This window comes from Streptomyces sp. YS415 (assembly GCF_023544665.1).
Classification (GTDB): domain Bacteria; phylum Actinomycetota; class Actinomycetes; order Streptomycetales; family Streptomycetaceae; genus Streptomyces.
In genome coordinates this window covers 57,672-112,862 of sequence record NZ_JAMJFL010000025.1, presented here as the reverse complement: position 1 = coordinate 112,862, position 55,191 = coordinate 57,672, and the positions used below count along the sequence as shown (strand labels likewise).

Here is a 55,191-nt window from a genome sequence, read left to right as displayed (position 1 = left end):
GTCCGGCGGTCGGCGGCGTTCATCATGCTCCAGAGGCTAGGCGGGCCGGTTTCCGAGGGTTCGCGGATTTCGGACGGGGGATCTGCGTCGACAGGGGGATCTGGGTCGGACAGGGAGGGGCTGCGGGCGCGCCAGAGGGCCCGCCGCGCTCCCACCGGGCGCTCAGCGCAACGTCGTCACGTCCATCCCCAGCAGTCCGGCCAGCGCCCGCTCACCGGCCGCCGTCACCTTCACCGCCCGCTCGGACCCGATGCGCACGCACCACCCCGCCTCCAGCGCGTGCCGGCACACCGCCGCGCCCGCGACCCCCGCCAGATGCGGCCGCCGCTCGGTCCAGTCGAGGCAGGCCCGCGCCAGCGGCCGTCGCCCCGTCCGGTGCAGTCGGATCCCGGCGGAGCCGAACCACGCCACCCCCGCGTCCGTGAGCGCGAATCCGGTGTCCTGCCGCAGCAGCCCGCGCGCGGTGAACGCGTCGGTGACCGCGATCCCGAGCCGCCCGGCCAGATGGTCGTAACAGGTCCGCCCGCGGGCCATCGCCGCCCCGGCACTGGATCCGCGCAGGGTCCGCGGCCGTACGACCGCTTGGGGCGCCACCTGCGCCGCCAGGTCCTCCACCAGCTGCGCGGCCCGGGCATCGGCGAGCCGTACGTACCGGTGCCGCCCCTGCCGCTCCTCGGCGAGCAGCCCACCGGCGACCAGCTTGCCCAGATGTTCACTGAGCGTGGAGGCGGCCACTCCCGCGTGCCGGGCCAGCTCCCCGGCGGTCCAGGCCCGCCCGTCGAGCAGCGCGAGCAGACAGGCGGCCCGGGTCTCATCGGCAATGAGAGCGGCGAGCCGGGCGAGGTGGGGTGCGCGGGGATCGCGGTCGGTCATGGGGCCCAGCATGGGACACGGAAGCTTCGGTCACCGCCGAACCGAGGTCGGCGCCGCCCCACCCAGGGGCGCGACCAGTCCCCACCGCCACCGTGGATCATGACGACCGGACAACCCCGTGGTACTGCCGCTCCAGCCCCTCCAGCAGCGCGGCCAGCCCCGTCTCGAAGGCCCGCTCGTCGATCTTCTCCTGCCGCTCGGCGAGAAGATGCGCCTGCCCCAGATGCGGATAGTCCGCGGGGTCGTACGCGCTTTCGTCGTCGACGAATCCCCCCGCGAACGACCCGAGCGCGGACCCCATGATGAAGTACCGCATCAGCGCCCCGATGGACGTGGCCTGCGCCGGCGGCCACCCCGCCGCCACCATCGCCCCGTACACCGCGTCCGCGAGCCGCAGCGCGGCCGGCCGCCGCCCGGGACCGCGGGCCAGGACGGGCACGATGTTCGGGTGGTCCCGCAGGGCCGCCCGGTAGGAGACCGCCCAGTCGTGCAGTGCGGTCCGCCAGTCCCGTCCGTCCTCGAACATCGACAGGTCGACCTGCGCGCTCACCGAGTCCGCGACCGCCTCCAGGATCTGGTCCTTCGTGCGGAAGTGGTTGTAGAGGGACGGCCCGCTCACGCCCAGCTCCGCGGCGAGCCGACGGGTCGAGACGGCCGCGAGGCCCTCCGTGTCCACGAGCACCCGGGCCGTCTCGACGATCCGGTCGGTGCTCAGCAGGGGCTTGCGCGGTCGGGCCATGGCCCACATAGTAGGGCTGCGCACAGAAACTAGCAGTGCTAATTTAAATGTACGGCTTTCAATTGGGGTGACTCGGTATGAACCTGGAGCTCAGTGAGGAGCAGACCGCCGTACGGCAGCTCGCCCGGGACTTCGTGGCCCGTGAGATCGCCCCGCACGTGGTCGCCTGGGACCGGGCCGAGGAGGTCGACCGGGGCATCGTGAAGAAGCTCGGCGAGGTCGGCTTCCTGGGCCTGACCGTCGACGAGGAGTACGGCGGCTCCGGCGGTGACCATCTCGCGTACTGCCTGGTCACCGAGGAACTCGGGCGGGGCGACTCCTCGGTGCGCGGCATCGTCTCGGTCTCCCTCGGCCTGGTCGCCAAGACGATCGCGGCCTGGGGGAGCGAGGAGCAGAAGCGGCAGTGGCTGCCGGGCCTGACCTCCGGCGAGCAGGTCGGCTGCTTCGGCCTCACCGAGCCGGGCACCGGCTCCGACGCCGGCAACCTCACCACCCGGGCGGTCCGGGACGGCGGGGACTACGTCATCAACGGCACCAAGATGTTCATCACCAACGGCACCTGGGCCGACGTGGTGCTGCTGTTCGCCCGCTCCACCGACGCCCCCGGCCACAAGGGCGTCTCCGCCTTCCTGGTGCCGACGGACACCCCCGGCCTGTCCCGCCGCACCATCCACGGCAAGCTCGGCCTGCGCGGCCAGGCCACCGCCGAGCTGGTCCTGGAGGGCGTGCGGGTGCCCGTCTCCGCCCGGCTCGGCGAGGAGGGCAAGGGCTTCTCCGTCGCCATGTCGGCGCTGGCCAAGGGGCGGATGTCGGTGGCCGCGGGGTGCGTGGGCCTGGCCCAGGCCGCGCTGGACGTGGCGGTGCGGTACGCGGGGGAGCGGGAGCAGTTCGGCAAGACCATCGCCCACCACCAGCTCGTCCAGGAGCTGATCAGCGACATCGCCGTGGACGTCGACGCCGCCCGCCTGCTGACCTGGCGGGTCGCCGACCTCATCGACCGCGGGCAGCCCTTCGCCACCGAGTCCTCCAAGGCCAAGCTCTTCGCCTCCGAGGCCGCGGTCCGGGCCGCGAACAACGCCCTCCAGGTCTTCGGCGGCTACGGCTACATCGACGAGTACCCGGCGGGCAAGCTGCTGCGCGACGCCCGGGTGATGACCCTCTACGAGGGCACGAGCCAGATCCAGAAGCTGGTCATCGGCCGCGCGCTGACGGGTGTCTCCGCCTTCTGAAAGCAGCGGCTCGACACAGCGGCTGAACGCGACGGCTGAGTGCGCCGGCTGAGTACTTCGGCGGATGTGGCGCCCCCCACATCCGCCGAAGCTTGTCCCCATGAGTGACACACCGGTCAAGCAGAACACGGCCGCCTTCTACGGCCAGTCCGTCGCCTCGTTCGCCGTCGCCATGGCGGCGACCGCCATCGGCATCTACCAGCTGGAGGCCGACCCCTGGGTCCGCGCCTTCCTCGGCATAGCCGTCCTCTACCTGGTGACCTCCGCCTTCACCCTCGCCAAGGTCATCCGCGACCGGCAGGACGCGTCGACGGCTCGCTCCTACAGCCCGTTCGAGAAGCTCTGAGCGGCTGCTCTAAGCGCCCGCTCACTCTCGGCGGTATGGTGGTGACCCTGTCATCGAGAGGGGCGAGCAAGCGATGAGTACGGCGGAGGAGACGGCCGGCGGCGAGGGGTCGGCGTGGGGCGAGGTCACGCCCGACGCGGCCCGGCGACTGCTGATCGCCGCGGTGGAGGCCTTCGCCGAGCGTGGCTACCACGCCACGACGACCCGGGACATCGCGGGCCGGGCCGGGATGAGCCCGGCGGCGCTCTACATCCACTACAAGACCAAGGAAGAGCTGCTTCACCGGATCAGCCGGATCGGCCATGAGAAGGCGCTGCAGATCCTGCGCACGGCGGCATCGGGCGAGGGCAGCGCGACCGAGCGGCTCGCCGACGCGGTGAGCTCCTTCGTCCGCTGGCACGCCGGTGGCCGTACGACCGCCCGGGTGGTGCAGTACGAGCTGGACTCGCTCGGCCCCGAGGCCCGCGCGGAGATCCTCGCGCTGCGCCGGCAGGTCGACGCCGAGGTGCGGGGCATCATCGAGGACGGGGTGGCGTCCGGGGAGTTCGACGTGCCGGACGTCAAGGGCACCACCCTCGCCATCCTGTCGCTGAGCATCGACGTGGCGCGCTGGTTCAACGTGCACGGACCCCGGACCCCCGACGAGGTCGGCGAGCTGTACGCCGACCTCGTGCTGCGGATGGTGGGGGCCAAGTAGGCCCCGGCGCCTACAGGTAGTAGCGCGCGACGGACTCGGCGACGCAGACGGGCTTGTCGCCGCCCTCGCGCTCCACGGTGAAGGCGACGGTCACCTGGACGCCGCCGGTGACGTCGTCGACCCCGGTGACCTTCGCGGTGGCGCGCACCCGGGAGCCGACCGGCACCGGGGCCGGGAAACGGACCTTGTTCGTGCCGTAGTTGACGCCCATCTTCACGCCCTCGACCTTGAGCAGCTGCGGGCCGAACAGGGGCAGCAGCGACAGGGTGAGGTATCCGTGGGCGATGGTCGTCCCGAACGGGCCGGCGGCGGCCTTCTCGGGGTCGACGTGGATCCACTGGTGGTCACCGGTCGCCTCGGCGAACAGGTCGATCCGCTTCTGGTCGACCTCCAGCCAGTCGGTGTAGCCCAACTGCTCGCCGACCGCCGCCTTCAGGTCGTCGACGGAGGTGAAGCTCCTCGGTTCTGCCATGTCCCTGGCCTCCCAAAAGTCTAAGCGACTGCTTAGCATGCTCGGGAGCGGGCTCCCTGTCAACGGACCTGCCGTCCGCCGGGGTGGGTAGGCTCCGAGGGGTGCCCCAGATTCCCGAGAAGATCCACGAGCTCACGGTCGGCCAACTCGCCGCGCGCAGCGGCGCCGCCGTCTCCGCCCTGCACTTCTACGAGGCCAAGGGCCTGATCACCAGCCGCCGCACCGCGGGCAACCAACGCCGCTACGGCCGGGACACGCTGCGCCGGGTCGCCTTCATCAGGGCCGCCCAGCGGGTGGGCATCCCGCTGGCCACGATCCGCGACGCGCTCGCCGAACTCCCCGAGGGGCGCACCCCCACCCATGAGGACTGGGCCCGCCTCTCGGAGTCCTGGCGCGCCGAACTCGACGAGCGCATCACCCGCCTGAACCGCCTGCGCGACCACCTGACCGACTGCATCGGCTGCGGCTGCCTCTCCCTGGACACCTGCGTGCTGTCCAACCCGGACGACGCCATCGGCGAACGCCTCACGGGTTCGAGACTCCTCGCGGAACGCCGGGCCGCGACGAAGAAGGACTGAGGTCCCGTCCCTCGCGGGTCACTCGTACTCCGTGCCGCCCTTGCGTGTCAGGTACGCCGGGCTGACCGCCTTCGCGATCGCCCGGCCGCCGGTCACCGGGCTGTACCGCTCCACGGCGGGCCGGATCACCACGCCCTCCCGCAGGTGCAGCTCCCGCCCGGACACGGTCTCCCGGCCGCTCGCGACCTCCAGCACCCGCGCACTGTCGTACGGCCCCTCGTACAGCCGGGGCGCCAACGGCAGCGCGTCACCGACCAGTTCCGCGGCGTCCAGCCAGCGCACCGAACCGTCGATCTCCGCCGACACGTCGAACACGGCGTACCCGAGGCTCTCCCGCCGGCCGTCGGCGCCGTACGTCAGGTCCTGGACCCCCGCCCCGTACACCTCGCCGAAGATCCCGACCCGCCGGGCCCCCAGCCGCTCCGCGATTCCGGCCGCCGCCCGAGCGACGCCGTGGCCGTGCACGGCCCGCCAGTACAGATTCCGCGGATCCTCCTTCAGCGCCAGCGACTTCGCCCCGAAGCCCTTGGAGGACACGTACACCCGCGACTCGTCCGCCACGTACGTCACCAGGCACGCCGACCCGTGCAGCTTCTCCGTCAGCACCACCGGCTCACCCGCCGCGAAGATCTCCGGATACCGCTGGATGTTCTCGATGTCCACCCACGGCAGCAGGTCCGGCGCCGACTCCACGTCCCCGGACATCGACGGCGGTATCGGCGGCACCCACTTGGTGATCCCCAGCCGCTCCGCGAAGTCGGTACCGTCCGACGCCGCCCGCACCAGGTCCACGTCCGCCAGCGCCGACGGCCGGCACACGATCCCCTGCGACAGCTCCCCGCGCAGCCGGACCGCCTTGACCCGGTCCGCGTTGCTGCCCGCCAGCCGTCCCGTCAGCCCCAGCTCCTCGATCAGCGCGGCCGGCAGCACCGACTGCTCGGGGATGTACACGGCCGCCTCGCCGGTACGGTAGGCGCCCTTCGCCACGACCGCCCGGTACAGGCCCACCTGGGCCAGTTCGAGGGCGTCGGCGTTCGGATGCTCATGGACGGTCAGCACTTCGGCGGTGACGCGCAGCGTCGACATCGGTGACTCCTGGGTTCTTGCGGTCAGCTGTGTCTCATCGCCTCCAACTGTCCGGACGGTAAAGGGGTGGAGCCACTCATTTAGGACCTGCTATCCAGTTCCTTTTGGTGGCCGGGCGGGGTGTTCGGACAGGGTCTGCTTCACCAACTGCGCGTTGGAGAGCGCTCGTTCGCCGGAGGGGAGCAGCAGCGTGTCCTCCAGGCCCACCCGCGTCGCCAGCCCCAGCCGCCCCGCCAGCCGCAGCACCGGCCACGCCCCGCCGTCCTCACCGTGCAGCAGCACGGGCCGGCCGAAAGCGGACCCCAACTCCGCCAGCAGCTCCCGCGCACTGGCCTCGGCCGTCTCCGGGGCGGTGTCCGTCACCTCCGCCAGCACCCGCAGCACCCGCGGCCCGAGCGGCGAGCGGGCGAACCGGGCGGCCCCGTCGGTCCCTGACCAGACACCGGCCTCCACCCCGACTCCCCGGTCGAGCAGCGCGGCCGCGACCTCCTCCGCCCCCGGCTCGTGCCAGTTGACCGAGGCGTGATCCGGCAGCACCGTCCAGGCCCGGACCCGGGACACCCGTGCCTCGGGATCCGGCTCCGCCCACGCGCCCGTCGTCACCCCGACGGGCACGGACACCCGCGCCCTGATCGCCTCCAGCGTCGCCGCCACGATGCGCGGCGACAGGCTGTCCCGGCCGCAGGGCGTCTTCGGATGGACATGCACCTCGGTGGCACCGGCCGCCACGGCCTCGGCGGCGGACTCGGCCATCGCCTCCGGCGACAGCGGCACCGACGCGCCGTCGGCCGCCGACCGGGCGCCGTTCAGACAGACCTGCACCATGCCGGAATCATCCCTCGGGTGGGGGTGCGGCATCCTCGTCGCACCCCCGTCGTACTAGGCCGTCATCAGCAGCCGGCGCTCGCGCCGGGCGGCCGCCAGGGCCTCCGGCGTCAGCACGGGACGCGGGACGACGATCCCGCAGTCCGTACAGACCGGGCCCGACGAGGGTTCATGGGCCAGGTCGTACTCCCAGGTCAACCGCTCCCCGCCGCACACCGGGCACTCGGCCCCCGGCTCGCGCTCCAGGGCGGAGATCAGCCGGCGCAGCACCTCGGCCAGCGGCTCACGGGGGTGCACCCGCGGGTCGTCGCACCACGCCACTCCGAAACCGCCCCAGGTCAGCCGGTGCCAGTCGTCGACACTTCCCGGCCTGCGCAGTCCGTCGTGCTTCTCCTTCTTGCGCCGGTGGGCGAATTCGACCTCGTAGGCGAGCCAGACCGAACGCGCTTCCTCCAACTCGTCCAACGCGGCCACGAGCCGCGCCGGATCGGGAGACCGGTCCTCCGGACCGAATCCGGCCCGCGAGCACAAGTGGTCCCAGGTCGCCCTGTGCCCGTAAGGGGCGAACCGCTCAAGGCACTTGCGCAGCGAATAGCGGCGTAGCGCCAGATCACAGCGCGGGTCTCGTACCTGTCTCGCCAGACTCCGGAAACCGGCCATCGCCCTGCACCTCCGTCACACGTGCACCTGTACTTCGGTCACTTCGGCGTCACGCCGCACGGACTTCGTACGACGTTGACGAATAGACGTATCGACACGCGATTCGGCTCCATCCTTTTTCCAATGGCCCCCATCAGCCGGCTCGCGCGCCTCCCCCGCGCCGCACTCGACACACTGAGAACTCCCAGCGGATTGAACGGGTTCCTGAAGACGGCATCCGTATGCATGCTTGTTGCCGGTGTTCTGTCTCCGCCGGTGCTTTTGCGCCGATTTTCCGGGTGGCGGGTCAGCGCACGCGGCCCGCCGTCAGCACCAGCCGGGCCAGCTCCCGGTGCACGATGTCGCTGTGCGCCCCGGCCGGCGGACCTCCGCGCCGGACCACCGCGGAGGCGTCGACGTTCACGCAGCCCGCCGTGGGCAGCGGCCCGCGCAGCGCCTCGGCGAGCTTGAGGTGCCGGGTGCCGGGCACCGCCTGGATGCCGTCGAAGCCCAGCGCGCCCCACTTGGCGCCCAAGGCCCGGCCGATGTCGAAGCCGTGGAACTCCCGGTCGTGGCCCGCCATGCGCGAGGCCAGCGGATACATCGTGCCCAGGGCGTCGTCGTGCCGGGAGAAGCAGCACACCAGAGGTCCGTCGACTCGGTTGTGCTGCCCGTGGAGCACACCGCCCGCGCGCGCGTCGTGCGGCAGTCTGGCCGAGAACGCGTAGTGCGAGAAGGCGCCTTGGAGCAGCGTCACGGACTTCACCGTCCGCACCCCCCGGGGCAGCCCGCGCAGCGCGAACGACACCAGGCGCCCGCCGAAACTGTGCCCGACCAGATGCACCCGCACCTCGGGCGACCGCGCGGCGAGCTCCCCGACCAGCCTCCCGAGCCCCCGTTCGCCCACCGTGCCCGCCCGCCGCTTCATCGCGAAGTACGTCGCCTGCCGCAGCAGTTCATGCGCCCCCTCCCAGGGACTGGGCAAGGTGAAGGAGGCATCCGGGGCCGCGTCCGGCGACTCCAGCCACGCCAGCGCCCGCGCGAACTCCTCGCACCGCACGCCCGCGGTCCCGTCGAACATCGTCGGCTCGTCCTGTGGCACGCCCTCCGCCAGCGTGTCCGCCGCGAACAACGCCTGCGGGCCCGGCGGCACCAGATCGACCAGCAGCCGCACCAGCCGCCCGAACTCCTCCAGCTCGGCCTCGTCGCCCGACTGCTGCTCCAGCAGCCGGGCGAGCTGGTCGATCACGGTCGCCCGCCCCGGGAACGTCTCCAGCAGCGCATGCCGGGTGTCCTTGTCGAGGACCGGAGGCGGCGGCAGTTCGGCCGCCACGGCGCGCGGGACACCGGGGATCGGCTCGTCCGCGAACCGCATCGACGGCCACACCACGCCCACGTAGCCGATGCGGGCCGCCGGTACGAGCTCGGGGACCGGGGCGAAGAAGCGGTCGTAGAGCCGTGTCGCCCCGGAACGGTCGTTGTTCCAGCCGTGCGCGAAGACCAGCAGATCCCGCACCCCGTGCCGGGCGACCCCGGCGAGCAGCCGGTCCCGGGCGCGGGCGTCGGGTTCCCCGTCCGAGTCGAAGGCCAGTTCCCAGTACGGGGATACGCTCACTGCCGGTCGTGCCATGACGGGCCCCTCCGTCCCCCGTAGCGGTGCGATGTGGGCGTATCGTCCCGCTGCGGGGCAGAGTTGGCCATACGGCACGGGTCATCGGTAGAGGAGGTATTCCTTTCGAATCCTCCGGAACGCGGCCAGTTCCTCCTGCCAGCCCGCCACCACCTCGTCGGTGCTCGCGCCCGCGTCGATCGCGGTACGGACCTGGGTGGAGCCGGTGAGCTTGTCGATCCAGTTGTCGGGGCGCCAGGCGAAACCCGGGAAGGTCCGCTTGGCGGTCACGAGGAGGCCGATCCCGGTGCGGACGGGGTCGTAGGCGGCCCGGTCGTGGACGTGGAGCTGCACCCCGCCGACGGTCTTGCCCTGGAATTTGGAGAAGGTCGGCGTGAAGTACGCCTCCCTGAAGTGCACGCCGGGCAGGCCGAGTTCGCCCGCGGCGGCGGCCCAGCGGCGGTCGACGCCCTCCGCGCCGAGGAGCTCGAAGGGGCGGGTGGTGCCCCGGCCCTCCGAGAGGTTCGTGCCCTCGAACAGACAGGTGCCCGAGTAAACGAGCGCGGTGTCGGGCGTCGGCATGTTCGGGCTCGGGGGGACCCAGGGCAGGTGCGCGGCGTCGAAGAACTCCGAGCGCCGCCAGCCCGTCATCGTCACGGTCTCCAGGGGGACCGGGGCGGCGAGGAACTCGCCGTTGAACAGCAGGGCCAGCTCGGCGACCGTCATGCCGTGCGCCTGCGAGATCGGCTGCCGGCCGATGAAGGTGGCGAACTCCTTGTGCAGGACCGGACCCTGCGCCGAGCGGCCGGTGACCGGATTGGGGCGGTCCAGCACGACGAAGCGCTTGCCCGCCAGCTGGGCCGCCTCCATGCAGTCGAAGAGCGTCCAGATGTAGGTGTAGAAGCGGGCGCCCACGTCCTGGATGTCGAAGACGACCGTGTCGACGCCGGACGCGGTGAAGATGTCGGCGAGGGGCCGGCCGCTCTTGAGGTAGGTGTCGTAGACGGGCAGGCCGGTGGCGGGGTCGTCGTGGCGGCCCTCCGAGCCGCCCGCCTGGGCGGTGCCGCGGAAGCCGTGTTCGGGGCCGAAGACGGCCAGCAGGTTCACTCTTTCGTCGGCGTGCATGACGTCGACGATGTGGCGGGCCTCCCGGGTGATGCCGGTGGGGTTGGTGACGATGCCGACGCGCTGGCCGTCCAGGACGGAGTATCCGTCGGCGACCAGGCGCTCGAAGCCGGTGTGCAGCCTACGGCCGCCGGTGTCTGCGGCGGCTGCGGTGGTGGTGGTGGCCGCGGTGGCCGCCAGGGCCGGGGTTGCGGCCAGGAGAGTTCGTCTCGTGAAGCGCATGGACGGCACCGTAGGCCTTGTCGCGGCTGTTCGTAAGCCGCGGCGGAGCCGCGAATTGCTCCGGCGCCGCGCCCGCGTACGGACCCTGCCGCACCCTTCCTTTGTCACATACCGACTGGTTAGTCTGTCGGTGCCGACCGAGCCGCAGTCGAAGGAGACCGATGGTGGAAGCCTTGCAGGATGCCGGAGTCGTTGTCACGGGTGCGGGCGGGGGAATCGGCGCCGCGCTCGCCCGGCGTTTCGCGGGGGCCGGGGCCCGGGTCGTCGTGAACGACCTGGACGCCGGCAAGGCCGAAGCCGTCGCGGAGGAGATCGGCGGGATCGCCGTGCCCGGAGACGCCTCCACCGTGGTCGGGGCCGCCCGGGACGCCCTCGGCGGGGTCGTCGACGTGTACTGCGCCAACGCCGGCGTCGGATCCGGCGGGTCCGAGGCCGCCGGTGAGGACGTCTGGGCGCTGGCCTGGGACGTGAACGTCATGGCGCATGTCCGGGCCGCCCAGGAACTCGTCCCCGGGTGGCTGGAGCGGGGGAGCGGACGGTTCGTGTCCACGGTGTCCGCCGCCGGCCTCCTCACCATGATCGGGGCCGCGCCCTACAGCGTCACCAAGCACGGTGCGTACGCCTTCGCCGAGTGGCTGGAGCTGACCTACCGGCACCGCGGGATCAAGGTGCACGCCATCTGTCCGCAAGGAGTGCGCACCGACATGCTCACCGCCAGCGGCAGCGCCGGCGACCTCGTGCTCCAGCCGACCGCCATCGAGCCGGACGACGTGGCCGACGCGCTCTTCAAGGGCATGGCGGAGGACCGGTTCCTGATCCTTCCGCACCCCGAGGTCGCCGGGTACTACCAGGGGCGGGCCGCGGATCCCGACCGCTGGCTCGGCACCATGAACCACATCCAGCAGAAGTGGGAGGCCACCCGGTGAGCGGCTCCTACGCGGACAAGCCCTGGCTCGCGCTCCTCGACGACGCCCAGCGCGCCCCGATCGACCCCGACGACTCCCTGGTGCACGCCCTGCGCCGGGCCGCCGCCGACCACCCGGACCGTGACTTCCTCGCCTACTTCGACGGCCGGCTCACCTACCGCGAGGCCGACGCGCTGAGCGACTCCGTCGCCGGCCACCTGGCCGCGCGCGGGCTGGAGCGCGGCGAGCGGGTGGCCGTCCTGCTCCAGAACTCCCCGCTCTTCGTGCTCGCCGTGCTCGGCGCCTGGAAGGCGGGCGCGACCGTCGTGCCGGTCAACCCCATGTACAAGTCGGGGGAGATGGCGCACGTGCTGCGGGACGGCGACGTGGCCGCGCTGATCTGCTCGGACCGCGCCTGGCAGACGTATCTGCGCGAGACCGCCGCCGACTCGCCGGTGCGGATCGTGCTCACGGGCTGCGAGCTGGACTTCCAGACCCGCGGCGACGCGCGCGTGCTGAACTTCGAGCGGCTGCCGCAGGCCGCCGACGCCGACGACCTGACGGCCGCCGCCCGCGCCGGGCACCCGGCGCCCGGGGGACGCGATCCCGGGCCCTCCGACCTCGCCCTGATCAGCTACACCTCCGGCACCAGCGGCGCCCCCAAGGGCGCCACCAACACGCACGGCAACATCATGCACAACGCCGAGCGGCAGCGGACCGGGCTGCCCCTGCCCGAGGCGCCGGTGTACTTCGCGCTGGCCCCGCTCTTCCACATCACCGGCATGGTCTGCCAGTTCGGCGCCTGCCTGACCAGCGGGGGCACGCTGGTGCTGGCGTACCGCTTCGAGGCCGGTGTCGTGCTGGACGCGTTCGCCGAGCACCACCCGCACTACACCGTCGGTCCGTCGACCGCCTTCATGGCGCTGGCCGCCCACCCGGATGTGACCCGGGAGCACTTCGCCTCCTTCCGGATCATCTCCTCCGGCGGCGCCCCGCTGCCGCCCGCGCTGGTGGAGAAGTTCCGGGCCGGCTTCGGGCCGTACATCCGCAACGGCTACGGCCTCACCGAGTGCACCGCGCCCTGCGCCGCCGTGCCGCCCGCCCGGGAGGCGCCGGTCGACCCGGACTCCGGGACGCTCGCCGTGGGCGTGCCCGGCCCCGACACGCTCGTGCGGATCGTCGACGAGGAGGGCGCCGAGGTGCCCTTCGGGGAGCAGGGCGAGATCGTGGTCAGCGGTCCGCAGGTGGTGCCCGGGTACTGGCGGCGGCCCGAGGCCACCGCCGAGACGTTCCCGGGCGGTGAGCTGCGCACCGGTGACATCGGGTTCATGGACCGCGAGGGCTGGCTGTACGTCGTCGACCGCAAGAAGGACATGATCAACGCGTCCGGCTTCAAGGTGTGGCCGCGCGAGGTCGAGGACGTGCTGTACACCCATCCGGCGGTACGCGAGGCGGCTGTCGTCGGGGTCCCCGACGGGTATCGCGGGGAGACCGTGAAGGCGTACATCAGCCTGCGCCCCGGTGCCGAGTCGGACCCGGATGAACTGGCGGTGTACTGCAAGGAGAGACTGGCCGCCTACAAATACCCGCGCCAGGTGGAGATCCTGCCCGACCTGCCGAAGACGGCGAGTGGGAAGATCCTCCGGCGGGAGCTTCGCACCCGCGCGCACGACAGCCAGTGAGAACTCGAAAGGCAGGTGGCGGCACAGTGCCCAGGACGACGGACGCGGACGGCACCCCCGTCCCCCAGCGGCTGCTGGCCGCCGCCACCCGGCTCTTCGCCGAGCAGGGCTACGACCGGACCTCGGTGCAGGAGATCGTGGAGGCGGCAGGCGTCACCAAGGGGGCGCTGTACCACTACTTCGGCTCCAAGGACGACCTGCTGCACGAGGTGTACGCGCGTGTGCTGCGCGTCCAGCAGGAGCGTCTGGACGCCCTCGCGGGCGCCGACGAGCCGGTGGAGAAGCGGCTGCGGGCCGCGGCGGCCGACGTCGTCGTCACCACGATCGACAACCTCGACGACGCCTCGATCTTCTTCCGCTCGATGCACCATCTGAGCCCCGAGAAGAACAAGCAGGTGCGCGCCGAGCGCCGGCGCTACCACGAGCGCTTCCGCGCGCTCGTCGAGGAGGGCCAGCAGGCCGGGGTCTTCTCCACCGCGACCCCGGCCGACCTGGTGGTGGACTACCACTTCGGTTCCATCCACCACCTGTCGACGTGGTACCGCCCCGACGGTCCGATGAGCCCCCAGGAACTGGCCGACCACCTGGCCGACCTGCTCCTGAGGGCGCTCAGACCGTAAGGGTCCTCACACGTACTTCTTCAGCTCCCGGCGCGCCAGCGACCGCTGGTGCACCTCGTCCGGCCCGTCCGCGATCATCAGCGTGCGGGCGCTCGCGTACAGCTCGGCCAGCGGGAAGTCCTGGCTCACGCCGCCCGCGCCGTACAGCTGGATCGCCCGGTCGATGATGTCGACGACCGTGCGCGGGGTGGCGATCTTGATGGCCTGGATCTCGGTGTGGGCGCCCCGGTTGCCGACGGTGTCCATCATCCAGGCCGTCTTCAGGACCAGCAGGCGCAACTGCTCCACGGCGACCCGCGCGTCCGCGATCCAGTTGTGCACCACGCCCTGCTGGGCCAGCGGCTTGCCGAACGCGGTCCGGTCCACGGCCCTGCGGCACATCAGCTCGATCGCCCGCTCGGCCATGCCGATCAGCCGCATGCAGTGGTGGATACGGCCGGGTCCCAGGCGGGCCTGCGCGATGGCGAAGCCGCCGCCCTCCTCGCCGATGATGTTGGCCACCGGCACGCGCGCGTGGTCGAAGACCACCTCGGCGTGGCCGCCGTGCGAGTGGTCCTCGTAGCCGAAGACCTGCATGGCGCGCCGGACCGTCATGCCCGGGGTATCGCGCGGGACCAGGATCATCGACTGCTGGCGGCGGGGGTTCTCGCCGTCCGGGTCCGTCTTGCCCATCACGATGAAGATCTTGCAGTCCGGGTTCATCGCCCCGGAGATGTACCACTTGCGGCCGGTGATGACGTACTCGTCGCCGTCCCGCTCGATGTGCGTGGTGATGTTGGTGGCGTCGGAGGAGGCCACGTCGGGCTCCGTCATCGCGAACGCCGAGCGGATCTCACCCGCCAGCAGAGGCTCCAGCCACTGCTTCTTCTGCTGCTCGTCGCCGAACTGGTACAGCACCTCCATGTTGCCGGTGTCCGGCGCCGCGCAGTTCAGCGCGGTCGGCGCCAAGTGCGGGGAACGGCCCGTGATCTCGGCGAGCGGGGCGTACTGGAGGTTGGTCAGTCCGGCACCGTACTCGGTGTCCGGGAGGAAGAGGTTCCACAGGCCCTGCCTGCGCGCCTCGGCCTTCAACTCCTCGACCACGGCCGGGGTGTCCCAGGGTGAGGCCAGCGCGGCGCGCTGCTCCTCCGCCACCGCCTCGGCCGGATACACGTACTCGTCCATGAAGGCGAGCAGCTTGCCGCGCAGCTCCTCGGTGCGTGCGTCGAACGCGAAGTCCATGTGCCGTCAGCCTTCCTGAAGGGTGGTCAGACCGTGCTCGATGAAGACCGGGACCAGGTCGCCGATGCGGTCGAAGCCGCGGCCGACCGTCTGGCCCAGGGTGTAGCGGTAGTGGATGCCCTCCAGGATCACGGCGAGCTTGAACCAGGCGAACGCCGTGTACCAGGAGACCGCGGAGACATCGCGCCCCGAGCGCGCGGCGTACCGCTCGATCAGCTCGGCCGGTTCCGGGTGCCCCGGGGCCTCGGCGGTGGTGGAGACGGGGGAGTCGGGCATGTCCAGCGGCAGGCTGTACATCACCAGCAGGCCCAGGTCGGTGAGCGGATCGCCGAGGGTGGACATCTCCCAGTCGAGGATCGCCTTGATCCGGTCGTCGTCGCCGATCAGGACGTTGTCGAGGCGGTAGTCGCCGTGGATCACCGTCGGCGTGGGAGAGACGGGCAGTCGACGGCCGAGGGTGGCGTGGAGCTCGTCGATGCCGGCCAGGTCACGGTTGCGGGAGGCGTCCAACTGCTTGCCCCAGCGGCGCAGCTGGCGGTCGAGGAAGCCCTCCGGGCGGCCGAAGTCCGCGAGGCCCACCTCGGCGGGGTCCACCGCGTGCAGGTCGACGAGCGTGTCCACCAGCCCGAGCACCGCCTGCCGCGTGCGTTCGGCACCCAGCGGGGCCAGTTGGCCCGCGGTGCGGTACGGGGTGCCCTCGACGAACTCCATGACGTAGAAGGACGCGCCGGGCACCGCCTCGTTCTCGGGGTCCTCGCACAGCAGCACCGGCTCCGGCACGGGGACGTTCGTCGGGTGCAGCGCGCTGATCACCCGGTGCTCGCGCTTCATGTCGTGCGCGGTGGCGAGGACATGGCCGAGCGGAGGCCGCCGTACGACCCAGCGGGCGGTGCCGTCCGAGACGGCGTAGGTGAGGTTCGACCGTCCACCCTCGATCAGCCGGCCGGTCAGCGGGCCGTGCACCAGGCCGGGGCGCTCGCGCTCCAGCAGGGCGCGCAGCCGGTCGAGATCGAGTCCGGGCGGGTGGTCGGGGCTCATCGGGGCTCCTACGGGCAGGTGAACGAGTCCCGACCAATGATGCCGACCGGTCGGTATGTCGTCCAGGGGGTGAGCCCAACGTGATCGGAGCCACGATAGGCCGACAGCTCCCCGCGCGAGGCGACGGGGAGCTGTCGGAGGGTGCCTGGCGGGCGGGGCGGCGGGTCAGTGGTCGTCCCAGTGGCCGGCGTGGGCCGCGTGCCGGTGGCCGTCGTGCAGGTAGTCGACGTGGTCGCCGTGCAGGACGCTCTCGTGCCCGCAGGCGTCTCCGTGCTGGTGGTCGTGGCCCTCGTGGGTGGCGTGGTCGCCCGGCTCGCACTCGTCCCAGTGCCCGCCGTGCTCACGGTGCAGGTGCCCGCCGTGCGCGTAGTCCACGTGGTCGCCGTGCGGCACCTCGGCGTGTCCGCAGCCGGGTCCGTGGGAGTGGGCGTGGGAGGCGTGTTCCTGGTGGGGGGTGGTCATGGTGCTCACCTTCGGAGGCGCGGGGGATGACGTCGGACAGGCTGCCACGCGAACGGCGCATATCCGCTCATTCGGCTTGCGTGGCGCCCGGGTACCCCGGAGGGTCGGAGCCATGAAGGCGATCAGCTACTCCCGCTACGGCGGCCTCGAGGTACTGGAGCACGGCGAGGTGGCCGACCCCAAGGTCGGTCCCGACTCGGTGCTGGTCAAGGTGCGGGCGGCGGCCGTGAATCCGGTCGACTGGAAGTGCCGCGAGGGGTATCTCGACGGTGCCCTGCCGGCGGTCTTCCCGGTGGTGCCGGGGTGGGACCTGTGCGGGGTGGTGGTGCAACCGGGGGTCTCCGTCACGGAGTTCGGCGTCGGCGACGAGGTGATCGGGTACGTGCGCGAGGACTTCCTGTCCCGCGGCACGCTGGCCGAGTACGTCGCGGCTCCGCTGCGCACCCTCGCGCGCAAGCCGCGCAACCTCACCTGGGGGGAGGCGGCCGGGCTGCCGCTGGTCGGACTGACCGCCTACCAGGTGCTGGTCAAGGTGCTGCAGATCAGGCGCGGGGAGACGGTCCTGGTGCACGCGGCGGCCGGCGGGGTCGGCTCCGTCGCCGTCCAGCTCGCCCGGCACCTCGGCGCCCGGGTCATCGGCACGGCGAGCGCGCGCAACCACGACTACGTGCGGGGCATCGGCGGTGAGCCGGTGGAGTACGGCGAGGGCCTGGTCGAACGGGTGCGGGGCCTGGCCCCCGAGGGCGTGGACGCCGTCCTCGACACCGTCGGCGGCGACGCGCTGAAGGCGTCGGCGAACGTGCTGAGCCCGGAAGGGCGGCTGGTGTCCATCGCCGACGCGGAGGTCTTCGACTACGGCGGCCGCTACTACTTCGTCCGCCCCGACGCCGAGGACCTCCTGCGCCTGACCGAACTGGCCGAGCAGGGCGTGGTCACGGTGCACGTCTCCGAGACGTACCCCCTGGAGCGGGCGGCGGAGGCCTACCGGTCGAACGAGGAGGGCAGCACCCGCGGCAAGATCGTGGTGACGGTGCCCTGGGAGGAGGAGTCGTCGTAGGGCGCCGCGCATCCACGGCAGCTGCCGAAGGGATCAGCGCCCCGCCAGACCCCGCTACAGAATCAGCAGCATCCCGCACCCCGCCAGCGCCACCGCGTACAGGACCGCCGCCGTGGCGTGCCGGGGGGCGAGTGCCGTTGGTTCCGGGCTCGACGCGAGGGTGGTGATGCGGCGGTTGGCGACCGCGAGGAAGCCCAGCCACAGCGCACAGCACAGGGCGCACAGCACGATCCGCGGCACCGAGACCCCGCCGTGCACGGCCGTCTTCACGGCGAGCACCGCGGCCACCGTGCCCGCCAAAGTCGTACGACGCCACGCCAGCCGGGTCCGCTCGGGCTGCAGCCCCGGATCCCGCGCCGGCGGCGAGGTCACCCCTCCCATCCGGCCAGCACCACCACGACCATCACGAGCGCCACCACCGCGATCACCACGCTCAGCAGCGCCGGGAACCGGGACACCGGCAGATCCTCGCCGCGCCGCATCGCCCGCTCACAGGCCACCCAGTGATTGACCGCGCGCAGGGAGCACAGCACACCCGCCGCGAGCAGCGCGAGCGCGAGGCCGACCCGCCAGCCCCAGCGCAGGTCCGGCAGGAACTGGTCCACCGCGAAACCGCCGCCGACCAGCGCCATCGCGGTGCGCAGCCAGGCCAGGAAGGTGCGCTCGTTGGCCAGCGAGAACCGGTAGTCCGGCGTACCGCCCTCCCGCCGGATCTCCCCGGGCGCGAACCACAGCCGGACGTTCCGTACGAATTCGATCACGCCCCGGACCTTACCGGCAGCCCTCCGCCGCCCGATGCGCCCGCAGCCGCTCGTACGCCGCCAGCCCGTCCGGCACCCACTCCCAGTCCGCGAGGTGCGCCACCACCTCCGGCTCCGGCAGGAAGGCGTGCCAGGCCACCTCCTCGGCCTGCGGGTTCACCGGCAGCTCGCAGCGCACCTCGTACACGGCCGACCACCAGCCGTGCCCGGCACCGTCCTCGTAGAGGAACTTGAAGAGGAACCGCGGCTCCGGCAGCCCGGACACCCCCAGCTCCTCCTCGGCCTCCCGCAGGGCCGCCTGCGCGTAGGACTCGCCCGCGCCGACGACACCGCCGACGAACATGTCGTACAGGGAGGGGAAGACCAGCTTCGTCGGGGTGCGGCGGTGCACGAAGAGGCGGCCGTCGGCATCCCTGGCCTGGATGAACACGCACCGGTGCCGCAGCCCCTCGGCGTACACCCGGCCGCGCGGGGCCACGCCGACGACCTGGTCGTTCTCGTCGACGACGTCGAGGATCTCGTCAGCTGCGCTCATGAAACCCATCCAAGCGCACGGCCTCTGCCGGCAGAGCGGCACCCCGCACGTCAGGCGCTCGGCTGCAGGTCCCGCGTCCGTTCCCGGACCGCCTGGCCGGACGGCATCGCCGGGTGCAGGCCGAGCAGGACGATGCCCACGACGACCGCCGCGAGCCCGGCGGACTCCCAGGCCAGGGCGCCCGCGTCGGTGCGCAGCCGGTCCCCGAGGAAACCGACCCCGCAGGCGATGCCGGCCAGCGGCTGGGCGGCGGTCAGGGCGGGCAGCGACACCCGCAGCGACGCGGTCTCGAAGGCGCTCTGCACCAGCACCAGACCGGTGACCCCGAGCACCACCACGGCGTACGGCTGCCACCCGGTCAGCACCGCGGCGAGGCCGCCCTCGGCGAAGCGCTGGCCGGTCACCCGGGTGAGGGCGTCCTGGACGCCGTAGAGCAGTCCGGCCGCCGTGGCCAGCAGGGCCGGCCCGGAGCCGAGCCGCGAGCGCTTGGCGTACGCGGTGAGCAGCAGCGCCGTGCCGGTCATCACGCCGATGATGAGCCACTGCCGGAACGGGTCGGTCAGCGCGGTGCCGCCGGTCGGCTCGCCGGCCACGATGAACGTCGCCACGCCCCCCGCGAGCAGCAGCAGGCCCAGCCAGCCCTGCCGGCCCAGGGGCTGCTTGGTCTGGTGCCGGGACAGGGCCATGGCGAAGAGCAGGTTGGTCGCCAGCAGGGGCTCCACCAGGGACAGCTGGCCCTGGCCGAGCGCGACGGCGCCGAGCGCCATGCCGACGACCATCAGGGCGATGCCGCCGAGCCAGCGCGGCACCTTCACCAGGTCCAGCAGGATGCGCGGGGAGAGAAAGTCCTTGAGAGGTGCCTTCTGGGCGGCGTTCTGCTGGAGGACGAATCCGAAGCCCAGGCAGCAGGCGGCGCTCACGGCGAGAATCAGAACCTGAAGCGACACGCGACGTTCCTCGTTCGTTCGGCCGGGGCTCGGGGGGCGTACCGCGCGGTGGCCGACTGTGGCTTCCCGGGAGCCGGCGCGCCCCAGGGAGCGATGGACTTCCCGCCATGGTCCGCGCCCGGCGCCCGAAACACCATGGCCTGCGCCACAGGTACGGTCCAATCCCACGATCCGGACGATCACAAGCCCCCCAACATGTCACAACTGCCTCATCCGTCACAGGAGTTGACGCGTGTAACGCGTCGGCGGCCCTTGACGCGAAGTATTGGCGGGGGGTTGGCTGTGCGTGATCGCTCGATGGCAAACCGAAACCAGACGTCGACCCGCGTCGCGTGAGGATGTTCCCGCGGTGTCTCCACCCCCGCCACCCCTGGGCCGCGGCCGCAAACGCGCGGCCCAGACGCCGGACGGCGCCCTCGACGACCTTGAGCTCAGCGCCGCGCGGGCGGCGCTGTCGCAGGGCCGATGGCAGACCGCCCGCTCCCTGCTCGCGCACACCGCCGACGACTGGGACCGCCGGGGCCACCGCGTCACCGTCCTCGCCCAGGAGACCTACAGCGCCCCCTGGGCCCGCGAGTGGCTGCTGGCCGAGCCCGAGTCCGCCGACGCCCGTGTCCTGCTCGCCCTCGCCCAGGTCCAGCGCGCCCTGCGCGGCAAGGAGAAGCCGGACCGCGCCCGCGAGGCCTGCCACACGGCGGCCGTCCACGCCCCGGCCGACCCCACCCCCTGGCTCGGCCTGCTCATGCTCACCCGGGGCACCGGCACCGAGGACGAGGCGCTGAAGCTGTTCGAGGAGGTGCGCGCCCGGTACCCCGACCACCACCACGCCCACCACCTGATGGTCGCCCGGCTCGCCGAGCGCCACCCGGCCGCGGGCCCGGACCCGCTGCACGAGGTCTACGACTTCGCCAACGGCGCCGCCGACCGCGCCCCCGCCGACTCCCCGCTCGCGATCCTGCCGGTCATCGCGCACGCCGAGCGCTACCGGGTGCTGGCCGCCGCCGGGCACGAGTCCGCCGACCCGGCCGCCTCCGGGCACTGGGTCGGGCGCCGGGCCCGCCAGGTGATGAAGGCGGCCTTCGACTGGTGGCTGGAGTGGGAGCACGAGGGCCATCCGCGCCGCCTGGTCGACCTGAACTTCCTCGCTCATGCCAAGTACTGCGAGGGCCGGGGCGCCGAGGCGGCCGCCCTGTTCCACCGCATCGGCGACCACGTCACCCCGGCGCCCTGGTCCTACCCGGACCGCGATCCCTACCCCGCCTTCCGTGCCGCCCGCGACAGCGCGCTCGGCACGGTGTGAAGCACCCGCACGCCCCGCACCTCCGCCCCCGCCACCCCCGAAAGGACCACGCGCGATGACCACGGGCAGTTCGAGAACGAGCAGTCCCCCCGCCGACGGCGGCATCAGCACGTTCAAGGGCCAGGACCGGGCCCTGCGCGCCGACCGGCTCGGCACCCTCGGTCTGCTGCTGTCCGTGCTCGCCGCGACCGCACCGCTCATGGTGGTCGCCGGTGTCATGCCCACGACCTTCGGGGTCATGGGCATCACCGGGCAGCCGCTGCTGTTCGTGATCCTCGGCGTGGTGCTCGCCCTCTTCAGCGTCGGGTACGCCGAGATGAGCCGGCACGTGCACAACGCCGGCGCCTTCTACGCCTACATCTCTCGGGGCCTCGGCGGCACCGCGGGCTCCGGCGCGGCCCTGGTCGCGCTGGTCGCCTACAACGCCCTCCAGGTCGGCATCTACGGCATCTTCGGCTTCGAGGTCTCCACCCTCTTCGCCACCTACCTGGACATCGAGCTCGCCTGGTGGATACCGGCGCTGCTGGCCGTGCTCCTGGTCGGCGCGCTCGGCTGGCTGAAGATCGACCTCAACGCGCGCGTGCTCGGCGTGCTGCTCCTCATCGAGGTGGCGCTCGTCGTGATCTTCGACGTGGCCGCCCTCGGCGACCCCGGCCCCGAGGGCCTGTCCCTGGCCGCCTTCGACCCGGACACGCTCAGCGGCGCCGGCATCGGCACCGCGCTGTGCTTCTGCGTCGCGGCCTTCCTCGGTTTCGAGCAGGCCCCCGTGTACGCCGAGGAGACCAGCCGCCCGCACGTCCTGGTGCCGCGCGTGATGTTCCTGGCCATCGGCGGCATCGCCGTCTTCTACACCATCAGCTGCTGGGCGATCACGGTGGCCACCGGCCCCGACGCGGTCGTCGGCACCGCCCAGGAACAGAGCGCCGGCATGCTGTTCTTCCTCACCGAGGGCCTGCTCGGGGAGACCTTCACCGACGTGCTGCACATCCTCTTCGTGACCGGCATGTTCGCCGCGATGGTCAGCTTCCACAACGTCGTCGCCCGCTACGCCTTCGCCATGGGCCGCGAGGGTCTGCTGCCCGCCGTCTTCGGCCGCACCACCAGCGCGAGCGGCGCCCCCGGCACCGGCTCCCTGCTCCAGACGGTGATCGCCCTGGTGGTGGTGAGCGCCTTCGCGCTCGCCGACGACAAGCCGACCGGTGACCCGACCGCCCCGGTGCTGCACCTGTTCACCTGGATGGGCAACGTCGGCGCGCTCGGCGTCACGCTCCTGATGGCCATCGCCTCCGTGTCCGTGGTGGCCTTCTTCGTCCGCCGCGGGGCCGCGGGCAGCCAGTTCTGGCGGCTGACCGCCGCCGGGCTCGCCACGGTCGCGCTGTGCTTCATCGTCGTCTACACCGTCAAGGACTTCGACGTCCTCGTCGGCTCGGGCCCCGGCTCCTCCCTGCACTGGCTCCTGCCGGGCATCATCGCCCTCGCCCTGATCGCCGGCCTGGTCCAGGGCCTCGTCCTGCGCGCCCGCAACCCCGAGGCGCACGCCCGCATCGGCCAGGGCAACGAGGCGTTCCAGCTGGAGAAGGCGGCGGAGACGACGCACTGAGATTGACGCCCTGAGATTACGGAACCCTGACGGGCACCCGCGGCCCCTGGCCCACCGCGGGTCACGGGTGCTCGAATGAACAGGTGAACCCCGACAACCCCGCAGGGCCCGAGGAGCGCGGCACGCCGATCGGCCGCCGCGTCCTCCTCGGCACCCTGGGCCTGTGCGCCCTCGGCGTGGCCGGCGCGCCCGTCCTCCAGCGCGGACTGGAGTCCTTCCTCGCCGGCGCGGCCGAACGGGACCCGACCGGACTGACCGGGCTGCTCCCCAACGGCGGCGGTTTCCGCTACTACTCGGTCGCCTCCTCGGTGCCGCGCAAGAACGCCGGGAACTACCGCCTCACCGTCGACGGCCTGGTGGACCGGCCGAGGTCGTACACCCTGGCCGAGCTGCGCGCGCTGCCGCAGACCCGCCTGGTCCGCGACGTCCAGTGCGTCACCGGCTGGCGGGTCCCCGACACCCCCTTCGAGGGCGTGCGCCTGTCCCGGCTCCTGGACGCGGCGGGGGTGCGCCCCTCGGCCGGGGCGGTGCGCTTCACCTGCTTCGACGGCGTCTACTCCGAGAGCCTGACCCTCGACCAGGCCCGCCGCTCCGACGTCCTGGTCGCCCTGCGCATGCAGGACAAGGACCTCGGCCACAGCCACGGCGGCCCGGCCCGCCTCTATGTGGCCCCTATGTACTTCTACAAGTCCGCCAAGTGGCTCTCCGGCATCACCGTCACCGAGGACGTGCGCCCGGGCTACTGGGAGGAGCGCGGCTATGACGTCGACGCCTGGGTGGGCCGTTCGAACGGACGCGACGATGAGCCCACCGACTGAGGCCCCGCCCGCCCCGACGCTGCGCCGCTTCGGCCGGACGACGAGGTGGGTCCACCGCACCACGGCACTCCTGATGGGCATCTGCGTGGCCACGGCGGCCTGCCTCTACGTCCCCCAGCTCGCGGAGCTGGTCGGCAGGCGCGCCCTGGTGGTCCGCGTCCACGAGTGGGCGGGCCTCGCCCTGCCGGTCCCGCTCCTGGCGGGCCTTGCCTCCCGCGCGCTGCGCGCCGACCTCGGCCGGCTGAACCGCTTCGGCCCCCATGACCGCCGCTGGCTGCGCGCGGCCCTGCGCCGCGACCACGCCCCCGGAGCCCGGCCCGCCGCCAAGTTCAACGCCGGCCAGAAGCTCTACGCCTCCTGGATCGCCGGCGCCACGCTGGTGATGCTCGGCACCGGCCTGATGATGTGGTTCACCCACCTCACCCCCCTGACCTGGCGCACCGGGGCCACCTTCGTGCACGACTGGCTGGCCCTGACCATCGGCGTCGTCCTCGGGGGCCACATCGGCATGGCCCTGGCCGATCCGGAGGCCCGCCGCGGCATGCGCACCGGCTCGGTGAGCCGGGAGTGGGCGGAGCGGGAGCATCCGCTGTGGCGGCCGTGAACGGCAGGGCCCGCCCCCTCCCCGGTGCCGAGGAGGTGGCGGGCCCAGTGGTGCCGTAGGGCCGCTACATCAGCAGCGACAGCAGCAGCACGATGCCGCCCGCGACCACCGAGATGATCGTCTCCATCACGGACCAGGTCTTGATGGTCTGGCCGACGGTCAGCCCGAAGTACTCCTTCACCAGCCAGAAGCCGGCGTCGTTGACATGGCTGAAGAAGAGCGAGCCGGCGCCGATGGCGAGGACCAGCAGGGCCGTCTCACCCGTGGACATGCCCGCCGCGAGCGGCGCGACCAGGCCCGCCGCCGAGACCGTGGCGACCGTCGCCGAACCGGTCGCCAGCCGGATCGCCACCGCGATCAGCCAGGCCAGCAGCAGCGCCGGGATGGACCAGTCCTCGGATATCTCCAGGATCATCTGCCCGACCCCGGAGTCGATCAGCGTCTGCTTGAAGCCGCCGCCCGCGCCGACGATCAGCAGGATGCCGGCGATGGGCGCGAGGCCCTTCTCGACCAGGCCGGAGACCCGGTCCTTGGCGAACCCGGCCGGGCGCAGCAGCGTGAAGATGCCCAGCAGGACGGAGGCGAGCAGAGCGATCAGCGGGGAGCCGATGACGTCGAAGACGCGCTGTGTGGTGTTCTCCGGGTCGTCGATGATGATGTCGACGAGCGCCTTGGACAGCATCAGCACGACCGGCAGCAGGATCGTGATGAGGGTGGCGCCGAAGCCGGGGCGCCTCTCCAGCTCCTCCGAGGCGCGCTGCGGGATCATCCGGTCGGGGGCCGGGACGTCCACCCAGCGGGCGGCGTAGCGGGAGAACAGCGGACCGGCGATGATCACCGTCGGGATGGCGACCAGGACGCCGAGGGCCAGCGTCACACCCAGGTTGGCCTGCACCGCGTCGATCGCGACCAGCGGGCCGGGGTGCGGCGGGACCAGGCCGTGCATCACGGACAGACCGGCGAGCGCGGGGATGCCGATGCGCATCAGGGAGTAGTTGCCGCGCTTGGCGACCATCAGCACGACCGGGATCAGCAGCACCACGCCGACCTCGAAGAACAGCGGCAGGCCGATCACCGAGGCGATCAGCACCATCGCCCAGGGCATGGACCGGCCACTGGCCCTGGCGAGGATCGTGTCGACGATCTCGTCGGCGCCGCCGGAGTCGGCGAGCATCTTGCCGAGGATCGCGCCGAGGGCGATCAGCACGCCCACGCCGGCGACGGTGGTGCCGAGCCCGGTGGTGAAGCTGGCGATCACCTTGTCCAGCGGTGCTCCGGCGAACGCGCCCAGCGCCAGCGACCCGATGGTCAGCGACAGGAAGGCGTGGAGCTTGAACTTGGTGATGAGCAGGACGATGACGGCGATGCCCGCCAGCACGGCGATGCCCAGCTGGGCGTGGCCGGCCGAGGTGATGGGCTCGACGGTGTCCGCTGCCAGCAGCTCGGCGTTGAGTCTGGTCACGGGGAATTCCCTTGCGGTTACGGGGGTGGGGAGAGGAGAGCGTGGGGGGTTACGGCGCCGGGGCCGGCGGAGTGTCGAGGGCGTCCAGCGCGGCCACGGCCCGCGCGGTGATCTCCTCGGGCGTGCCCGAGACCTCCACCTCGACGCCCGCCTCGTCCGCCTGGAGCGGCTGGAGCGTGGCGAACTGCGAGTCCAGCAGGGCGGTGGGCATGAAGTGGCCCTGCCGCTGGCGCATCCGGTCCTCGATGAGCGCGCGGTCGCCCGCGAGGTGGACGAACACCACTCCGGGAGCATTGGTCCTGAGCCGGTCGCGGTAGGACCGCTTCAGCGCGGAGCAGCTGACCACCCCGCCGAGCCCCGTCCGCTCGTGCGCCCAGGCGCCGATGGCGTCGAGCCAGGGCCACCTGTCCGCGTCGTCGAGCGGGGTACCGGCCGACATCTTGGCGATGTTGGCCTGCGGGTGGAAGTCGTCACCCTCGGCGTACGGGACGCCGAGCCGGGCGGCGAGCAGGGGACCGATCGTGGTCTTGCCCGTTCCGGCGACGCCCATCACCACGACGACGTAGGGAGTCCGCATCACTGCCTCGCTGTCTTCCTCGACAAACGACGTCGCCATCTGACGTCGGCCACACTGAAACCTATTAGGTACGACAAATTCAAGAGCCTGTGACAAATAAGTCTGACTTTTTGTTCCTGTGAGCTCCCCCGTACGCTGTGTGCATGAGCACAACCGGCCGGGGGCTGCACGGACAGGTACTCGAAACCCTCGGCCCCGCGATCACCGCGGGTGAGTACCCCCCGGGCAGCGTTCTGCGCACGGACGAACTTGCCCAGCAGTTCGACGTCTCACGCTCGGTGATGCGCGAGGCGGTCCGCGTCCTGGAGTCCATGCATCTGGTGGAGTCCCGCCGCCGGGTGGGCGTGACGGTCCGCCCCAAGTCCGAGTGGAACGTCTACGACCCGCAGGTCATCCGCTGGCGCCTCGCCGGCGCCGACCGGCCCCACCAGCTCCGCTCGCTCACCGTGCTGCGCTCCGCGATCGAGCCGGCCGCCGCGGGCCTCGCCGCCCGCAACGCCACCGCCGAGCAGTGCGCCGAACTCACCGAGTGCGCCCTCGGCATGGTCGCCAACTCCCGGGGCCACCGGCTGGAGGGCTACCTCTTCCACGACATCGCCTTCCACCGGGTCATCCTCAACGCCTCCGGCAACGAGATGTTCGCCCGCCTCGGAGACGTGGTCGCCGAGGTCCTCGCCGGCCGCACCCATCACGAGGTGATGTTCGAGGACCCCGACCCCGCCGCCGTCACCCTGCACGTCCAGGTGGCCGAGGCGGTCCGCGCCCGGGACGCGGCCCGCGCCGAACACCTGGTCCGCGAGATCACGGTCGGCGCCCTCCAGGAACTGGACATCCTGGCCCCCGGGAAGTAGCCGCGCGAAAGGCCCGGAGAGCCCCGCTAGTCCAGGAACTCCCCGTCCACGTACACCCACGCCCCGTCCACCCGCTCGAACCGGCTCCGCTCGTGCAGCGAACCGCCCCGGAAGGACGCCCGGAAGGTCACGGTGCCGGTGGCGTGGAACGCCGAGCCCTCGGTGGCCGCCAGGATCTCCAGACCGGTCCACTTCATGGCCGGGTCCAGGTCGAGCCGCGCCGGCCTGGTCCGCGGGTGCCACGTGCGCAGCAGGTACGGGGCGTTGCCCCGCACGAAGGCGCAGTACCGGGACCGCATCAGCGCCTCGGCGGTCGGGGCGGCGGCGGCACCCGAGTGGAAGCGGCCGCAGCACGTCTCGTACGGCTCGGACCGGCCGCAAGGACAGACGCTCACGTGGACGCTCCCGTGCTCGGCGGATACGGCGGCTTAGCCGGCAACGACGTCGCCGGCGAAGGCAACGGCGGCAGCGCGGTGCCGTACAGCCACGCCTCGAGCAACTCCTCCAGCGGCTCGCTCGCGAACCGGGCCACGTGCGCCGTGAACGTCGTCGTGCTCACCGCCCCGCCCCGGTGCAGCCCCGTCCAGCCGCGCAGCATGCGGAAGAAGGCGTCGTCGCCCAACGCGCAGCGCAGGGCGTGCACGGTCAGTCCGCCGCGCTGGTAGAGACGGTCGTCGAACATCAGCTTGCGGCCCGGGTCGGCCAGCTTCAGGTCCTGCGCCTGCCCGGCCAGCGACCGGTGCGCGACGGCGGCGAGCTGCTGCGCCGTGCGCCCGCCCGACCGCTCCGACCACAGCCACTCGGCATACTTCGCGAGCCCCTCATTCAGCCAGATGTGCCGCCAGTCGGCGATCGAGACACTGTTGCCGAACCACTGGTGGGCCAGCTCGTGCGCGACCAGCCGCTCCCAACCCCGCGCCCCGTCCACGTGGTTGGCGCCGAACAGCGACAACCCCTGTGCCTCGACCGGCACATCGAGCTCTTCCTCGGTCACCACGACCGCGTACTCGTCGAACGGGTAGGGCCCGAACAGCTCCTGGAACAGCTCCATCATCTGCGGCTGACGCGCGAAGTCCCGGGAGAACCGGGGCAGCAGCTGCGCCGGGATGTGCCCGTGCTGCGGAACCCCGCCCGGGCCCGGGTCGCCCAGCAGCACCGTCTGGTACTTGCCGATCGACAGCCCGACCAGATAGCTCGACGTCGGCGCGGACTGCTCGTACACCCAGGTCGTCGTCGACGCCTTGGTCGTCCGCGTGAGCAGCCGGCCACCGGCGACCACCGCGTACGCCGAGGGCGTCGTGACGGAGATCTGGTACGACGCCTTGTCCGCCGGACGGTCGTTGCACGGGTACCAGGAGGGCGCCCCGACCGGCTGGCTCGCCACCAGCGCCCCGTCCTCCAGCTCCTCCCAGCCGAGCCCGCCCCACGGGCTGGCGACCGGCTTGGGGTTGCCCGACCAGTGCACCTCCACGGTGAACGCGGCACCGGGCCGGACCGCCTTGGCCGGCTTCACCCGCAGCCGCCCGCCACGGTGCGTGTAGTGCGCCTGCCGCCCGTCGAGCCGGACCCGGCCGATCCGGAAGTCGGCCAGGTTCAGCTGGAACTCGGCGAGCGGCGACCGGCCCGCGATGGCATTGATCCGGGCCGTCCCCGACAGCCGGTTGGGGCCCGGCCGGTAGTCCAGCGCGAGTTCGTAGCGGTGCACCCGGTAACGGGGATCACCGTTGTCGGGGAAGTACGGGTCCGCACCCACGGACTGCTGAACTGCCACTGCTGCGTCTGCTCCCTGCGCTGCGCTCGTACGACGTTCCTCGTCCCCCGGCGCCGCGGCGGCGCTCAACGCCGCCACGACTCGATCGGGTTGCCCAGCCAGCGCGTGTCGTCGGGAACGGACTCCGCGGCCATCACCAGTGACGCGGGACCCAGCGTGGTGCGGGCCCCGATCGTGCTGCCGGGCAGGACGATTCCGCCAGGACCCAGCGTCGCGCCCTCACGGAGGACCACAGTATCCGTCCGCAAGATCCGGTCGTGGAAGAGGTGCGTCTGCAGCACACAGCCCCGGTTCACCGTCGCTGCGTCCTCCAGGGTCACCAGATCCGTCTCCGGCAGCCAGTAGCTCTCCACCCACACGCCCGTGCCGATCCGCGCGCCCATCCCGCGCAGCCACGCCGTCAGCAGCGGAGTGCCCGGCACCGAACCCGCCAGCCACGGCACGGCCAGCACCTCCACGAAGGTGTCGGCCAGCTCGTTGCGCCACACGAACCCGCTCCACAGCGGGTGCTCCCCGCCGCGGTGCCGCCCGACGAGGGCCCACTTGGCGGCAATCGAGACCAGCCCCGCCGCCGCGCCCGCCGCGAGCAGCACCAGACCGCCCAGCGGCCACGCCCAGCCGCCCAGCGCGCACAGCGCCGCCACCGTCAGCACGGCCAGCCCGGCCGAGCAGAACACCGGCACGATCCGGCACACCTCCACCGCACCGCGCGCCCACAGCAGCCGCGCCGGCGGGTCGTACGTCCGGCTCCGGTCACCGCCGCTCGCGCTGCGCGGCAGGCGCACCGGCGGCAGACCCAGGTACGAGGTGCCCTTCTTGGCCTTCTTCGGCGTCGCCGACAGCACCCCGACCAGACCGTCGTCCGGCACGCTCCGCCCCGGCGCGGTCATCCCCGAGTTGCCGAGGAACGCCCGCCGCCCGATCTCCGCGCGCCCGATCCGCACCCAGCCGCCGCCGAGCTCGTACGGCGCGGTCAGCGTGTCGTCGGCCAGGAAGGCGCCCTCGCCGACCGTGGTGAGGCCGGGCAGCGCCAGCACCGTGGAGACCTCGGCGCCCTTGCCGATCCGCATGCCGAGCAGCCGCAGCCACACCGGCGTGGCCAGCCCGGCGTACAGCGGGAACAGCGTCTCCCGGGAGCGGTCCATGAGCTGCGTGACCGTCCACGCCTGCCAGGCGACCCGGCTGTGCGTGGCGTACGTGCCCTCGCGCAGGCCCACACTCAGCAGCCGTACACCGATCAGGATCCCCAGCGCGTACGTCAGCCCGAAGGCCAGCGTGGCCGGCACGAGCGCCAGCGCCGCGCCCGGGAGGGGAGCGCCGGAGTCGACGAGCGGGTACGCCACCGCGAGCGCCGCCGCCCCCGACACCACCGGAAGCGCACTGAGCGCCAGCCCGCTCACGCCGTACATGCCCCGCCAGAACGCGCTGCGGCGCGGCGGGTCCTTGGGCCAGTTCCGCTTGGCCTTGCCCAGCTTCACCGCGGGCGCCCCCGCCCAGCGCTGACCGGTCGGAATGCTTCCGGTCACCGCGGAACCCGGCGCGACCTCGGCCCGCTTGCCGACCCGGGCGCCCGGGAAGAGGAGGCTGCGCGTGCCGACGACGGCATGGGCGCCCACCTTGACGGGGCCGATCTCCAGCCGGTCGCCGTCCAGCCAGTACCCGGACAGATCCACCTCGGACTCGACGGCCGCGCCCCGGCCCAGCTTGAGCATGCCGGTGACCGGCGGCAGCGCGTGCAGCTCGACGTCCGGCCCGACCTTGGCGCCCAGCGCGCGGGCGTACCGCTCCAGCCAGGCCCCGGTCAGCGAGGTCGCCCCGCTGAACTCCGCGAGCCGCTCGGCGGCCCACAGCCGCAGATGCACCCCGCCCCCGCGCCGGTACCGGCCGGGCCGCACCCCCCGCAGCAGCAGCCGGGCCCCGCCCGCGGCGATGCCGAGCCGCCCCGGCGGGCTGAAGAACACCAGCGCACCGGCCACGACCAGCCACCAGGGCGCGGTCGGCAGCCAGGCGTACCCGGTCAGCACGTTGCCCAGCGCGGCCAGCGGAACCATCCAGCGCAGCCCCAGCAGCGTGAACAGGGGCAGCAGCACCAGGAGCTGGACCGCCTGCGCGCGCCGGGGCACCGGGGCGACCGTCCGCCGGGAGCCGTCGTCCTGCGCGGACTCCTCCAGGTGCCGGGCGAGCTTGCGCAGGGTGGGCTGCTGGTAGATGTCGAGGACGGCCGCGCTCGGGTAGCGGTCGCGCAGCCGGGTGGTGAGCTGGGCGGCGGCCAGACTGCTGCCGCCGATCGCGAAGAAGTCGTCCCGGGCGCCGGTCACCGGGATGCCGAGGACCTCCGTCCACTGCTCGGCCAGCCACGCCTCGGTGCCGTAGAGCTGCTCTGCCTTCGTGCCCGTCTCCAGGCCCTCCAGCGGCCAGGGCAGCGCGTTGCGGTCCACCTTGCCGCTCGTCCGGGTCGGCAGGTCAGCGACCGGCGCCAGCAGCGGCACCAGCGCGGCCGGCAGCTCGGCGCGCAGCCTCTCGACCGCCGCCGCGTGGTCCCAGCCGTCCTGGGTGACGACGTACCCGACGAGGAGCTGGTTGCCGCTGCGGGCGGTGCGAACGGCGGCGGCGGCCCCGGCGACACCGGGCAGCCCCTGGAGCGCCGTGTCCACCTCGCCGAGCTCGATCCGCCGCCCGCCGAGCTTGATCTGCTCGTCGGCCCGCCCGAGGAAGACCAGCCCCTCCGGCTCCGCCTTGACCAGGTCACCGCTGCGGTACGCCCGCTCCCAGCCCAGCGACGTCAGCGGCGCGTACTTCTCCGCGTCCTTCTCCGCGTCCAGGTACCGGGCGAGCCCGACCCCGCCGATCACCAGCTGGCCGCTGCCGCCCATCGGCACCGGCACCCCGGACTCGTCCACCACGGCCAGCTCCCAGCCGTTCAGCGGCAGCCCGATCCGGATCGGCTCCTCGCCCGACATCAGCGACGCGCACGCCACCACGGTCGCCTCCGTCGGCCCGTAGGTGTTCCACACCTCCCGGCCCTCGGTCACCAGCCGCTGCACCAGCTCCGGCGGGCAGGCCTCGCCGCCGAAGATCAGCAGCCGGACCTCGTTGAGGGTGTCCGGCTCCCAGAGCGCGGCCAGCGTGGGCACCGTGGAGACCACGGTGATCTCCTGCTCGACCAGCCACGGCCCCAGATCGGCGCCGCTGCGCACCTGCGAGCGGGGGACCGGCACCAGACAGGCCCCGTACCGCCAGGCCAGCCACATCTCCTCGCAGGACGCGTCGAACGCGACCGAGAGCCCGGCCATCACCCGGTCCCCGGGCCCGATCGGGTCCTCGGTGAGGAACAGCGCGGCCTCGGCGTCCACGAACGCGGCGGCGCTCTCGTGGCTGACGGCGACACCCTTGGGCCTGCCGGTCGAACCGGAGGTGAAGATGATCCACGCGTCGTGCCCGATCCCGGGCCGCCCGGCGGGAACCTCCGACCTGCTGTACGTGGTGATCTCGTGGCCGGCCCCGATGACGGCCCGGACGTCCGCCTCGCCGAAGACCAGCTCGGCCCGCTCGTCCGGGTCCTCCGCGTCGACCGGCACATAGGCGGCACCGGCCGCGAGCACGGCCAGAATGGCGACGTACAGATCGTTGGTGCCGGACGGCACCCGCACGCCCACCCGGTCGCCCAGTCCCACCCCGGCCCCGGCGAGCAGCCGCCGCACCCGCGCCACCTCGACGGCCAGCGCACGGTAGGTCAGCCGCGTGGTGCCGTCGTCGAGGGCGAGTTCGTCCGGGCAGGACCGTACGGTCGCGTCGAGGATGTCGACGAGCGTGCGCGGAGAGGCCGCCGGGCCCCCGGAGAAGCGTGCCGTGTCACCGAACCGTTCACGGATCTCTTCGTCGAGCAGACCGAGAGCGCTGCTCTCGTACATGGCTGCCATGGGTCCTCGCGTCTCGATCCCGGAAGCCTCCGGGGCGCCGGCGGGCCCGCAGTGTGCCTGGGGTTGTCCGGTCCAGCTCCGTAACAAGCCGGAAATTTTAGTACGACGTTAGGTCCGCCCCCTTCCGGCGACCACCCGGAACTCGATCTTCCGGGCCGTGCGGGTGTCGTGAGCACGCCGATGACCTGGCGTTTCGCGAGGGTGGGAGAGATGCCCCACACAGAGCGCCAGGCCGACTGCGGTGCGTGTCCACCGGGCGAAGCGCCCGATGAACGTCAGCGCCGTGTCCGCGACTTCACGCCACCCGTGGTCGCTTCCTGTACGAGGCGTTGGCGATGGCGCACTGCGCGGTGTTGTCGTTCCCGCCCGAGATGATCAGCAGCGGCCCCCGGTCGCCGCGGTGGTGTCGACCTTCACCTCGGTCCACGCGTTGATGTTGGCCGCCGCCTGGAACAGAGGTTCGTGGCGTCGGCCCGCTCGATCTGCGCGAGATCGCGGGCGTAGGAGGCTGCGGAGTCGGGCGATGACATGGTCGTACTCCTGCTCGTGGAGGATCTGCTCCCGGGGACCGTAGAACGGGCCGCCGGGGCCGGGTTGTCCCGCCGTGCACGCCCGCCTGCCCCAGAGCGCATGAGGCGCAGGAGTACGAGTACGCCGCAAACGCGAAGTGCCGGTCGGGATCGCTCCCGGCCGGCACTCGATGCTGCAACAACTGGTGTCCGAGGGGGGACTTGAACCCCCACGCCCGATAAAGGGCACTAGCACCTCAAGCTAGCGCGTCTGCCATTCCGCCACCCGGACAAGGTGTGTGTCGTGCGGGGTTACCCCCGCGGCGACAGAGAAAACATTACCAGGCTTTCGACAGTGGCCGATCACCCCCCGTCCCGCCGTGAACGGCGTGTGACGGGCCGGGGGCGGGCTTGGGCCCGGCCCGTCACAGGAGGAGGATGAGGGGGACCACCAGCAGTGACAGTGGGAGGAACCAGCGTGAGCGGGACGGACACGGCCAGCAGCGTCACCGGCGAGGACGAGGTCGTGGACCTCTGCCGCGAGCTCATCCGGATCGACACCAGCAACTACGGCGACCACTCGGGCCCGGGCGAGCGCAAGGCCGCCGAGTACGTGGCCGAGAAGCTCGCCGAGGTGGGCCTCGAACCGCGGATCATCGAATCGCACCCGGGGCGCGCCTCCACGGTCGCCCGGATCGAGGGCGAGGACCCCTCCCGGCCCGCGCTCCTCATCCACGGCCACACCGACGTCGTACCGGCCAACGCCGCCGACTGGACGCACGACCCCTTCTCCGGCGAGATCGCGGACGGCTGCGTATGGGGGCGCGGCGCCGTCGACATGAAGGACATGGACGCCATGACCCTGGCGGTCGTGCGCGACCGGCTGCGCAGCGGCCGCAAGCCGCCGCGCGACATCGTGCTCGCGTTCCTCGCCGACGAGGAGGCGGGCGGCACCTACGGCGCCAAGTACCTGGTCCAGAAGCACCCGGACCTGTTCGAGGGCGTCACCGAGGCGATCGGCGAGGTCGGCGGGTTCTCCTTCACCGTCAACGAGAAGCTGCGGCTGTACCTGGTGGAGACCGCCCAGAAGGGCATGCACTGGATGCGGCTCACCGTCGACGGCACCGCGGGCCACGGCTCGATGACCAACGACGACAACGCCATCACCGAGCTGTGCGAGGCCGTCGGGCGGCTCGGCCGGCACACCTGGCCGGTCAGGGTCACCAAGACCGTACGGTCCTTCCTCGACGAGCTCTCCGACGCGCTCGGCACCGAACTCGACCCCGAGAACATGGACGAGACCCTCGCCAAGCTCGGCGGCATCGCCAAAATGGTCGGCGCGACCCTCAGGAACTCGGCGGCGCCCACCATGCTCGGCGCCGGCTACAAGGTCAACGTCATCCCCGGCCAGGCCACCGCGCACGTCGACGGACGCTTCCTGCCGGGGTACGAGCAGGAGTTCCTCGCCGACCTCGACCGCATCCTCGGCCCGCGGGTGAGGCGGGAGGACGTGCACGCCGACAAGGCCCTGGAGACCGACTTCGACGGCCGGCTGGTCGACGCCATGCAGAGCGCCCTGAGCGCCGAGGACCCGATCGCCCGGGCCGTGCCCTACATGCTCTCGGGCGGCACCGACGCCAAGTCCTTCGACGATCTCGGCATCCGCTGCTTCGGCTTCGCGCCGCTGCAGCTCCCGCCGGAGCTGGATTTCGCGGGCATGTTCCACGGGGTCGACGAGCGGGTGCCGGTGGACGGGCTCAAGTTCGGCGTACGGGTGCTCGACCGATTCCTCGACGCGTCCTGAATTTCGCGCGCTTGTACGGAATTTGACTGAGAAGGGTGAATGCGACGATAAGCTCGTAGCTCCATTAGTTCTTCCTCGTTACAGGTGATGCGATCCGCTGCTTGGGATCGCATTGCCAACTAGGAGGAATAATGATCAAGAAGATCGTCGCCGCTGCGGCTGCCACCGGTGGTCTCGTTCTCGCGGGTGCGGGTATGGCCGTCGCCGACTCCGGTGCCCAGGGTGCCGCGGTGCACTCCCCGGGTGTGCTGTCCGGCAACGTGGTGCAGGTTCCCGTGCACATCCCGGTGAACGTGTGCGGCAACACGATCTCCGTGATCGGGCTGCTGAACCCCGCCTTCGGCAACACCTGCGTGAACAAGTGACGCTGCCTTTCTGAGGTTCCGTACGACACCGTCGGTCCCGGAGCGCGTGCCATGCGCTCCGGGACCGACCGGTCTTTACGCACACGTGTGCGTCATGAATCCGTGTGGGTCATGAGGGGGAAGGCAGGGAATTCAGCATGCGACAGGTCACCCGCAAAGGGCTGATGACCGTGGCCGCCGCGACCGGCGTGATCGCCGCCGCGGGAGGGGCCGCCCAGGCCGACTCGGGCGCGAGCGGCTCCGCCGCGCGCTCGCCCGGAGTGCTGTCCGGCAACACGGTCCAGGCGCCGGTGCACGCACCGGTCAACGCCTGCGGCAACACGGTCGACGTCGTCGGGGTGCTCAACCCGGCGGCCGGCAACACCTGCGTCAACCAGGGGGGCGGCGCACACGGGGGCTACGGCGACCCGAGCGGCTCCGGGGGCGCGCACTCCGGCGGTCACTCCGCCGATTCGCCCGGTGTGGCATCCGGCAACCATGTCCAGGTGCCGGTGCACGCGCCGGTCAACGTCTGCGGCAACAGCGTCGACGTCATCGGCGTCGGCAACGGCACCACGGGCAACGACTGCGGGAACGGCGGCGGGGGGCACAACCCGCCGGGGGGTGAGTACGGGAACCCGCCCGGGAAGCCGGAGCAGCCGGGCGGGCAGGAGAACCCGGGGCACCCCGGGAGTCCCGAGCACCCCGGCAACCCCGGAAACCAGCCCGGCAACCCGAACGACCCGAGTGATCACGGCGGGCCCGGCGGGGTCGGCAGCCGCGGAACCCCGGACGACCCGTCCGCCTCGGGTGGGCCGGCACCGCACGGCTCCCCGCGGGCCGACCGGCCGGGAACCGGGACCGTCACCGAGCCCGGCGGCCTCGCCTCGCTCGCCGCCACCGGCAGTGAGCTGCCGCTGGGGCTCGCCCTGCCCGCGGGCGCGGGCGCCCTGCTGGCGGGCGCGGTGCTCTACCGCAAGGCGCGGGCCTCGGCCTGAGGCATCGCGCGCCACGGAGCGGGCCCCGCCGTCCCGGCCGGACCCGCTCCGTGTCCGTCCGCTCTCACCACGTGGCGCGCGCCTGGCGAATGATCCTCCGGCGCAGCCGCACCCTGCGGCTTCCGTCGCGCAGCAGGCTCAGGCGGTCCAACTCCCAGTGTCCGTACTCTGCATGGTCCGTCAGCAGACGTGTGGCGTCCTTGCGGGAAACCCCGCGCGGTACGTACACGTCGACAAATTCGTATTCCGGCATCGCATCTATTGTGCGGGCTGGGCCCCGGTACGGATAGCGTCTGCACTATGTCTGATGCTGCGCAGCCCACCGCTGCCGAGGTACGCGCCGCCGCCGAGGCGGTCAAGGCCGCGCTCGACCGCCATCTCGCCGCGGTCGAACGCAGGTCGGGCGAGGACGACCCTGCCGTCTACGAGGCGTTCAACCAGCTGGCCACGGCCGCCGAGGCGTACGACGAGCTGCTCTACGACCGCTACGACGAGGTCACGCCCTTCGAGATCCCCGGCACCGAGGACGCTCTGCCGCCCTACGCCGGCCCCGAGGAGCCGAACGCGCTGAGCGTGCTGATCCGCCGTGACTACACCGTGGTGGAGCCGCAGCGGCTGCTGGCACAGGCGCAGCGGATCGAGGCCGCGGACTACGACGAGGGCACGGACTCGGGGGCCTCCGGCACCGTCCACGGGGCGCTGGGCCTGCTCTTCGGTGAGTTCGAACCGGACGAGATCGCCTCCCGGCACAAGGAGTTCGGCCTGGAGGAGGGCGACTCCACGCTGTGGGTGACCGCAGCGGACGAGCCGGCCGACCCCGGCGAATGGCTGGAGGCCCCGTTCGAGCAGATCGACCCGCAGCAGGTGGTCTGCCGCTTCGACGTCAGCGCGGTGTTCGACGACGATCTCGACGTCGAGGACCCCGACGACGAGCCGGACGACGTCCTCGACGCGGAGCTGGAGGACGAGGACGAGGACCTGGAGCCGCTCGACGCGGAACGCTGAGCGGGGGTCCTGCACGGCACGAAGGGCGGCGGCCCGGACCGGACCGCCGCCCTTCGCATGCCGCGACGCGGCCGGGGCATCCGCCACGGCACGGGCGGAGCTCGTTTCACGGCCCGGGGCACGGGCGGTGGCCGCGGGGGTGCTGCTAGCGGTCCTCGGTCGGGGCCTGCGGTGCGAGCAGTGTCGTCAGGCGGGTCGTCCGGGGCTTCGCCGGGACCTCCGCCACGGCGCGGGCGAGGGCCTGTTCCACGCCGTGCACCACGGACAGGTGCCGCTCCGCCCGGCCGAACGCGGTGTACACCCAGGGCCGGCTGAGCGCCCCCGCTGCGTCCCCGGGCAGCACGGCCACCACGGCCGGCCAGCGTCCGCCCGCCGCCTGATGCGCGGTGAGCGCCCACCCGTGCCGCACGGACTGCTCCACCCGCTCCTTGGCCACGACGACGTCCTCGCCCGCGCAGGACAGGTGCAGCCCCTCCGCGTCGGCCGTCACCACCCGGCCCGTGAGGGTGCGACCCGGCGCGGGGGAGTAGGCGATCCGGTCACCGGGGTCGAAGCCGCCGAAGCGGCCGGGGCCGGGGTTGAGCCGCTCCTTCAGCGCCGCGTTCAGGGCACGGGTGCCGACCGCGCCGCCATGACCCGGCGTGATCACCTGGGTGTCCTCGGGCGGGACGCCGATCGCGCGCGGCACCGAGTCCGCGACGAGCTGCACGGTCCGGTGCACGGCCTCCCCGGCGTCCCGCACCGGCACGATCACGACCTCCTTGCCGGGGGCCTCGACCTGGTTCAGCTCACCGACGCCGATGCCCGAGACCAGCTCGCCGAGCGGCCCGGGGTCCGGCCTCCGCGAGGCGATCTGCGGGCACACCCGAGCGGCGAGCAGATCCGCGAACACCCGCCCGGGCCCCACGGACCACAGCACCCCGGGGTCCCCGGCCAGCACCAGCCGGGCCCCGTCCGGCAGCGACTCGGCGACCAGCGCGCCCGACTCCACGTCCAGCTGGGGCGCGTCGAGCACGACCAGCAGATCGAGATCCAGCGCCCCTTCCGCGTCCCGGCCCGGCCCCTCGGCCCCGGCGAGCAGCCCGGCCACGGTGGTGACCCCGGCGCTCTCCTCCAGCAGCGCCGCGAACCGGTCCCGGCCCAGCGGACCGTGCGCCGCGGCCCAGGCGCGCAGCCCCATGCCCCGCGCCGCGCGCACCAGCGCCGCGGGCTCGGCGAGCGCGGCCGCGCCACCGGTGTGCAGTACCAGCGCGTGCCCGGCGACCGCCCGGATCAGCTCACCCGCGGAGCCACCGGCAGTGGCGGCGGCCTCCTCCCAGGCACCCGCGGAACCGTCCTGCTTCGGCACGGAGTTGATCAGACGGCCCAGACCGTCGGCGAGGCTCTCCTCGGCCAGGGCGTACCGCTCGAGACCCACGAGGACCCGGACGGGCCGCTCCTCCTCCGCGTCCGCCTCGCTCTCCTCGGCCGCCGGTTCCTCGTCGAGGCCGTCCTGGAAGGCCAGCGCATCGCCCTCCGCGAGGCTGCTCTGCACCGCGGCATCCGGGTCGGGCACCCCCTGCCGGGCCAGCGCGGCGGTCAGCGTCGGCATCTCCAGCGCCGTGTGGCCCGCCAGGGCCGCCTGCTCCAGCAGCCAGACGGTCAGCGCGCGCCCCCGCCGCTCGTCGTCCGGACCGCACTCGGCGCCCAGCAGCGCCCGCGCGAACCCGTCGGCCTGCTCGGGCCGCACTCCGGCGACCCGCAGCAACTGCCAGGGATCCGCCCGCAAGCGGTCGTCCGCGCCCTCACCGAGCACGGCGGCGACCGGTGCCGCGAGCGCGGCCGGGGCGCCGCCCTCGGCCAGCACCGGCCGGACGGCCTCCACGGTCTCCGGCGCCGCCACCACGGGCGCCTCGGCCGGCCCGGGCTGCGCCCGCCGCACCGGCTCGGGGGCGGGCCGCCGGGGCGGCTCGGGCTCGGCGAACACCGTTGCCGCGGGCTTCGCCCCGCTCTCCACGGCCCGCACGGCGGCCAGCAGATCCGCGGCCGTCCCGCTGAGCTTGGCCCCGGCCTCGATGGGCGCGGCCTTCTCGGCCTTGCGCCGTGCGATCCGCTCCCGCTCCAGCCGCTGCGCGGCCAACTCGGCCTCGGCCGCGGACAACCGGGCCGCTTCCTCGGTGCCCTCGCCGCCCTCGGCGGCCGGGGTGGCCGCGGCGGCGGCCTCCTCCGGCGCGGGCTCCGCGGCCGGCGTCCCCGGTTCGGCGTCCCCCGTGGTCTCGGGCTCCGTGCTCACAGCGTGCTCCAGTCGTGATCGGGATAGCGGTGCACGGGCGCCGACACATCGTCGAGCGCCCGGCAGATCTCGTCAGGAAGACTAAGGGCCTCCACTGACAATGCCGCCGTGAGCTGCTGCGCGTTGCGCGCGCCGACGATGGGCGCGGCGACCCCCGGCCGGTCCCGCACCCAGGCGAGCGCGACCTGGAGCGGGGTCACCGCCAGCCCGTCCGCCGCGGTCCGCACGGCGTCCACGATCCGGCTCGCGGTGTCGTCGAGGTACGGCGCGACGAACGGCGCCAAGTGCTCGGAGGCGCCCCGGGAGTCGGTCGGCGTGGCCTCCCGGTACTTGCCGGTGAGCACGCCCCGGCCGAGCGGGGATGAGGGCAGCAGGCCTATGCCGAGGTCGAGCGCCGCGGGCAGCGCCTCGCGCTCGACGCCCCGCTGGAGCAGCGAGTACTCCAGTTGCGTACTGGCCAGCCGGGTGCGGATGCCCGGCGCGGCCAGCTGCCAGGTCGCGGCCTTGGCGAGCTGCCAGCCGCAGAAGTTGGAGACGCCGGCATACCGGGCCCGGCCGCTGCTGACGGCGATGTCGAGGGCCTGGAGGGTCTCCTCCAGCGGGGTGTCCGGGTCGTAGGCGTGGACGTGCCACACGTCGACGTAGTCCGTGCCGAGCCGGGCGAGCGAGGCGTCCAGGGCGGAGAGCAGATGCCCCCGGGAGCCGTCGAACCGGCGGTCCGGGTCGGGCACGCTGCCCGCCTTGGTCGAGATCACCAGGTCCCGGCGCGGCACGAGCCCTTCCATGAGCTGCCCGAGCAGATATTCGGCCTCGCCGTCGCCGTACACGTCCGCCGTGTCGACGAGGGTGCCGCCGGCCTCCCAGAACGTCTTCAAGAGGTCCGCGGCGTCATGGTCGTCGGTGTCCCTGCCCCAGGTGAGCGTGCCGAGTCCGATACGGGACACACGAAGGCCGGTGCGGCCGAGATGCCTCTGCTCCATGAACGCCGAGATTACTGGCCAGAACCTGCCCCGTGGGTACCTGTGGATAACCAGATCTCCCGCCGGCGACATGGGTGTCCGCGGTGCCCCGGCACCCTCCCCGCCGCGGCCCCCACCGCGCTAAGGTCTCGGCAACAAAGACGTTACTGATCAGTAAGGGGAATCGGCCATGCAGCTCGGGATCAACCTCGGCTACTGGGGTGCCGGAATGGACGGGGACAACCTCGCCGTCGCCCAGGAGGCCGACCGGCTCGGCTACGCCGTCTGCTGGGCCGCCGAGGCCTACGGCTCCGACGCCGCCACCGTGCTCAGCTGGGTCGCCGCCAAGACCGAGCGCATCGACGTCGGTTCGGCCATCTTCCAGATCCCGGCCCGTCAGCCGGCGATGACCGCCATGACCGCCGCCACCCTCGACTCGCTCTCCGGCGGCCGTTTCCGCCTCGGCCTCGGCGTCTCCGGACCGCAGGTCTCCGAGGGCTGGTACGGCGTCAAGTTCGACAAGCCGCTCTCCCGCACCCGTGAGTACGTCGAGATCGTCCGCAAGGCGATGAGCCGCGAGCGCCTCAGCCACGAGGGCGAGCACTGGACGCTGCCGCTGCCCGGCGGCCCGGGCAAGCCCATCAAGCTCACCCTGCACCCCACCCGGGAGCACATCCCGCTGTACATCGCCGCCATCGGCCCGAAGAACCTCGAGCAGACCGGCGAGATCGCCGACGGCGCGCTGCTGATCTTCCCCTCCGCCGAGCACCTGGAGGACACCGCGATCCGCCACCTGCGCGCGGGCCGCGAGAAGGCCGGCCGGACACTCGACGGGTTCGACGTCTGCCCGACCCTGCCGCTCGCCGTCGGCGACGACAAGGACGTGACGGCCCTCGCCGACACCTTCCGCCCCTACACCGCCCTGTACGTCGGCGGCATGGGCAGCCCCAAGCAGAACTTCTACAACCACCTCGCCCAGCGCATGGGCTACGAGAAGCAAGCCGCCGAGATCCAGGAGAAGTACCTGTCCGGCGACAAGCAGGGCGCCGCGGCCGCCGTACCGCACGACCTGATCGACAAGACGACCCTGCTGGGCTCGGTCGACAGGATCGCGGACCGGATGGCGGCCTACGCGGCGGCCGGTGTCACCACCCTCACGCTCGCCCCCGCGGGCTTCACCCTGGACGAGCGCCTCGCCTCGCTGCGGGCCGGCACCGAGGCCCTGGAGCGCGCCGGCCTCGCGTGAGGCGGCGGCCGGAGAAGTTCTGCGGCCGTGGTGGGGGCTCGGGGGTCTTCCCCGCCACGGCCGTCACGCAGAACAACGCGCATGGAGCCGTACGGTTACGCCTGCGTCGTGATACCGGCCGTCCTCCTTTTGGCGGAGTTGTCCGACACACCTGTTGCAGCACCCCTCCCGCCGCATTTGACTCGTTCTTTGCGGAGTCCCGCGGCGGCATGCAGAGAGGTGCTCACGATGCTTTCGGCCAAGAGCCTGTTCCAGGAGATCATCGACAACGACGAGTCCTTCGCCCTGTTCTGCTCCATCGCCGCGAGCGGGGAGTCCCAGGGCGGCTGGGAGAACGCCCGCATCGCCGCGCTCGTTCCGGACGGCCAGCGCGAACTCGCCCCCCGGATCACCCGCCACGGCGCCGACGAGGACAAGCACGGGCGGATCTTCAACGCCCTGATGAAGAAGCGCGGCCTCGCACCCGTTCCCGTCCCGCACGAGACCGACTACACGCTGCTCCTGGAGAAGCACGGCATCGGCCTGGCCCACGAGAAGCTCAAGGGCGAGGAGCGCCTCACGGTGCGGGACATCATCGTCTACCTCGCCCACAGCAGGGTCACCGAACAGCGCGCCTCGGAACAGATGCAACTGCTGCGCAAGCACTTCGCGGACCACCCCGACCTCGGCCGCGCGGTCAGGATGATCTCCGCCGACGAGGACAACCACCTCGCCTACTGCCACGAGGAACTGCTGCGCCTCGCGCACGCCGGTCACGGCCGCACGATCCAGCGGACCCTCCGCGAGTGCGCGCTGGCGGAGATCCGGATCTACCGGGACGTCAGCCTCGCCGTGATGGCCCACATGGGAGGCATCCTCGGCTGGTCGCGCGCGAAGTCGGCGGTCCTCGCCGCCGGCATCCACGCCGTGTACGCCTGGGACCGTGCCGCGGGCTGGCGGCGCATGGTCTCCCTGAGGATGCCCCGGCAACGGGACGCCCTCGGCGGCCCCGCGAACTCGGCCCCCGAGTTCGCCTGACGGCCGCTGCCACCACCCGCCTACAGCCACCCCCTGCTCTTGAACGTCCGGTAGAGCAGCACCTCAAGGGCGGCCATGAGCGCGATCACGGCCGGGTACGACCACGTCCAGCGCAGCTCGGGCATGTGATCGAAGTTCATGCCGTAGACCCCTGCGATCATCGTGGGGACCGCGGCCATGGCCGCCCACGCGGAGATCTTCCGCATGTCGTCGTTCTGCCGGACGCTCATCTGCGCCAGATGCGCCGAGAGGATGTCCGACACCAGCCGGTCCAGCCCCTCCACCGACTCGTTCACGCGCGTGAGGTGGTCGTTGACGTCCCGGAAGAACGGCCGCGCCTTGTCGTTCACGAACGGCACCGACCCCCCGGACGCGCCGCCCGTCCCGGACAGCCGCGCGAGCGGCAGCGCCAGCGGCCCGGTCGCCCGGCGGAACTCCAGGACCTGCCGCTTGAAGTTGTAGATCCGGGAGGCGGTGTGCCGGGAGCCGCCGTCGACCGGGGAGAAGACCTCCGCCTCCAGCTCCTCCAGGTCGGTCTGCAGCTCGGTCGCGACCTCCAGGTAGTGGTCCACGACCGCGTCCGCGACGGCGTACAGCACCGCCGTGGGCCCCTTGCCGAGCAGCGTCGGCTCCTCCTCCAGGCGACGCCGTACGGTCTTCAGCGGGGCACCCTCACCGTGACGGACCGTCACCACGAAGCCGTCGCCGAGGAAGACCATGATCTCGCCGGTGGACACGGTGTCGCTCTGCGGCTCGTAGAGGACCGGCTTGAGGACGAGGAACAGCGAGTCGTCGTAGACCTCCAGCTTGGGGCGCTGGTGGGCCTTGAGGGCGTCCTCGACGGCCAGCGGATGCAGCGCGAACTCCTCCGCGACCAGCTCGAACTCCTCCTCGGAGGGAGCGTGCAGGCCGATCCAGACGAAGCCGCCGACGGACCGCGCCTCGGCGAGTGCGTCGGAGAGGTCCTCGGGGCCGTCCGCACGCTGCCCTTCCCGGTAGATGGCGCAGTCGACGATCACTGTCCGTGTTCTCCTGTCTGCTGTTCGTCGGCACACCTCGTGGTGCGCCTACCCTGGGCCGCATGCCCACGCTGATCCTGGTCCGGCACGGACGTTCCACCGCCAACACCGAGGGGCTGCTCGCCGGCTGGACCCCCGGCGTCGCCCTCGACGAACGCGGCGCCGCGCAGGCCGCCGCCCTGCCCGGACGGCTCGCCGAGCTGCCGGTCTCCGAGGTGGTCACCAGCCCCCTGCAGCGCTGCGAGGAGACGGTCCGGCCCCTCCTGGAGGCCCGGCCGGGGCTGCGCGCCCACACCGAGGAACGGATCGGGGAGTGCCATTACGGCGACTGGTCCGGCCGCAAGCTCGCCGAGCTCAAGGACGAGCCGCTGATGGAGGTCGTCCAGGCACACCCGTCGGCGGCCGCCTTCCCGGGCGGTGAGTCGATGCGGGCCATGCAGGCCCGGGCCGCCGAGGCCGTACGGGATTGGAACGCGCGCGTGGAGCGCGAGCACGGCGCCGACGCCGTGTACCTGATGTGCTCGCACGGCGACATCATCAAGTCGCTCGTCGCGGACGCACTCGGACTTCATCTCGACCTCTTCCAGCGGATTGCTGTGGAACCGTGTTCCATCACGGCGATCCGTTACACCCGCCTCAGGCCGTTTCTCCTGCGACTCGGCGACACCGGTGACTTCGCGTCCCTGGCGCCGCGCGAGGAACCGCCGGCCGGCGACGCTCCCGTCGGGGGCGGTGCGGGCGCACCGTGATCGTCGGGCGCAGTAGGGTGAAGCGGGCGCGGCAGCGGCCCGATCACGAGTCCGATCACGATTCCCATGGAGACAGGACGTGTCCCGTCAGGTGTTCCTCTACGACCCGCCGGAGCGTTTCGTGGCCGGCACGGTCGGACTGCCCGGGCGCCGGACGTTCTTCCTCCAGGCGACCGCAGGCTCTCGGGTGACCAGCGTGGCCCTGGAGAAGACGCAGGTGGCAGCGCTCGCCGAGCGCATGGACGAACTGCTCGACGAGGTCGTACGGCGCAGTGGCGGCAGCGCCGCCGTCCCCGTCGTCGCACCCACCGAGGTCGCCGACACCGCCCCCCTGGAGACTCCCATCGAGGAGGAGTTCCGGGTCGGCACCATGGCGCTGGCCTGGGACGGCGACGAACAGCGCATGATCGTCGAGGCGCAGGCGCTGGTCGAGCTGGAGGCCGAGTCCGAGGAAGACCTCGCCGAGGCCGAGGAACGGCTGCTGCAGGACGAGGAGAACGGCCCCCCGATGCTGCGGGTCCGGCTCACCGGCGCGCAGGCCCGGGCCTTCGCCAAGCGCGCCCTGGACGTCGTCAACGCCGGGCGGCCGCCGTGCCCGCTGTGCAGCCTGCCCCTGGACCCGGAGGGACACGTATGTCCGCGCCAGAACGGATACCGCCGCGGAGCGTGACCCCGCTGGACCTGCTCACCGAGGGTGAGCTGACCGTCCGCGGCCGCATCCGCGAGGCCTCCAACGCGGCCCTGCTCTGCACGGTCGCCCACGAGGGCCGGGAGGCGTCCTGCGTCTACAAGCCGATCGCCGGCGAGCGCCCGCTGTGGGACTTCCCCGACGGCACCCTCGCCGAGCGGGAGGTCGCCGCGTACGCGGTCTCCGAGGCGACCGGCTGGGGGCTCGTACCGCCCACCGTGCTGCGCGACGGGCCCTACGGCGAGGGCATGTGCCAGCTGTGGATCGATGTCGTGCCCGGCGCCGAGTTGCTGGCGCTGGTCGACCGCGAGGAGCCGGAGCCGGGCTGGAAGGCCATCGCGTTCGCCGAGGTCGACGAGGGCCGCACCGCCCTGCTGGTGCACGCCGACGACGCACGGCTGCGGCGGCTCGCCGTCCTGGACGCCGTGATCAACAACGCCGACCGCAAGGGCGGCCATCTGCTGCCCGCCGCCGATGAGCGGCTCTACGGCATCGACCACGGGGTCACCTTCCACGTCGAGAACAAGCTGCGCACCCTGCTGTGGGGCTGGGCGGGGGAGACCCTGACCGGGGAGGCGGTCGAGGTGCTCAAGGGCCTGAGGGCGGCACTGGGCCCCGAGGGCCCCCTGACGGCCACGCTCGGCTCCCTGATCACCCCGGCGGAGATCGACGCCACCCGCGCGCGTGTCGAGGCGCTGCTCACCTCCGGCACCCACCCCGAGCCGAGCGGGGAGTGGCCCGCGATCCCCTGGCCGCCGGTATAGCCGCAGGCACAGGGGCCGGTCACGCGCAAGAGGGCCTTACCGGCCATCCGGCCCGGTCCGGTTCGTATATGGAACGCCGGTCCGGTTACGCTCATGACATGTATGCCTGGCCCGCTTCTGAGGTCCCCGCCCTGCCCGGCACGGGCCGCGACCTCCGGATCCACGACACCGCGACCGGTGGACTCGTCACCCTCGAGCCCGGTCCCGTCGCCCGTCTCTACGTCTGCGGCATTACGCCGTACGACGCGACCCACCTGGGACACGCGGCGACCTACAACGCGTTCGACCTCGTGCAGCGCGTGTGGCTCGACACCAAGCGGCAGGTCCATTACGTCCAGAACGTCACCGACGTCGACGATCCGCTGCTGGAGCGGGCCGAGCGCGACGGCATCGACTGGGTGGCCCTCGCCGAGAAGGAGACCGCCCTCTTCCGCGAGGACATGACCGCCCTGCGGATGCTGCCCCCGCGCCAGTACATCGGCGCCGTCGAGGCGATACCCGGCATCGTCCCGCTCGTCGAGCGGCTGCGGGACGCGGGCGCCGCCTACGAACTGGACGGCGACATCTACTTCTCCGTCGAGGCCGACCCGAACTTCGGCAAGGTCTCGCACCTCGACGCGGCCGCCATGCGGGTCCTGTCCGCCGAGCGCGGCGGCGACCCGGACCGCCCGGGCAAGAAGAACCCGCTCGACCCGATGCTGTGGATGGCCGCCCGTCCGGGCGAGCCGAGCTGGGACGGCGCCTCGCTCGGCCGGGGCCGCCCCGGCTGGCACATCGAGTGCGTGGCCATCGCCCTGGACCACCTGGGCATGGGCTTCGACGTCCAGGGCGGCGGCTCCGACCTCGCCTTCCCGCACCACGAGATGGGCGCCTCGCACGCCCAGGTGCTGACCGGCGAGTTCCCCATGGCCAAGGCGTACGTGCACGCGGGCATGGTCGCCCTGCACGGCGAGAAGATGTCCAAGTCCAAGGGCAACCTCGTCTTCGTCTCCACGCTGCGCCGGGAGGGCGTCGACCCGGTCGCCATCCGGCTGGCCCTCCTCGCCCACCACTACCGGGCGGACTGGGAGTGGACCGACCAGGTCCTCCAGGACGCCGTCGCCCGCCTCGGCCGCTGGCGCGCCGCCGTGTCCCGGCCCGACGGCCCGCCCGCCGAGGCACTCGTCGAGGAGATCCGCACGGCCCTCGCGCACGACCTGGACGCCCCCGCCGCGCTCGCCGCGGTCGACCGCTGGGCGGCGCTCCAGGAGGAGCAGGGCGGCACGGACGAGGGCGCCCCCGGCGTCGTATCCCGTGCCGTGGACGCGCTGCTCGGGGTCGCGCTGTAGCGCCCGCGCGGGCGCTTCCCCGTGGCCGGGAAGTGCCCTCCGCCGGGTCCGGCACCGGGGCCGGATGCTGTCGAGACGCTGTCGAAGAACTGTCGGGAGCTGTGATGCGCGCGCACGGTGTGGTGGGGTGGAGCGGTAGTTGACCGCTGGACCGGCTCCCTGCCGGTCCCCCCTCGCGGAAGGGCTCCCCGTGGCTCCCACTCACGGTTCCTTCGCACGTCATCTCACCCGCCGAGGACTGCTGACCGCCGGCGCCGCGGCGACCGGCGCCGCGCTCGTCGGCACACCCGCCCGGGCCGCCGCCGGGCCCACCGTCATCGCGCTGCCCGACGGCTTCCGCCCGGAGGGCATCACCATCGGCGGCGGGCCGTACGCCTACCTCGGCTCCCTCGGCGACGGCTCCCTCTACCGCGCCGATCTGCGCACCGGATCGGGCACGGTCGTCTCGCCCGGCCCCGGCACGCCCTCGGTCGGGCTCAAACTCGACGACCGGGGACGGCTGTTCGTCGCCGGCCGCGGCCAGGGCGCCCGGGTCGTGGACGCCCGCAGCGGCGAGATCCTCGCCTCCTACGTCCTCGGCACCACTGCCCCGACCTTCGCCAACGACGTCTTCCTGAGCCGGCGCGCGGCCTGGTTCACCGACTCCTACCAGCCGGTCCTGTACGCCCTCCCGCTCGGCCGGCACGGCTCGCTGCCGGACGCGGACGAGGTCGTACGGATCCCCCTCGGCGGCGCCTGGAACCAGGTGCCCGGCGAGGTCGTCAACGCCAACGGCATCACCCGCACCCCGGACGGTTCGGCGCTGCTCGTGGTGCAGTCCGGGGTCGGCGCCCTGCACCGGGTGAACCCGCGCACCGGCGTCACCGAACTCGTCGACCTCGGCGGCGCGGCCCCGCTCACCAACGGCGACGGGCTGCTGCTGATCGGGCGGACGCTGTACGTCGTGCAGAACCGGCAGAACGCGATCGACGTCTTCACGCTGGCCGCCGACGGGCGCAGCGGAGTCTTCCGGCGGCGGATCACCGACCCCGCCTTCGACGTGCCGACGACGGTGGCCGCGTACCGGGGGCGGCTCTGGCTGCCCAACGCGCGGTTCACCACCACGCCGACGCCCGCGACGACGTACACCCTGGTCTCCGTGCCGAAGTGACGGCCGAGGGCGGTGCGCACCGGCGCACCGCCCTCAGTCTTCCGACTCCGCGACCTCAGTCCTCCGACGACTCGTCGTCCTCGGGATCCGGCTTGGGCGGCTTCGGCGGGCGGGTGCGACCGCTGGGGCTGTCCCGCAGATACGTGCCCTCCCCGCCGTCCGTGGCGTGGCCGCCGGCCGCCGGGCCGCCGTCCCGGCGCCGCAGGTACCGCTCGAACTCGCGCGCGATGGCCTCACCCGACGCCTCCGGCAGCTCCGCGGTGTCCCGGGCCTCCTCCAGCGTCTGCACGTACTCGGCGACCTCGGTGTCCTCGGCGGCCAGTTGGTCCACGCCCACCTGCCAGGCGCGCGCGTCCTCCGGCAGCTCGCCCAGCGGGATGCGCACGTCGATCAGGTCCTCGAGCCGGTTCAGCAGCGCCAGGGTCGCCTTCGGGTTGGGCGGCTGCGACACGTAATGCGGTACGGCGGCCCAGAGGCTGACGGCCGGCACGCCCGCGTGCGTGCACGCCTCTTGAAGGACGCCGACGATGCCCGTGGGGCCCTCGTACTTGGTCTCCTCCAGGTCCATCCGGCGGGCCAGATCGGGGTCCGACGTGGTCCCGCTGATCGGGACCGGACGTGTGTGCGGGGTGTCGCCGAGCAGGGCGCCCAGGACGACCACCAGCTCCACGCCCAGTTCGTGCGCGAAGCCCAGCAGCTCGTTGCAGAACGAGCGCCAGCGCATGGACGGCTCGATACCCCGGACGAGCACGAGATCGCGCGGCTTCTCGCCGCCGACCCGAACCACGGACAGCCGTGTCGTGGGCCAGGTGATCTTCCGTACGCCCGCGTCCATCCACACCGTGGGGCGGTTGACCTGGAAGTCGTAGTAGTCCTCGGCGTCCAGCGCCGCGAACACCTCGCCCTTCCACTCCCTGTCCAGATGCGCGACCGCGGTGGAGGCTGCGTCGCCGGCGTCGTTCCAGCCCTCGAACGCGGCCACCATGACCGGGTCGATCAGCTCGGGAACCCCCTCGAGCTCGATCACCCAGTGCCTCCTTCCGACGTGCCCTCGCCTGACGACCCAACCTTACGGCGTGCGGCGGGGGCGCCCGCAGCCCCCTTGCACGGGGGAGTGAACGGATCACTGCCCCGATCGCCACCCCTGAACACCCCCCGTCCGGTGCTGTTCACAGGGCGGAGCGCAGCCACTGCTCCACGCTCGCGATGTGCACCGTCGCCCACGAGCGGGCGGCCTCCGCGTCCCGGTCGCGCAGAGCGGCGAGGATCGCCCGGTGCTCGTGCAGGGTGCGGCTGACGGCGTCCTCCTGGGTCAGCCCGCGCCAGATCCGGGCCCGCGTGGTGGGCCCGGAGAGCCCGTCGAGCAGGGAGCACAGCACCGAGTTGCCGGAGGTCCGCACGATCGCCCGGTGGAACTCCAGGTCGCACGCGACGAGTTCCTCCACCGAGGGTGCCGTGCCGAGGGCGTCCAGCCGGGCGGACAGCTCGTCCAGTTGCCGCTCGCTGATGTGCGCCGCCGCCATGGCCGTCGCGGCCGGCTCCAGGATGCGCCGCACCGCCAGGAACTCCAGCACGGTGTCGTCGCGGTGGAAGTCGACGACGAAACTCATGGCCTCCAGCAGCAGTTGCGGATCGAGGCTGGTGACATACGTGCCGTCACCCTGCCGCACGTCCAGGATCCGGATCAGCGACAGGGCGCGTACCGCCTCGCGCAGGGAGTTGCGGGACAGGCCCAGGTCGGCGGCGAGTTCGCTCTCCTTGGGGAGCCGGTCGCCGGGGCGCAGCGCACCGGAGACGATCATGCCCTTGATCTTCTCGATCGCCTCGTCGGTGACTGCCATGACGGCCTCCAGTGTGCTGAGACATCCGATGTCTGAGCACATTATGGAGGCACGTCACCGGCACCCGACGCGGGCTACTTCTTGTCGAGCAGGTCCTGGACCCTGGCCCGCACGTCGTCCGAGGCCAGGCCGCGGATCGTCAGCGTCGTACGGCGGCGCAGGACGTCGTCCGCCGTCTCCGCCCACTCGTGGTCGCGGGCGTAGACGACCTGGGCCCAGATCTCCGGGGCGTCGGGGTGGACGCGCTCGGCGAGCCCGGGGTCGTCGTTGGCCAGCCGGGCGATGTCAAAGGCCAGCGAGCCGTAGTGGGTGGCCAGGTGGCGGGCGGTGTCGGCGCCCATGCGCGGGCCCGGCGCGGGGCCGTCCGCCAGCAGGCGGTGCGCGACCGCGCGGGGGTTGGCGACACCGGGCAGCGGGATCCTCTTCGGCAGCCTGCTGATCGGCTCGAAGTCGTCGCCCAGCGGGTGGCCCGGCAGCGCCTCCAGCTTCTTCATGATCGTGCGGCCGATGTGCCGGAACGTCGTCCACTTGCCGCCCGCGACCGACAGCATGCCGCCGCGGCCCTCGGTGACGACCGTCTCGCGCTTGGCCTTCGCCGTGTCGCCGGGCCCGCCCGGCAGCACCCGCAGACCGGCGAAGGAGTAGGTGATCAGGTCCCGGGACAGCTGCTGGTCGCGGATGGAGAACGCGGCCTCGTCCAGGATCTGGGATATGTCCCGCTCGGTGACGGAGACGTCCGCCGGGTCGCCCTCGAACTCCTCGTCCGTGGTGCCGAGCAGGAGCATGTCCTCCCAGGGCAGGGCGAAGGTGATGCGGTACTTGTCGATCGGGGTGGCGAGCGCCGCCCTCCAGGGCGAGGTCCGCTTCAGGACCAGGTGCGCGCCCTTCGACAGGCGGATCGACGGGGCGGCATCGGGGTTCTCCATCCTGCGCAGGTGGTCCACCCAGGGACCGGTGGCGTTCAGTACCAGGCGGGCGTCGACGCCGAACTCGTCGCCCGACACCCGGTCGCGCAGCTCGGCGCCGGTGACCCGGCCCCGGGTGAAGCGCAGGCCGGTGACCTCGGCGTGGTTGAGGACGGCGGCGCCCGCCTCGACGGCCGCGCGGACCGTCATCAGCGCCATCCGGGCGTCGTTCATCTGGTCGTCGCCGTACACGGCCACGGCCTTGAGGTTGTCGGTGCGCAGCTCGGGCACGTCCTGCGCGGCCTTGGCCGGGGAGAGCAGGTGGCCGACGCCGTCACCGAACGCGGAGAGCGCGGAGTAGGCGAAGACGCCCGCGCCGAGCTTCGCCGCGCCGTGCGGCCCGCCCTTGTACACGGGGAGGTAGAAGGTGAGCGGGTTCGCCAGGTGGGGGGCCACCTGACGGGAGACCGCACGGCGCTCGAAGTGGTTCTCCGCCACCAGCCTCACCGCGCCGGTCTGCAGGTAGCGCAGACCGCCGTGGAGGAGCTTGGAGGAGGCGGAGGAGGTGGCGCCGGCGAAGTCGCCGGCGTCGACCAGGGCCACCCTCAGGCCGGACTGCGCGGCGTGCCAGGCGGTGGAGATGCCCAGGATGCCGCCGCCGATCACGAGAAGGTCGTACGACGCCTTGGAGAGCTGCTCCCGGGTCTCGGCACGGCTCGGGTTCGAGCCGGAAGCCGGGCGCGTGCCGAGGGCAGGCACGGACTGGAGGGTGGACTGACTGGTCATTTCGGGTTGTTACTCCTCGTCAGAGCGTGCGGCGGAGCTCCGGGGAGCTCGCTGCCGAGCTCCCCGCGCGCTCCGTCAGCTTTCGTCGTCGTCGATCCAGCCCATGGTCCGGTCGACGGCCTTGAGCCAGTTCTTGTACTCGCGGTCGCGGGTCTCCGCGTCCATGTGGGGGGTCCACTCGGCGGCCCGGCGCCAGTTGGCGCGCAGTTCGTCGGTGCTGGACCAGAAGCCGACGGCGAGGCCGGCGGCGTAGGCGGCGCCGAGGCAGGTGGTCTCGGCGACCATCGGGCGCACCACCGGTGCGTCCAGGACGTCCGAGAGCGTCTGCATCAGGAGGTTGTTGGAGGTCATGCCGCCGTCGACCTTCAGGGTCACCAGCTCGTCGCCGGAGTCCTTGACCATGGCGTCGGCGATCTCCCGGGTCTGCCAGGCGGTCGCCTCCAGGACGGCGCGCGCGAGGTGCGCCTTCGTGACGTAGCGGGTCAGGCCGGCGATCACACCGCGAGCGTCATCGCGCCAGTGCGGGGCGAACAGGCCGGAGAAGGCCGGCACGAAGTAGGCGCCGCCGTTGTCCTCGACGGAGAGCGCGAGCGTCTCGATCTCGGCCGCGGTGGAGATCAGGCCCATCTGGTCGCGCATCCACTGCACCAGGGAGCCGGTGACGGCGATCGAGCCCTCCAGCGCGTAGACCGTCGGCTGCTCGCCGATCTTGTAGCCGACGGTGGTCAGCAGGCCCGCGTAGGAGTTGATGATCTTGTCACCGGTGTTCATCACCATGAAGGTGCCGGTGCCGTAGGTGGACTTGGTCTCGCCCTCGGAGAAGCAGGTCTGGCCGAACAGGGCCGCCTGCTGGTCGCCGAGCGCCGAGGCGACCGGGATGCCGCCGAGCAGGTCGCCCAGCTTGCCGCCGGTGACCTCGCCGTAGACCTCCGCGGAGGAGCGGATCTCCGGCAGGATCGTCAGCGGGACGCCGATGGACTCGGCGATCTTCTCGTCCCACTTCATGGTGTGCAGGTTCATCAGCATGGTGCGGGAGGCGTTGGTGACGTCGGTGACGTGCTTGCCGCCGTTGACACCGCCGGTCAGGTTCCAGATGACCCAGCTGTCCATGGTGCCGAAGAGGATGTCGCCCGCCTCGGCGCGCTCCCGCAGGCCCTCGACGTTGTCGAGCAGCCAGCGGGCCTTCGGGCCGGAGAAGTACGACGCGAGCGGCAGGCCGGTCTCCCGGCGGAAGCGGTCCTGGCCGACGTTGCGGCCGAGCTCTCTGCAGAGCGAGTCGGTGCGGGTGTCCTGCCAGACGAGGGCGTTGTGGACGGGCTCACCGGTGTTGCGGTCCCACAGCACGGTGGTCTCGCGCTGGTTGGTGATGCCGATGGCCTTGATGTCGTCGCGGGTGATGCCGGCCTTGGCGATGGCTCCGGCGACGACCTCCTCGACGTTGGTCCAGATCTCGGTGGCGTTGTGCTCGACCCAGCCCGGCTTGGGGAAGATCTGCTCGTGCTCCTTCTGGTCGACCGAGACGATGCGGCCGTCGCGGTCGAAGACGATGCAGCGCGAGGAGGTGGTGCCCTGGTCGATGGCGGCGATGAAGGGGCCGGCGGTGTGGGCGTCGGTCACTGTGTGCTCCTGGAAGGTCCGTGGGTGGAGGAGACGTGTCTACCTGTGCTTCGAGCGTCCGGTGCGGCTTTAGACGAAAGCGACGTTGTAGATGCCTGCGGCGACGGCCGCGCCGATCAGCGGGCCGACCACCGGGACCCAGGCGTAGCCCCAGTCGGAGCCCCCCTTGTTGGGCAGCGGCAGGAGGGCGTGCACGATACGCGGACCGAGGTCACGGGCCGGGTTGATCGCGTAGCCGGTCGGACCGCCCAGCGACAGACCGATCGAGACCACCACGAACGCGGTGATCAGACCGCCCAGGATGCCGAGGCCGTCGCCGGCCGCGTTCAGGCCCTGCGTGAGGACCGCGAGCACCAGCACGACGGTGCCGATGATCTCCGTGGCCACGTTCTGCCAGGCGACCCGGATCTCCGGACCGGTGGAGAAGACGCCGAGGACCGGGCCCGCGCCCTTCTCCCGGGCCTCGACCGCCTTGGCGGTGGTCGTCTCGGCGCCGGGACCGCCGACGATCTCCTTGTCGGTCAGGTGGGCGAGGAACTGGCCGTAGTAGGCGACCCACACCAGGGCCGCGCCGATCATGGCGCCGAGCAGCTGTCCGCCGAAGTAGGTGGGGACGTCGCTCCACTCGATGCCGTTGTCCTTGATCGCGAGCCCGAGGGTCACGGCCGGGTTCAGGTGGGCGCCGGACAGGGGCGCCGAGATGTAGACCGCCGTGAGGACCGCGAAGCCCCACCCGAAGGTGATGGCGAGCCAGCCGGCGTTACGGGCCTTGGAGGCCTTCAGCGTGACGGCGGCACACACGCCGCCGCCGAGCAGGATGAGTATGGCGGTACCGATGGTCTCGCCGATGAAGATGTCGGAGCTGGACACCCGCGACTCCTTTGTCCTTCGTCCAGGGGAAGCCGAACCCCGGGTCCCACCGGTGGTTCGCGCCCTCGGGGATGAGAGCTGTACCGGCCCTTGGCGTTGCCACACTCTAGCGCGTATTGCCGGTAGGTGTTCGACAATGCCGACCGATGGACGGGAGTCTTGCTCCGGCCTCGCACACGAGTCAAGGGTTCTGTTATCGAAAGCACGATCGTTATTGATCGCTCTGGGCTATCGATGTGCGGTGGGCGATGTTGACGCGAACATCCCCATTTGTCCGACCCAGGGTAGGCCGAAGGCCGGAACGCCGACGGCGTCCCGGTGGTCCCGCGGTGATGTCAGAAGCGCCCGGCGCCCAGATCCCGCGACACCGCGCGGGCGCAGTCCCGTACCGCGGCGATCACGTCGGGGCGTACCTCGCCGTCCTGGCACAGGCGCTCCACGGCGCCGGTGATGCCGACCGCGCCGACCGGCATCCGCCGTCGGTCGTGGATGGGGGCGGCCAGTGAGGCGACGCCCTCCCAGGTCTCCTCCACGTCGGCCGCGTAGCCACGCGCGCGTGTGGTGTCCAGGAGGCGCTCGAAGCTCTCCAGGTCGCACACGGTCCGGTCCGTGAACGCCTTGCGGTCGGCCTCCAGCGCCTCGCTGTGCGCGACCGGGTCGTACGCCGACAGCACCTTGCCCAGCGCCGTGGAGTGCAGGGGCTGCATGGCCCCGATCTCCAGCACCTGGCGGCTGTCGTCGGGCCGGAA

The 55,191-nt window shown here is 72.3% G+C and carries 56 protein-coding genes and 1 tRNA gene (2 of these 57 running past the window's edge); 24 read left to right on the top strand and 33 right to left on the bottom strand.

The window, feature by feature from the left end; translation table 11 throughout:
• The 3 genes from M8H82_RS27250 to M8H82_RS27240 form a co-directional block, all read right to left on the bottom strand.
• Window positions 1–26, bottom strand: partial view of a DMT family transporter gene (locus M8H82_RS27250; protein WP_374211701.1) — the 5' end (the start) only. Its footprint begins 1,006 nt before the window's first position; only the first 26 of its 1,032 coding nucleotides appear in the window; its start codon is at window positions 24–26; its stop codon lies off the left edge, out of view.
• A 136-nt stretch (window positions 27–162) separates the two neighbouring features.
• Window positions 163–873, bottom strand: a complete 711-nt coding sequence (locus M8H82_RS27245) for a helix-turn-helix transcriptional regulator (protein WP_250077695.1) — start codon at window positions 871–873, stop codon at window positions 163–165.
• 97 nt (window positions 874–970) lie between these two features.
• Window positions 971–1,612 carry a TetR/AcrR family transcriptional regulator gene (locus tag M8H82_RS27240; protein ID WP_250077694.1) on the bottom strand — a complete coding sequence of 214 codons (642 nt, stop codon included), beginning with the start codon at window positions 1,610–1,612 and terminating at the stop codon, window positions 971–973.
• A 77-nt stretch (window positions 1,613–1,689) separates the two neighbouring features.
• Here M8H82_RS27240 and M8H82_RS27235 point away from each other — a divergent pair, with 77 nt between their 5' ends.
• From M8H82_RS27235 to M8H82_RS27225, 3 genes are all read left to right on the top strand, one after another.
• Window positions 1,690–2,841, top strand: a complete 1,152-nt coding sequence (locus tag M8H82_RS27235; RefSeq protein ID WP_250077693.1) for an acyl-CoA dehydrogenase family protein — start codon at window positions 1,690–1,692, stop codon at window positions 2,839–2,841.
• A 100-nt stretch (window positions 2,842–2,941) separates the two neighbouring features.
• Window positions 2,942–3,187, top strand: a complete 246-nt coding sequence (locus tag M8H82_RS27230) for a YiaA/YiaB family inner membrane protein (RefSeq protein WP_250077692.1) — start codon at window positions 2,942–2,944, stop codon at window positions 3,185–3,187.
• 73 nt (window positions 3,188–3,260) lie between these two features.
• The gene (locus M8H82_RS27225) at window positions 3,261–3,884 is read left to right on the top strand and encodes a TetR/AcrR family transcriptional regulator (protein ID WP_250077691.1); all 624 of its coding nucleotides are present in this window, start codon (window positions 3,261–3,263) and stop codon (window positions 3,882–3,884) included.
• A 10-nt stretch (window positions 3,885–3,894) separates the two neighbouring features.
• On the opposite strand, the gene M8H82_RS27220 is transcribed toward M8H82_RS27225, so the two are convergent.
• The gene (locus tag M8H82_RS27220; protein ID WP_250077690.1) at window positions 3,895–4,356 is read right to left on the bottom strand and encodes a MaoC family dehydratase; all 462 of its coding nucleotides are present in this window, start codon (window positions 4,354–4,356) and stop codon (window positions 3,895–3,897) included.
• 101 nt (window positions 4,357–4,457) lie between these two features.
• Here M8H82_RS27220 and soxR point away from each other — a divergent pair, with 101 nt between their 5' ends.
• Window positions 4,458–4,934: a redox-sensitive transcriptional activator SoxR gene (soxR, locus tag M8H82_RS27215; protein ID WP_250077689.1), complete on the top strand. Its 477-nt coding sequence runs from the start codon at window positions 4,458–4,460 to the stop codon at window positions 4,932–4,934.
• Window positions 4,935–4,952: 18 nt separating this feature from the next.
• Here the strand turns inward: soxR and M8H82_RS27210 are convergent, their stop codons facing one another.
• The 5 genes from M8H82_RS27210 to M8H82_RS27190 all read right to left on the bottom strand — a co-directional run bounded on the left by M8H82_RS27210 (window position 4,953) and on the right by M8H82_RS27190 (window position 10,440).
• Window positions 4,953–6,020 carry an RNA ligase (ATP) gene (locus M8H82_RS27210; RefSeq protein WP_250077688.1) on the bottom strand — a complete coding sequence of 356 codons (1,068 nt, stop codon included), beginning with the start codon at window positions 6,018–6,020 and terminating at the stop codon, window positions 4,953–4,955.
• A 90-nt stretch (window positions 6,021–6,110) separates the two neighbouring features.
• On the bottom strand, window positions 6,111–6,845 hold the full coding sequence (locus M8H82_RS27205) for a 3-keto-5-aminohexanoate cleavage protein (RefSeq protein WP_250077687.1): 735 nt from the start codon (window positions 6,843–6,845) through the stop codon (window positions 6,111–6,113).
• A gap of 54 nt (window positions 6,846–6,899) precedes the next feature.
• Complete coding sequence (locus M8H82_RS27200; RefSeq protein WP_250077686.1) at window positions 6,900–7,505, bottom strand: hypothetical protein; 606 nt, start codon at window positions 7,503–7,505, stop codon at window positions 6,900–6,902.
• Between the two features lie 286 nt (window positions 7,506–7,791).
• Window positions 7,792–9,114, bottom strand: coding sequence for a serine-threonine protein kinase (locus M8H82_RS27195; protein WP_250077685.1), 1,323 nt, complete (start codon window positions 9,112–9,114; stop codon window positions 7,792–7,794).
• An 81-nt stretch (window positions 9,115–9,195) separates the two neighbouring features.
• Window positions 9,196–10,440 carry an exo-beta-N-acetylmuramidase NamZ domain-containing protein gene (locus M8H82_RS27190; protein ID WP_250077684.1) on the bottom strand — a complete coding sequence of 415 codons (1,245 nt, stop codon included), beginning with the start codon at window positions 10,438–10,440 and terminating at the stop codon, window positions 9,196–9,198.
• 161 nt (window positions 10,441–10,601) lie between these two features.
• On the opposite strand from M8H82_RS27190, the gene M8H82_RS27185 reads away from it, so the two are divergent.
• Genes M8H82_RS27185 through M8H82_RS27175 form a run of 3 tightly spaced genes read left to right on the top strand, consistent with a single transcriptional unit; the run spans window position 10,602 to window position 13,647 of the window.
• Entirely contained in the window at window positions 10,602–11,366 is a 765-nt protein-coding gene (locus M8H82_RS27185; protein ID WP_250077683.1) for an SDR family oxidoreductase, read from the top strand.
• Entirely contained in the window at window positions 11,363–13,027 is a 1,665-nt protein-coding gene (locus tag M8H82_RS27180) for a class I adenylate-forming enzyme family protein (RefSeq protein ID WP_250077682.1), read from the top strand. Before M8H82_RS27185 ends, M8H82_RS27180 begins: the two co-directional genes overlap by 4 nt.
• Window positions 13,028–13,053: 26 nt before the next feature.
• Entirely contained in the window at window positions 13,054–13,647 is a 594-nt protein-coding gene (locus tag M8H82_RS27175) for a TetR/AcrR family transcriptional regulator (protein WP_250077681.1), read from the top strand.
• A 6-nt stretch (window positions 13,648–13,653) separates the two neighbouring features.
• Here M8H82_RS27175 and M8H82_RS27170 read toward each other — a convergent pair whose 3' ends face one another.
• The 3 genes from M8H82_RS27170 to M8H82_RS27160 form a co-directional block, all read right to left on the bottom strand.
• Entirely contained in the window at window positions 13,654–14,868 is a 1,215-nt protein-coding gene (locus M8H82_RS27170; RefSeq protein ID WP_250077680.1) for an acyl-CoA dehydrogenase, read from the bottom strand.
• 6 nt (window positions 14,869–14,874) lie between these two features.
• Complete coding sequence (locus M8H82_RS27165; protein ID WP_250077679.1) at window positions 14,875–15,906, bottom strand: phosphotransferase family protein; 1,032 nt, start codon at window positions 15,904–15,906, stop codon at window positions 14,875–14,877.
• Between the two features lie 165 nt (window positions 15,907–16,071).
• Window positions 16,072–16,368 carry a hypothetical protein gene (locus tag M8H82_RS27160; protein ID WP_250077678.1) on the bottom strand — a complete coding sequence of 99 codons (297 nt, stop codon included), beginning with the start codon at window positions 16,366–16,368 and terminating at the stop codon, window positions 16,072–16,074.
• Between the two features lie 112 nt (window positions 16,369–16,480).
• Here M8H82_RS27160 and M8H82_RS27155 point away from each other — a divergent pair, with 112 nt between their 5' ends.
• Complete coding sequence (locus M8H82_RS27155) at window positions 16,481–17,425, top strand: NADP-dependent oxidoreductase (protein WP_250077677.1); 945 nt, start codon at window positions 16,481–16,483, stop codon at window positions 17,423–17,425.
• A gap of 54 nt (window positions 17,426–17,479) precedes the next feature.
• Here the strand turns inward: M8H82_RS27155 and M8H82_RS27150 are convergent, their stop codons facing one another.
• The 4 genes from M8H82_RS27150 to M8H82_RS27135 are packed head-to-tail and all read right to left on the bottom strand — an operon-like array spanning window position 17,480 to window position 19,668.
• Window positions 17,480–17,806: a DUF202 domain-containing protein gene (locus M8H82_RS27150; RefSeq protein ID WP_250077676.1), complete on the bottom strand. Its 327-nt coding sequence runs from the start codon at window positions 17,804–17,806 to the stop codon at window positions 17,480–17,482.
• Window positions 17,794–18,186 carry a DUF202 domain-containing protein gene (locus M8H82_RS27145; RefSeq protein ID WP_250077675.1) on the bottom strand — a complete coding sequence of 131 codons (393 nt, stop codon included), beginning with the start codon at window positions 18,184–18,186 and terminating at the stop codon, window positions 17,794–17,796. Before M8H82_RS27145 ends, M8H82_RS27150 begins: the two co-directional genes overlap by 13 nt.
• A gap of 10 nt (window positions 18,187–18,196) precedes the next feature.
• Entirely contained in the window at window positions 18,197–18,721 is a 525-nt protein-coding gene (locus M8H82_RS27140) for an NUDIX hydrolase (RefSeq protein ID WP_250077674.1), read from the bottom strand.
• A 50-nt stretch (window positions 18,722–18,771) separates the two neighbouring features.
• Window positions 18,772–19,668 (bottom strand): DMT family transporter, encoded by an 897-nt coding sequence (locus tag M8H82_RS27135; protein ID WP_250077673.1) that lies wholly within the window; start codon window positions 19,666–19,668, stop codon window positions 18,772–18,774.
• A gap of 349 nt (window positions 19,669–20,017) precedes the next feature.
• Here M8H82_RS27135 and M8H82_RS27130 point away from each other — a divergent pair, with 349 nt between their 5' ends.
• The 4 genes from M8H82_RS27130 to M8H82_RS27115 all read left to right on the top strand — a co-directional run bounded on the left by M8H82_RS27130 (window position 20,018) and on the right by M8H82_RS27115 (window position 23,990).
• Window positions 20,018–20,968: a hypothetical protein gene (locus M8H82_RS27130; RefSeq protein ID WP_250077672.1), complete on the top strand. Its 951-nt coding sequence runs from the start codon at window positions 20,018–20,020 to the stop codon at window positions 20,966–20,968.
• Between the two features lie 55 nt (window positions 20,969–21,023).
• Entirely contained in the window at window positions 21,024–22,568 is a 1,545-nt protein-coding gene (locus tag M8H82_RS27125; protein ID WP_250077671.1) for an APC family permease, read from the top strand.
• Window positions 22,569–22,651: 83 nt separating this feature from the next.
• The gene (locus M8H82_RS27120; RefSeq protein WP_250077670.1) at window positions 22,652–23,386 is read left to right on the top strand and encodes a molybdopterin-dependent oxidoreductase; all 735 of its coding nucleotides are present in this window, start codon (window positions 22,652–22,654) and stop codon (window positions 23,384–23,386) included.
• Entirely contained in the window at window positions 23,370–23,990 is a 621-nt protein-coding gene (locus M8H82_RS27115) for a cytochrome b/b6 domain-containing protein (protein ID WP_250077669.1), read from the top strand. Before M8H82_RS27120 ends, M8H82_RS27115 begins: the two co-directional genes overlap by 17 nt.
• Before the next feature lie 64 nt (window positions 23,991–24,054).
• Here M8H82_RS27115 and M8H82_RS27110 read toward each other — a convergent pair whose 3' ends face one another.
• Window positions 24,055–25,452, bottom strand: coding sequence for a gluconate:H+ symporter (locus M8H82_RS27110; RefSeq protein ID WP_250077668.1), 1,398 nt, complete (start codon window positions 25,450–25,452; stop codon window positions 24,055–24,057).
• 49 nt (window positions 25,453–25,501) lie between these two features.
• Window positions 25,502–26,029 (bottom strand): gluconokinase, encoded by a 528-nt coding sequence (locus M8H82_RS27105; RefSeq protein ID WP_250077706.1) that lies wholly within the window; start codon window positions 26,027–26,029, stop codon window positions 25,502–25,504.
• Between the two features lie 143 nt (window positions 26,030–26,172).
• On the opposite strand from M8H82_RS27105, the gene M8H82_RS27100 reads away from it, so the two are divergent.
• On the top strand, window positions 26,173–26,880 hold the full coding sequence (locus M8H82_RS27100; RefSeq protein ID WP_250077667.1) for a FadR/GntR family transcriptional regulator: 708 nt from the start codon (window positions 26,173–26,175) through the stop codon (window positions 26,878–26,880).
• A gap of 26 nt (window positions 26,881–26,906) precedes the next feature.
• Here the strand turns inward: M8H82_RS27100 and M8H82_RS27095 are convergent, their stop codons facing one another.
• The 5 genes from M8H82_RS27095 to M8H82_RS27080 form a co-directional block, all read right to left on the bottom strand.
• On the bottom strand, window positions 26,907–27,275 hold the full coding sequence (locus M8H82_RS27095; protein ID WP_250077666.1) for a YchJ family metal-binding protein: 369 nt from the start codon (window positions 27,273–27,275) through the stop codon (window positions 26,907–26,909).
• Window positions 27,272–28,651 (bottom strand): M1 family metallopeptidase, encoded by a 1,380-nt coding sequence (locus M8H82_RS27090; RefSeq protein WP_250077665.1) that lies wholly within the window; start codon window positions 28,649–28,651, stop codon window positions 27,272–27,274. The genes M8H82_RS27095 and M8H82_RS27090 overlap by 4 nt, the downstream gene beginning before the upstream one ends.
• Window positions 28,652–28,716: 65 nt before the next feature.
• On the bottom strand, window positions 28,717–32,571 hold the full coding sequence (locus tag M8H82_RS27085) for a Pls/PosA family non-ribosomal peptide synthetase (protein WP_250077664.1): 3,855 nt from the start codon (window positions 32,569–32,571) through the stop codon (window positions 28,717–28,719).
• Window positions 32,572–32,866: 295 nt separating this feature from the next.
• Window positions 32,867–32,998, bottom strand: a complete 132-nt coding sequence (locus M8H82_RS36480) for a hypothetical protein (protein ID WP_284049380.1) — start codon at window positions 32,996–32,998, stop codon at window positions 32,867–32,869.
• 286 nt (window positions 32,999–33,284) lie between these two features.
• Window positions 33,285–33,372: transfer RNA gene (locus tag M8H82_RS27080), tRNA-Leu, on the bottom strand.
• 186 nt (window positions 33,373–33,558) lie between these two features.
• Between M8H82_RS27080 and M8H82_RS27075 the strand changes: the two genes are divergently transcribed.
• From M8H82_RS27075 to M8H82_RS27065, 3 genes are all read left to right on the top strand, one after another.
• Complete coding sequence (locus tag M8H82_RS27075) at window positions 33,559–34,884, top strand: M20/M25/M40 family metallo-hydrolase (protein ID WP_250077663.1); 1,326 nt, start codon at window positions 33,559–33,561, stop codon at window positions 34,882–34,884.
• A gap of 131 nt (window positions 34,885–35,015) precedes the next feature.
• Window positions 35,016–35,249, top strand: a complete 234-nt coding sequence (chpH, locus tag M8H82_RS27070; RefSeq protein ID WP_250077662.1) for a chaplin ChpH — start codon at window positions 35,016–35,018, stop codon at window positions 35,247–35,249.
• Window positions 35,250–35,386: 137 nt separating this feature from the next.
• Window positions 35,387–36,226, top strand: a complete 840-nt coding sequence (locus tag M8H82_RS27065) for a chaplin (protein ID WP_250077661.1) — start codon at window positions 35,387–35,389, stop codon at window positions 36,224–36,226.
• Window positions 36,227–36,290: 64 nt separating this feature from the next.
• Here the strand turns inward: M8H82_RS27065 and M8H82_RS27060 are convergent, their stop codons facing one another.
• Entirely contained in the window at window positions 36,291–36,479 is a 189-nt protein-coding gene (locus M8H82_RS27060) for a DUF5703 family protein (protein ID WP_250077660.1), read from the bottom strand.
• Between the two features lie 47 nt (window positions 36,480–36,526).
• Between M8H82_RS27060 and M8H82_RS27055 the strand changes: the two genes are divergently transcribed.
• Window positions 36,527–37,231 (top strand): hypothetical protein, encoded by a 705-nt coding sequence (locus M8H82_RS27055; protein ID WP_250077659.1) that lies wholly within the window; start codon window positions 36,527–36,529, stop codon window positions 37,229–37,231.
• 145 nt (window positions 37,232–37,376) lie between these two features.
• Here M8H82_RS27055 and M8H82_RS27050 read toward each other — a convergent pair whose 3' ends face one another.
• Entirely contained in the window at window positions 37,377–39,503 is a 2,127-nt protein-coding gene (locus M8H82_RS27050; RefSeq protein WP_250077658.1) for a helix-hairpin-helix domain-containing protein, read from the bottom strand.
• Window positions 39,500–40,483 (bottom strand): aldo/keto reductase, encoded by a 984-nt coding sequence (locus M8H82_RS27045; protein WP_250077657.1) that lies wholly within the window; start codon window positions 40,481–40,483, stop codon window positions 39,500–39,502. The genes M8H82_RS27050 and M8H82_RS27045 overlap by 4 nt, the downstream gene beginning before the upstream one ends.
• A 169-nt stretch (window positions 40,484–40,652) precedes the next feature.
• On the opposite strand from M8H82_RS27045, the gene M8H82_RS27040 reads away from it, so the two are divergent.
• Both M8H82_RS27040 and M8H82_RS27035 read left to right on the top strand, forming a co-directional pair.
• On the top strand, window positions 40,653–41,708 hold the full coding sequence (locus M8H82_RS27040) for an LLM class F420-dependent oxidoreductase (RefSeq protein WP_250077656.1): 1,056 nt from the start codon (window positions 40,653–40,655) through the stop codon (window positions 41,706–41,708).
• A 228-nt stretch (window positions 41,709–41,936) separates the two neighbouring features.
• Window positions 41,937–42,725 carry a ferritin-like domain-containing protein gene (locus tag M8H82_RS27035; RefSeq protein ID WP_250077655.1) on the top strand — a complete coding sequence of 263 codons (789 nt, stop codon included), beginning with the start codon at window positions 41,937–41,939 and terminating at the stop codon, window positions 42,723–42,725.
• A 20-nt stretch (window positions 42,726–42,745) separates the two neighbouring features.
• Here M8H82_RS27035 and corA read toward each other — a convergent pair whose 3' ends face one another.
• Window positions 42,746–43,744 carry a magnesium/cobalt transporter CorA gene (gene corA / locus M8H82_RS27030; RefSeq protein WP_250077654.1) on the bottom strand — a complete coding sequence of 333 codons (999 nt, stop codon included), beginning with the start codon at window positions 43,742–43,744 and terminating at the stop codon, window positions 42,746–42,748.
• A 62-nt stretch (window positions 43,745–43,806) separates the two neighbouring features.
• Between corA and M8H82_RS27025 the strand changes: the two genes are divergently transcribed.
• From M8H82_RS27025 to M8H82_RS27005, 5 genes are all read left to right on the top strand, one after another.
• A complete protein-coding gene (locus M8H82_RS27025; protein WP_250077653.1) occupies window positions 43,807–44,493 on the top strand; it encodes a histidine phosphatase family protein in 687 nt (228 codons plus the stop codon).
• Between the two features lie 79 nt (window positions 44,494–44,572).
• Window positions 44,573–45,163, top strand: a complete 591-nt coding sequence (locus M8H82_RS27020; protein WP_250077652.1) for a DUF3090 domain-containing protein — start codon at window positions 44,573–44,575, stop codon at window positions 45,161–45,163.
• Complete coding sequence (locus tag M8H82_RS27015) at window positions 45,127–45,945, top strand: SCO1664 family protein (RefSeq protein WP_250077651.1); 819 nt, start codon at window positions 45,127–45,129, stop codon at window positions 45,943–45,945. Before M8H82_RS27020 ends, M8H82_RS27015 begins: the two co-directional genes overlap by 37 nt.
• Window positions 45,946–46,043: 98 nt before the next feature.
• Window positions 46,044–47,273, top strand: a complete 1,230-nt coding sequence (mshC, locus tag M8H82_RS27010; RefSeq protein ID WP_250077650.1) for a cysteine--1-D-myo-inosityl 2-amino-2-deoxy-alpha-D-glucopyranoside ligase — start codon at window positions 46,044–46,046, stop codon at window positions 47,271–47,273.
• Window positions 47,274–47,463: 190 nt separating this feature from the next.
• Complete coding sequence (locus M8H82_RS27005; protein ID WP_250077649.1) at window positions 47,464–48,423, top strand: superoxide dismutase; 960 nt, start codon at window positions 47,464–47,466, stop codon at window positions 48,421–48,423.
• A 55-nt stretch (window positions 48,424–48,478) separates the two neighbouring features.
• Here M8H82_RS27005 and M8H82_RS27000 read toward each other — a convergent pair whose 3' ends face one another.
• From M8H82_RS27000 to M8H82_RS26975, 6 genes are all read right to left on the bottom strand, one after another.
• Window positions 48,479–49,450: a PAC2 family protein gene (locus M8H82_RS27000; RefSeq protein WP_250077648.1), complete on the bottom strand. Its 972-nt coding sequence runs from the start codon at window positions 49,448–49,450 to the stop codon at window positions 48,479–48,481.
• A gap of 142 nt (window positions 49,451–49,592) precedes the next feature.
• Window positions 49,593–50,264 (bottom strand): FadR/GntR family transcriptional regulator, encoded by a 672-nt coding sequence (locus M8H82_RS26995; RefSeq protein ID WP_250077647.1) that lies wholly within the window; start codon window positions 50,262–50,264, stop codon window positions 49,593–49,595.
• Window positions 50,265–50,338: 74 nt separating this feature from the next.
• Window positions 50,339–51,955, bottom strand: coding sequence for a glycerol-3-phosphate dehydrogenase/oxidase (locus M8H82_RS26990; RefSeq protein WP_250077646.1), 1,617 nt, complete (start codon window positions 51,953–51,955; stop codon window positions 50,339–50,341).
• 75 nt (window positions 51,956–52,030) lie between these two features.
• Window positions 52,031–53,572 (bottom strand): glycerol kinase GlpK, encoded by a 1,542-nt coding sequence (glpK, locus tag M8H82_RS26985; protein WP_250077645.1) that lies wholly within the window; start codon window positions 53,570–53,572, stop codon window positions 52,031–52,033.
• Window positions 53,573–53,641: 69 nt separating this feature from the next.
• Complete coding sequence (locus M8H82_RS26980) at window positions 53,642–54,442, bottom strand: MIP/aquaporin family protein (protein ID WP_250077644.1); 801 nt, start codon at window positions 54,440–54,442, stop codon at window positions 53,642–53,644.
• 335 nt (window positions 54,443–54,777) lie between these two features.
• Window positions 54,778–55,191, bottom strand: the 3' portion of a protein-coding gene (locus tag M8H82_RS26975) for an IclR family transcriptional regulator (RefSeq protein ID WP_250077643.1). Its footprint extends 351 nt past the window's final position; the window shows 414 of its 765 coding nt (coding positions 352–765); its start codon lies off the right edge, out of view; its stop codon occupies window positions 54,778–54,780.

Excerpts from the sequence above, each read along its gene's own strand:
- M8H82_RS27190 (WP_250077684.1), bottom strand. The coding sequence starts at position 10,440 with ATGCGCTTCACGAGACGAACTCTCCTGGCCGCAACCCCGGCCCTGGCG.
- M8H82_RS27165 (WP_250077679.1), bottom strand. The coding sequence starts at position 15,906 with ATGAGCCCCGACCACCCGCCCGGACTCGATCTCGACCGGCTGCGCGCC.
- M8H82_RS27105 (WP_250077706.1), bottom strand. The coding sequence starts at position 26,029 with ATGCGGACTCCCTACGTCGTCGTGGTGATGGGCGTCGCCGGAACGGGC.
- M8H82_RS27205 (WP_250077687.1), bottom strand. The coding sequence starts at position 6,845 with ATGGTGCAGGTCTGTCTGAACGGCGCCCGGTCGGCGGCCGACGGCGCG.
- M8H82_RS27170 (WP_250077680.1), bottom strand. The coding sequence starts at position 14,868 with ATGGACTTCGCGTTCGACGCACGCACCGAGGAGCTGCGCGGCAAGCTG.
- M8H82_RS27015 (WP_250077651.1), top strand. The coding sequence starts at position 45,127 with ATGTCCGCGCCAGAACGGATACCGCCGCGGAGCGTGACCCCGCTGGAC.
- M8H82_RS26995 (WP_250077647.1), bottom strand. The coding sequence starts at position 50,264 with ATGGCAGTCACCGACGAGGCGATCGAGAAGATCAAGGGCATGATCGTC.
- M8H82_RS27195 (WP_250077685.1), bottom strand. The coding sequence starts at position 9,114 with ATGGCACGACCGGCAGTGAGCGTATCCCCGTACTGGGAACTGGCCTTC.
- M8H82_RS27225 (WP_250077691.1), top strand. The coding sequence starts at position 3,261 with ATGAGTACGGCGGAGGAGACGGCCGGCGGCGAGGGGTCGGCGTGGGGC.
- M8H82_RS27200 (WP_250077686.1), bottom strand. The coding sequence starts at position 7,505 with ATGGCCGGTTTCCGGAGTCTGGCGAGACAGGTACGAGACCCGCGCTGT.
- M8H82_RS27245 (WP_250077695.1), bottom strand. The coding sequence starts at position 873 with ATGACCGACCGCGATCCCCGCGCACCCCACCTCGCCCGGCTCGCCGCT.
- M8H82_RS27185 (WP_250077683.1), top strand. The coding sequence starts at position 10,602 with ATGGTGGAAGCCTTGCAGGATGCCGGAGTCGTTGTCACGGGTGCGGGC.
- M8H82_RS27160 (WP_250077678.1), bottom strand. The coding sequence starts at position 16,368 with ATGACCACCCCCCACCAGGAACACGCCTCCCACGCCCACTCCCACGGA.
- M8H82_RS27115 (WP_250077669.1), top strand. The coding sequence starts at position 23,370 with ATGAGCCCACCGACTGAGGCCCCGCCCGCCCCGACGCTGCGCCGCTTC.
- M8H82_RS27100 (WP_250077667.1), top strand. The coding sequence starts at position 26,173 with ATGAGCACAACCGGCCGGGGGCTGCACGGACAGGTACTCGAAACCCTC.
- M8H82_RS27060 (WP_250077660.1), bottom strand. The coding sequence starts at position 36,479 with ATGCCGGAATACGAATTTGTCGACGTGTACGTACCGCGCGGGGTTTCC.
- M8H82_RS27045 (WP_250077657.1), bottom strand. The coding sequence starts at position 40,483 with ATGGAGCAGAGGCATCTCGGCCGCACCGGCCTTCGTGTGTCCCGTATC.
- M8H82_RS27040 (WP_250077656.1), top strand. The coding sequence starts at position 40,653 with ATGCAGCTCGGGATCAACCTCGGCTACTGGGGTGCCGGAATGGACGGG.
- M8H82_RS27085 (WP_250077664.1), bottom strand. The coding sequence starts at position 32,571 with ATGGCAGCCATGTACGAGAGCAGCGCTCTCGGTCTGCTCGACGAAGAG.
- M8H82_RS27240 (WP_250077694.1), bottom strand. The coding sequence starts at position 1,612 with ATGGCCCGACCGCGCAAGCCCCTGCTGAGCACCGACCGGATCGTCGAG.
- M8H82_RS27150 (WP_250077676.1), bottom strand. The coding sequence starts at position 17,806 with ATGGGAGGGGTGACCTCGCCGCCGGCGCGGGATCCGGGGCTGCAGCCC.
- M8H82_RS27125 (WP_250077671.1), top strand. The coding sequence starts at position 21,024 with ATGACCACGGGCAGTTCGAGAACGAGCAGTCCCCCCGCCGACGGCGGC.
- M8H82_RS27155 (WP_250077677.1), top strand. The coding sequence starts at position 16,481 with ATGAAGGCGATCAGCTACTCCCGCTACGGCGGCCTCGAGGTACTGGAG.
- chpH (WP_250077662.1), top strand. The coding sequence starts at position 35,016 with ATGATCAAGAAGATCGTCGCCGCTGCGGCTGCCACCGGTGGTCTCGTT.
- M8H82_RS27065 (WP_250077661.1), top strand. The coding sequence starts at position 35,387 with ATGCGACAGGTCACCCGCAAAGGGCTGATGACCGTGGCCGCCGCGACC.
- M8H82_RS27035 (WP_250077655.1), top strand. The coding sequence starts at position 41,937 with ATGCTTTCGGCCAAGAGCCTGTTCCAGGAGATCATCGACAACGACGAG.
- M8H82_RS27140 (WP_250077674.1), bottom strand. The coding sequence starts at position 18,721 with ATGAGCGCAGCTGACGAGATCCTCGACGTCGTCGACGAGAACGACCAG.
- M8H82_RS27210 (WP_250077688.1), bottom strand. The coding sequence starts at position 6,020 with ATGTCGACGCTGCGCGTCACCGCCGAAGTGCTGACCGTCCATGAGCAT.
- M8H82_RS27230 (WP_250077692.1), top strand. The coding sequence starts at position 2,942 with ATGAGTGACACACCGGTCAAGCAGAACACGGCCGCCTTCTACGGCCAG.
- M8H82_RS27235 (WP_250077693.1), top strand. The coding sequence starts at position 1,690 with ATGAACCTGGAGCTCAGTGAGGAGCAGACCGCCGTACGGCAGCTCGCC.
- M8H82_RS27220 (WP_250077690.1), bottom strand. The coding sequence starts at position 4,356 with ATGGCAGAACCGAGGAGCTTCACCTCCGTCGACGACCTGAAGGCGGCG.
- M8H82_RS27025 (WP_250077653.1), top strand. The coding sequence starts at position 43,807 with ATGCCCACGCTGATCCTGGTCCGGCACGGACGTTCCACCGCCAACACC.
- mshC (WP_250077650.1), top strand. The coding sequence starts at position 46,044 with ATGTATGCCTGGCCCGCTTCTGAGGTCCCCGCCCTGCCCGGCACGGGC.
- M8H82_RS26990 (WP_250077646.1), bottom strand. The coding sequence starts at position 51,955 with ATGACCAGTCAGTCCACCCTCCAGTCCGTGCCTGCCCTCGGCACGCGC.
- M8H82_RS27055 (WP_250077659.1), top strand. The coding sequence starts at position 36,527 with ATGTCTGATGCTGCGCAGCCCACCGCTGCCGAGGTACGCGCCGCCGCC.